The 57344-nt window shown below is 69.0% G+C and carries 45 protein-coding genes and 1 pseudogene (2 of these 46 running past the window's edge); 20 read left to right on the plus strand and 26 right to left on the minus strand.

Going from position 1 to position 57344, the window contains the following annotated elements:
* The 5 genes from ACKN61_RS01170 to ACKN61_RS01190 all read right to left on the minus strand — a co-directional run.
* On the minus strand, positions 1-5991 hold the beginning of the coding sequence (locus ACKN61_RS01170; RefSeq protein WP_408951927.1) for an amino acid adenylation domain-containing protein. It extends 7635 nt beyond the left edge of the window; 5991 of the gene's 13626 nt are visible here — the first part of the coding sequence; the start codon lies at positions 5989-5991; its stop codon lies off the left edge, out of view.
* Between the two features lie 658 nt (positions 5992-6649).
* Positions 6650-7651 (minus strand): sulfate ABC transporter substrate-binding protein, encoded by a 1002-nt coding sequence (locus ACKN61_RS01175; RefSeq protein WP_408951928.1) that lies wholly within the window; start codon positions 7649-7651, stop codon positions 6650-6652.
* Between the two features lie 77 nt (positions 7652-7728).
* A complete protein-coding gene (locus ACKN61_RS01180) occupies positions 7729-9189 on the minus strand; it encodes an OprO/OprP family phosphate-selective porin (RefSeq protein ID WP_408951929.1) in 1461 nt (486 codons plus the stop codon).
* 130 nt (positions 9190-9319) lie between these two features.
* On the minus strand, positions 9320-9634 hold the full coding sequence (locus ACKN61_RS01185; protein WP_408951930.1) for a hypothetical protein: 315 nt from the start codon (positions 9632-9634) through the stop codon (positions 9320-9322).
* The gene (locus ACKN61_RS01190) at positions 9631-10095 is read right to left on the minus strand and encodes an RrF2 family transcriptional regulator (protein ID WP_408951931.1); all 465 of its coding nucleotides are present in this window, start codon (positions 10093-10095) and stop codon (positions 9631-9633) included. The genes ACKN61_RS01185 and ACKN61_RS01190 overlap by 4 nt, the downstream gene beginning before the upstream one ends.
* A gap of 467 nt (positions 10096-10562) precedes the next feature.
* On the opposite strand from ACKN61_RS01190, the gene ACKN61_RS01195 reads away from it, so the two are divergent.
* A complete protein-coding gene (locus ACKN61_RS01195) occupies positions 10563-11423 on the plus strand; it encodes an ABC transporter permease (RefSeq protein WP_408951932.1) in 861 nt (286 codons plus the stop codon).
* Positions 11420-12982, plus strand: a complete 1563-nt coding sequence (locus tag ACKN61_RS01200) for a dipeptide ABC transporter ATP-binding protein (protein ID WP_408951933.1) — start codon at positions 11420-11422, stop codon at positions 12980-12982. The genes ACKN61_RS01195 and ACKN61_RS01200 overlap by 4 nt, the downstream gene beginning before the upstream one ends.
* A gap of 170 nt (positions 12983-13152) precedes the next feature.
* Here the strand turns inward: ACKN61_RS01200 and ACKN61_RS01205 are convergent, their stop codons facing one another.
* The 3 genes from ACKN61_RS01205 to ACKN61_RS01215 form a co-directional block, all read right to left on the minus strand.
* On the minus strand, positions 13153-13401 hold the full coding sequence (locus tag ACKN61_RS01205; protein ID WP_031371268.1) for a hypothetical protein: 249 nt from the start codon (positions 13399-13401) through the stop codon (positions 13153-13155).
* A 192-nt stretch (positions 13402-13593) separates the two neighbouring features.
* Positions 13594-14595 carry a pteridine-dependent deoxygenase gene (locus ACKN61_RS01210; protein ID WP_408953741.1) on the minus strand — a complete coding sequence of 334 codons (1002 nt, stop codon included), beginning with the start codon at positions 14593-14595 and terminating at the stop codon, positions 13594-13596.
* Between the two features lie 14 nt (positions 14596-14609).
* A complete protein-coding gene (locus ACKN61_RS01215) occupies positions 14610-16010 on the minus strand; it encodes an NAD(P)/FAD-dependent oxidoreductase (protein WP_408951934.1) in 1401 nt (466 codons plus the stop codon).
* Positions 16011-16239: 229 nt separating this feature from the next.
* On the opposite strand from ACKN61_RS01215, the gene ACKN61_RS01220 reads away from it, so the two are divergent.
* From ACKN61_RS01220 to fabG, 9 genes are all read left to right on the plus strand, one after another.
* A complete protein-coding gene (locus ACKN61_RS01220) occupies positions 16240-16509 on the plus strand; it encodes a phosphopantetheine-binding protein (protein WP_031371265.1) in 270 nt (89 codons plus the stop codon).
* Between the two features lie 59 nt (positions 16510-16568).
* Positions 16569-17270: a ketosynthase gene (locus ACKN61_RS01225; protein ID WP_408951935.1), complete on the plus strand. Its 702-nt coding sequence runs from the start codon at positions 16569-16571 to the stop codon at positions 17268-17270.
* Positions 17271-17444: 174 nt separating this feature from the next.
* Positions 17445-17750: a hypothetical protein gene (locus ACKN61_RS01230; RefSeq protein ID WP_408951936.1), complete on the plus strand. Its 306-nt coding sequence runs from the start codon at positions 17445-17447 to the stop codon at positions 17748-17750.
* Positions 17747-18724, plus strand: a complete 978-nt coding sequence (locus tag ACKN61_RS01235) for an acyltransferase (protein WP_408951937.1) — start codon at positions 17747-17749, stop codon at positions 18722-18724. The genes ACKN61_RS01230 and ACKN61_RS01235 overlap by 4 nt, the downstream gene beginning before the upstream one ends.
* The gene (locus tag ACKN61_RS01240; RefSeq protein ID WP_408951938.1) at positions 18639-19373 is read left to right on the plus strand and encodes a LolA-related protein; all 735 of its coding nucleotides are present in this window, start codon (positions 18639-18641) and stop codon (positions 19371-19373) included. Before ACKN61_RS01235 ends, ACKN61_RS01240 begins: the two co-directional genes overlap by 86 nt.
* Positions 19373-21715 (plus strand): MMPL family transporter, encoded by a 2343-nt coding sequence (locus ACKN61_RS01245; RefSeq protein ID WP_408951939.1) that lies wholly within the window; start codon positions 19373-19375, stop codon positions 21713-21715. Before ACKN61_RS01240 ends, ACKN61_RS01245 begins: the two co-directional genes overlap by 1 nt.
* Positions 21702-22133, plus strand: a complete 432-nt coding sequence (locus ACKN61_RS01250) for a phosphotransferase (RefSeq protein ID WP_408951940.1) — start codon at positions 21702-21704, stop codon at positions 22131-22133. The genes ACKN61_RS01245 and ACKN61_RS01250 overlap by 14 nt, the downstream gene beginning before the upstream one ends.
* 149 nt (positions 22134-22282) lie before the next feature.
* Positions 22283-22792, plus strand: a complete 510-nt coding sequence (locus ACKN61_RS01255) for a hypothetical protein (protein ID WP_408951941.1) — start codon at positions 22283-22285, stop codon at positions 22790-22792.
* A gap of 118 nt (positions 22793-22910) precedes the next feature.
* Positions 22911-23651 carry a 3-oxoacyl-ACP reductase FabG gene (gene fabG, locus ACKN61_RS01260; RefSeq protein ID WP_408951942.1) on the plus strand — a complete coding sequence of 247 codons (741 nt, stop codon included), beginning with the start codon at positions 22911-22913 and terminating at the stop codon, positions 23649-23651.
* An 80-nt stretch (positions 23652-23731) separates the two neighbouring features.
* Here fabG and ACKN61_RS01265 read toward each other — a convergent pair whose 3' ends face one another.
* A complete protein-coding gene (locus tag ACKN61_RS01265) occupies positions 23732-24985 on the minus strand; it encodes a hypothetical protein (RefSeq protein ID WP_408951943.1) in 1254 nt (417 codons plus the stop codon).
* Positions 24986-25393: 408 nt separating this feature from the next.
* On the opposite strand from ACKN61_RS01265, the gene ACKN61_RS01270 reads away from it, so the two are divergent.
* On the plus strand, positions 25394-25873 hold the full coding sequence (locus ACKN61_RS01270) for a hypothetical protein (protein ID WP_408951944.1): 480 nt from the start codon (positions 25394-25396) through the stop codon (positions 25871-25873).
* A 247-nt stretch (positions 25874-26120) separates the two neighbouring features.
* Here the strand turns inward: ACKN61_RS01270 and ACKN61_RS01275 are convergent, their stop codons facing one another.
* From ACKN61_RS01275 to ACKN61_RS01285, 3 genes are all read right to left on the minus strand, one after another.
* Positions 26121-26936, minus strand: a complete 816-nt coding sequence (locus ACKN61_RS01275) for a glycosyltransferase family 2 protein (protein WP_408951945.1) — start codon at positions 26934-26936, stop codon at positions 26121-26123.
* Positions 26937-27003: 67 nt separating this feature from the next.
* Complete coding sequence (locus ACKN61_RS01280) at positions 27004-27834, minus strand: beta-ketoacyl synthase chain length factor (RefSeq protein WP_408951946.1); 831 nt, start codon at positions 27832-27834, stop codon at positions 27004-27006.
* On the minus strand, positions 27831-29033 hold the full coding sequence (locus ACKN61_RS01285; protein ID WP_408953742.1) for a beta-ketoacyl-[acyl-carrier-protein] synthase family protein: 1203 nt from the start codon (positions 29031-29033) through the stop codon (positions 27831-27833). The genes ACKN61_RS01280 and ACKN61_RS01285 overlap by 4 nt, the downstream gene beginning before the upstream one ends.
* A gap of 257 nt (positions 29034-29290) precedes the next feature.
* Here ACKN61_RS01285 and ACKN61_RS01290 point away from each other — a divergent pair, with 257 nt between their 5' ends.
* On the plus strand, positions 29291-29974 hold the full coding sequence (locus ACKN61_RS01290; RefSeq protein ID WP_408951947.1) for a YdcF family protein: 684 nt from the start codon (positions 29291-29293) through the stop codon (positions 29972-29974).
* A gap of 215 nt (positions 29975-30189) precedes the next feature.
* Here ACKN61_RS01290 and ACKN61_RS01295 read toward each other — a convergent pair whose 3' ends face one another.
* Together ACKN61_RS01295 and ACKN61_RS01300 are read right to left on the minus strand one after the other, a co-directional pair.
* On the minus strand, positions 30190-30897 hold the full coding sequence (locus tag ACKN61_RS01295) for a helix-turn-helix domain-containing protein (protein WP_408951948.1): 708 nt from the start codon (positions 30895-30897) through the stop codon (positions 30190-30192).
* A 485-nt stretch (positions 30898-31382) separates the two neighbouring features.
* Complete coding sequence (locus tag ACKN61_RS01300; protein WP_408951949.1) at positions 31383-31862, minus strand: hypothetical protein; 480 nt, start codon at positions 31860-31862, stop codon at positions 31383-31385.
* Between the two features lie 73 nt (positions 31863-31935).
* On the opposite strand from ACKN61_RS01300, the gene ACKN61_RS01305 reads away from it, so the two are divergent.
* A complete protein-coding gene (locus tag ACKN61_RS01305) occupies positions 31936-33927 on the plus strand; it encodes a serine hydrolase domain-containing protein (RefSeq protein ID WP_408951950.1) in 1992 nt (663 codons plus the stop codon).
* A 108-nt stretch (positions 33928-34035) separates the two neighbouring features.
* Here the strand turns inward: ACKN61_RS01305 and ACKN61_RS01310 are convergent, their stop codons facing one another.
* The 4 genes and pseudogenes from ACKN61_RS01310 to ACKN61_RS01325 all read right to left on the minus strand — a co-directional run bounded on the left by ACKN61_RS01310 (position 34036) and on the right by ACKN61_RS01325 (position 39549).
* Positions 34036-35865: a DUF885 domain-containing protein gene (locus ACKN61_RS01310; protein ID WP_408951951.1), complete on the minus strand. Its 1830-nt coding sequence runs from the start codon at positions 35863-35865 to the stop codon at positions 34036-34038.
* Between the two features lie 212 nt (positions 35866-36077).
* The gene (locus ACKN61_RS01315; protein ID WP_408951952.1) at positions 36078-36494 is read right to left on the minus strand and encodes a cytochrome c oxidase assembly factor Coa1 family protein; all 417 of its coding nucleotides are present in this window, start codon (positions 36492-36494) and stop codon (positions 36078-36080) included.
* 33 nt (positions 36495-36527) lie between these two features.
* Positions 36528-38678, minus strand: a pseudogene (locus ACKN61_RS01320) (DPP IV N-terminal domain-containing protein); the annotation flags it as partial.
* A gap of 160 nt (positions 38679-38838) precedes the next feature.
* The gene (locus ACKN61_RS01325; RefSeq protein ID WP_408951953.1) at positions 38839-39549 is read right to left on the minus strand and encodes a glutathione binding-like protein; all 711 of its coding nucleotides are present in this window, start codon (positions 39547-39549) and stop codon (positions 38839-38841) included.
* 214 nt (positions 39550-39763) lie between these two features.
* Between ACKN61_RS01325 and ACKN61_RS01330 the strand changes: the two genes are divergently transcribed.
* Positions 39764-40408, plus strand: a complete 645-nt coding sequence (locus ACKN61_RS01330; protein ID WP_057916242.1) for a TIGR00645 family protein — start codon at positions 39764-39766, stop codon at positions 40406-40408.
* A 25-nt stretch (positions 40409-40433) separates the two neighbouring features.
* On the opposite strand, the gene ACKN61_RS01335 is transcribed toward ACKN61_RS01330, so the two are convergent.
* Entirely contained in the window at positions 40434-41438 is a 1005-nt protein-coding gene (locus ACKN61_RS01335; RefSeq protein WP_408951954.1) for a hypothetical protein, read from the minus strand.
* Positions 41439-41502: 64 nt separating this feature from the next.
* Here ACKN61_RS01335 and uvrD point away from each other — a divergent pair, with 64 nt between their 5' ends.
* Positions 41503-43683, plus strand: coding sequence for a DNA helicase II (uvrD, locus tag ACKN61_RS01340; protein ID WP_408951955.1), 2181 nt, complete (start codon positions 41503-41505; stop codon positions 43681-43683).
* 413 nt (positions 43684-44096) lie between these two features.
* Positions 44097-44516, plus strand: a complete 420-nt coding sequence (locus ACKN61_RS01345) for a hypothetical protein (protein WP_408951956.1) — start codon at positions 44097-44099, stop codon at positions 44514-44516.
* 112 nt (positions 44517-44628) lie between these two features.
* Here ACKN61_RS01345 and ACKN61_RS01350 read toward each other — a convergent pair whose 3' ends face one another.
* On the minus strand, positions 44629-45225 hold the full coding sequence (locus tag ACKN61_RS01350; protein WP_408951957.1) for a hypothetical protein: 597 nt from the start codon (positions 45223-45225) through the stop codon (positions 44629-44631).
* Positions 45226-45411: 186 nt separating this feature from the next.
* Between ACKN61_RS01350 and ACKN61_RS01355 the strand changes: the two genes are divergently transcribed.
* Positions 45412-47496 (plus strand): S9 family peptidase, encoded by a 2085-nt coding sequence (locus ACKN61_RS01355; protein WP_408951958.1) that lies wholly within the window; start codon positions 45412-45414, stop codon positions 47494-47496.
* 306 nt (positions 47497-47802) lie between these two features.
* Here ACKN61_RS01355 and ACKN61_RS01360 read toward each other — a convergent pair whose 3' ends face one another.
* Both ACKN61_RS01360 and ACKN61_RS01365 read right to left on the minus strand, forming a co-directional pair.
* Positions 47803-48228, minus strand: coding sequence for a GNAT family N-acetyltransferase (locus ACKN61_RS01360; RefSeq protein ID WP_408951959.1), 426 nt, complete (start codon positions 48226-48228; stop codon positions 47803-47805).
* Between the two features lie 157 nt (positions 48229-48385).
* Complete coding sequence (locus tag ACKN61_RS01365; protein ID WP_408951960.1) at positions 48386-48718, minus strand: DUF2782 domain-containing protein; 333 nt, start codon at positions 48716-48718, stop codon at positions 48386-48388.
* A gap of 109 nt (positions 48719-48827) precedes the next feature.
* Between ACKN61_RS01365 and polA the strand changes: the two genes are divergently transcribed.
* A complete protein-coding gene (gene polA / locus ACKN61_RS01370) occupies positions 48828-51599 on the plus strand; it encodes a DNA polymerase I (protein ID WP_408951961.1) in 2772 nt (923 codons plus the stop codon).
* 376 nt (positions 51600-51975) lie between these two features.
* Here polA and ACKN61_RS01375 read toward each other — a convergent pair whose 3' ends face one another.
* Entirely contained in the window at positions 51976-53958 is a 1983-nt protein-coding gene (locus tag ACKN61_RS01375; RefSeq protein WP_408951962.1) for a TonB-dependent receptor domain-containing protein, read from the minus strand.
* 267 nt (positions 53959-54225) lie between these two features.
* Here ACKN61_RS01375 and ACKN61_RS01380 point away from each other — a divergent pair, with 267 nt between their 5' ends.
* The gene (locus ACKN61_RS01380; protein ID WP_408951963.1) at positions 54226-54702 is read left to right on the plus strand and encodes a DUF421 domain-containing protein; all 477 of its coding nucleotides are present in this window, start codon (positions 54226-54228) and stop codon (positions 54700-54702) included.
* 105 nt (positions 54703-54807) lie between these two features.
* Here the strand turns inward: ACKN61_RS01380 and hemF are convergent, their stop codons facing one another.
* The 3 genes in view from hemF to ACKN61_RS01395 are tightly spaced (at most 45 nt apart) and all read right to left on the minus strand, a layout consistent with a single transcriptional unit that may run on beyond the window.
* The gene (gene hemF / locus ACKN61_RS01385; protein ID WP_408951964.1) at positions 54808-55722 is read right to left on the minus strand and encodes an oxygen-dependent coproporphyrinogen oxidase; all 915 of its coding nucleotides are present in this window, start codon (positions 55720-55722) and stop codon (positions 54808-54810) included.
* Positions 55723-55767: 45 nt separating this feature from the next.
* Entirely contained in the window at positions 55768-56793 is a 1026-nt protein-coding gene (locus tag ACKN61_RS01390) for a hypothetical protein (RefSeq protein WP_408951965.1), read from the minus strand.
* Positions 56794-56802: 9 nt separating this feature from the next.
* Positions 56803-57344, minus strand: partial view of a prolyl oligopeptidase family serine peptidase gene (locus tag ACKN61_RS01395; protein ID WP_408951966.1) — the 3' end only. 1849 nt of this gene lie beyond the right edge of the window; the window shows 542 of its 2391 coding nt (coding positions 1850-2391); its start codon lies beyond the right edge, outside the window — the gene reads right to left on this strand; its stop codon occupies positions 56803-56805.

Consider the following 57344-nt stretch of genomic DNA (forward strand, 5'->3'; position numbering starts at 1 on the left):
GGGCAGGCGATCGAGCACCACGAAGGCGACCGGCAGCATGTACTCGGGCAGTTGCGTGGCGAGTGCGCGGCGCAGGCGTTCGAGTCGGTCGCGTTCGAACCGTTCACGGTCGCCGACCAGATAGGCGACCAGCCGCTTCTGCCCCGGGCGGTCTTCGCGGGCGACGACGAGGTTGTGCGGCCAACCGGCGCGAGCGAGCGCAGCCTCGATCTCGCCGAGTTCGATACGGAAGCCGCGGATCTTCACCTGTTGGTCGATGCGGCGGACGAACTCGATGCGGCCGTCGCGCCAGCGCACGCGGTCGCCGGAGCGATACATGCGCTGGCCGGTCGCGAAGGGATTGGCGACGAAACGCTCGGCGCTCAAGGCGGGGCGCTGCAGATAACCACGGGCCAGGCCCGCACCGGCGATGTACAGCTCGCCCGGCACGCCGGCCGGCACCGGTTGCAGCGCCTCGTCGAGCACGTAGGCCTGCATGTTGTCGAGGGGTGTGCCGATCGGGACGTTGTGGATGTGTTCGTCCAAGGCCGCGATCGCGCCGCTCACAGCGAAGGTGGTGGTCTCGGTGGGGCCATAGCAATGCACCAGGCGCAGATGCGGGTGTCGTGCCTGCAGCCGCCGCACGGTATCGACCGACAGCACTTCGCCGCCGGTCCAGATCTGGGCCAGGCCGGCGAACAAGTCCGGCGCGGACTCGGCGAATTCGTGGAACAGGCCGGTGGTCAGCCACAAGGTCGACAGACGATGGCGGGCGATGACGCGGCGGAAATCGAGCGCATCGAGCGCTGCGGCCGGCGCGACCACGATGCGCCCGCCGTTGAGCAGCGGCACCCACAGCTCGTAGGTCGAGGCGTCGAAGGCGTGGGTCGAATGCAGCAGCACGGTCTCGTGGCCGCTGGCGAAGCGGCGGTCGCGGGCGAACTCGACCACGTCGCGCTGACGCACGGCCACGCCCTTCGGCACCCCGGTCGAGCCGGAGGTGTACATGACGTAGGCGAGTTGCTCGGGATGGATGGCCGGCTTGCGCGTGCGCGGCTCGGTGGACGCGTCGAAATCGAAGCGGTCCAGACGCAGCAGATTCGGATGGGTCAAGCTGCGTGCATCGATGCCGGCATCGGCGATCAAGACGGCGGCTTCGGTCTCGGCCAGCAATTGGCCCAGGCGCTCGTCGGGGTGCTGCTCGTGCAGCGGCAGGTAATAGGCGCCGGTCTTGAGCACGGCCAGCACCGCCACGACCAGATCGGGCGAACGCTGCAGCAGCAGGGCGACGCCGCGTTCGGCGCCGGCGCCGCGACGGCGCAGTGCGTGGGCGAGCGCTTCGGCGCGGCGGTCGAGTTCGGCGTAGCTCCACTCGACGCCGTCGCCGATCACGGCGATGGCGTGCGGGGTCGACGCGACCTGGCGCTCGAACGCGGCCGCGACCGATTCGAGTTCGACGGTGTGTGCGGTGTCGTTGCACTCGCGCAGCAGGCGCCGGCGCTCATCGGCGTCGAGCAACTCGACCGCGCCGATCAGCCGGCGGTCGTCTTCGGCGACGGCGATCAGCATGCGCTGCAGCCGCAGCGCGATCGCCTCGGCGGTGGCCGGGTCGAACAGGTCGCTGGCGTATTCGAGCGCGCCGTCGAGGCCGCCGGCCTGGCCGGCGTCGTCGTAGCGTTCGCTGAAGGCGAAGCTCAGATCGAACTTGGCCACATCGAGAGCGAACTCGGCCGCGCGGGCGTGCAGGCCGGGCAGGTGCAGCTCGGCCTGCTCGGTGTTCTGCAACACCAACAGCACCTGGAACAGCGGATGGTGGCTCAGGGAGCGCTCGGGTTTCAGCGTGTCGACCAATTGCTCGAACGGCAGGTCCTGATGTTCGAATGCGGCCAGGTCGGTGGCGCGTACCCGCGCCAGCAGCTCGCTGAAACGCGGGTTGCCGCTCGTGTCGGTGCGCAGCACCAGGGTATTGAGGAACAGCCCGACCAGTTCGTGCAGGGCGTCGTCCTGGCGGCCGGCGACCGGCGTGCCGATGGCGAGGTCGGTGCCGGCGCCGAGCCGGGTCAGGGTCGCGGCCAGCGCGGCCTGCAGGACCATGAACAAGGTCGCATGGTGGCGTCGCGCGACGGCACGCAGGCGCGCATGGGTATCGGCGTCGAGGGCGAAGCCGCACTGGCCGCCGCGATAGCTCGCGCGCGGCGGGCGCGGGCGGTCGCTCGGCAGTTCGATCTGTTCGGGCAGGCCGGCCAGGGTGTCGCGCCAATAGGCGACTTGCGTCGCGATCAGGCTGTCGGGATCGGCGTCATCGCCCAACAGTTGCTGTTGCCAGAGGGTGTAGTCGGCGTATTGCACCGGCAGGGGCGCGCGGATAGGCGCGTTGCCGTCGAGACGCGCGGCGTAGGCTTCGGCCAGATCGCGCGCGAGCGGCGCCAGCGAGGCGCCGTCGCCGGCGATGTGATGCAGCAAGAGCAGCAGCGCGTGTTGTTGCGGGCCGAGCCGGACCAGGGTCGCGCGCAGCGGGATCTCGTGGCGCAGGTCGAAGGCGTAGGCGGCGGCCGCGGACAGCGCGTCGGCTAGGCCGGCTTCGTCGCTGTCGAGGGTCTCCAGCGCCGGTGCCGCATGTTCGAGTACTTGTTGGCTCGGCACCTCGCCGACCGGGAATACGGTGCGCAGGCTTTCGTGGCGCTGGCACAGGTCGGCGAGCGCGGCGCGCAGCGCGTCCACGTTCAACTCACCGTCCAGGCGTAAGGCCAGCGGCATGTTGTAGGTCGCGCTGGGGCCTTCGAACTGGTGCAGGAACCACAGCCGGCGTTGCGCGAACGACAGCGGCAAAGTCTGCGGCCGCGGCATCGGCCGCAGCGCCAGGCGCCGGTGCTGGCTCGGATCGAGCGCGCCGGCGAGACCGGCGACGGTCGGGTGCTCGAACAGGCTGCGGATCGACAGCTCGACGTCGAGTTCGGCGCGGATGCGGCTGATCAAGCGGATCGCCCGCAGCGAATGGCCGCCGAGGACGAAGAAGCTGTCGTCGATGCCGAGCTGGGCGGCGTGCTCGTCCGACAGGCCGAGCACCTCGGCGAACAGCGCGCACAGGGTTTGTTCGCGCGGAGTACGCGGGGCGCGCTGGCTGGCCGGGACGAAGTCCGGCGCCGGCAGCGCTTTGCGATCGAGCTTGCCGTTGGGCAACTGCGGCAGGGCATTGAGGACGACGATCGCGGCCGGGACCATGTACTCGGGCAGGCGCGCGGCCAGGGTCTCGCGCAGCGCGTCGCGGTCGATCTCGTTCTGTTTCGTGGTATCGGCGACCACATAGGCGACGATCTGCTTCTGCCCCGGCCGGTCCTCGCGCACGATCGCGCTGTTGCGCGGATAACCGGCGCGGGCGAGCTCGGCTTCGATCTCGCCGAGTTCGATGCGGAAGCCGCGCAGCTTGACCTGGTGATCGACGCGACCGCGGTGGACGATGACCCCGTCCTCGCGCCAGCTGGCCAAGTCGCCGGAGCGGTACATGCGTTCGCCGGCGACGAACGGGTCGGCGACGAAACGCTCGGCGCTGAGCGCGGCGCGGCGCAGGTAACCGCGCGCCAGCCCGGGGCCGGCGATATACAGCTCGCCGGTGACCCCGGCCGGCACCGGCCGCAGCGCGTTGTCGAGCACGTACAAGCGCGTGTTCCAGATCGGCCCGCCGATCGGGATCGGCCCGTCTTCGACATCGCGGCAGGGCCAGGCGGTGACGCCGATCGAGACCTCGGTCGGGCCGTAGGAATGATGCAGCGGCCGGCCGATGTGCGCGGCGACGCGGCGATGCAGATCGGCCGACAGCGCTTCGCCGCCGCAGACGATGCGGCGCAGGCTGGTGCAGGCGGCCGCGCCCGGCTCCTGCACGAACATCTCCAGCATCGAGGCGACGAAGTGCACGGTGGTGACCTGTTCGCGCTGGATCAGGTCAGCGAGATAAGCCGGGTCGCGATGGCCGTCGGGGCGCGCGACCACCAGGCGGGCGCCGTGCAGCAGCGGCCAGAACAGCTCCCACACCGACACGTCGAAGCTGGTCGGGGTCTTCTGCAGCACCGCGTCGTCGGCCTGCAGTCCGTACTCGCCCTGCATCCAGGCCAGGCGGTTGACGATGCCGCGGTGCGGAATCACCGCGCCCTTCGGCGTGCCGGTCGAACCGGAGGTGTAGATCACGTAGGCCGGGTGATCGAGCTGCAGCGGACGCGTGCGATCGGTGTCGGTCGGCGACGTATCCGCACAGCCGGCCCATTCTGCAACGAGCCCTGCATCGTCGAGCAGCCACAAACCCTCGTGGGCGGGCAAGCGTTCGACGACATCCCCGCGCGTCAGGATCCGCACCGGCGCCGCGTCGGCGATCATGTAGGCGAGGCGGTCGCTCGGGTAATCGGTGTCGAGCGGCAGGTAAGCCGCGCCGCTCTTGAGCACCGCGCACAGGGCGACGACCAACTCCAGCGAACGCGGCAAGGCCACGCCGACCAGGTCTTCCGGGCCGATGCCGTCGGCGATCAGGCGGTGGGCGAGGCGGTTGGCGCGCGCGTCGAGTCCGGCGTAACTCAAGCGCTCGCCCTCGAACACGACGGCGACCGCCTCGGGCGTGCGCACGGCTTGTGCGGCGAGCAGTTCAGCGAGGGTTTGTGCCGGCACCGCGTGCTCGGTCGCATTCCAGTCGCGCAGCACCTGCGTCGACTCGGCGGCGTCGAGCAGCTCGATGCGCCCAACCGGCTGCTGCGCATCGGCGACGAAGGCCTCCAGCAGACGTTGATAACGCCCGCCCAGGCGCCGCACCTCGTCACGCGTGAACAGATCGGGGCGGTAGCTCAGCTTGAGTTGATACGGCTGGCCTGGAATCAGCGCCAGGCCCACCGGGTAGTGCGAGGTGTCGCCGCCGTGGTGGCTGTGCAGGGCGATGCGCAATGCATCGGGCGCGTCGTCGTCGCCGTCGCCGACCGGGAAGTTCTCGAACACCACCAGGGTGTCGAACAGCTCGCCGTGACCGGCCAGGCGCTGGATCTCGGTCAGGCCGAGGTGTTGGTGATCGAGCAGCGCCGATTGCTCGCGCTGCAGACGCAGCAGCAGGTCGCGCACCGATTCGTCCGGCCGCCATTGCAAGCGCAGCGGCAAGGTGTTGATGAACAAGCCGACCATCTGCTCGACCCCGGCCAGCTCCGGCGGACGGCCCGACACGGTGGTGCCGAAGGCGACGTCGCGACGATGCGTAAGCCGACCGAGCAACAGCCCCCAGGCGGCCTGCACGACGGTGTTGAGGGTCACGCCCAGGCCGCGGGTCAGTCGGGTCAACGACTGCACCAGCGCGTCGGGCAGGTCGATACGCAAGGTGTCGGGCACCGCCGCCGCGGTCGTGGCCGCTGCGATCCGGCTCGGTTCCTCGAAGCCGGCGAAGGCATCGCGCCAGGCGCTGCGCGCCGCGGCGGCGTCGCGCGAGGCCAGCCAGCGCATGTAGTCGCGGTAGGGCGTGACCCGCGGCAGTGCCTGCGCGTCGGCGCCGTTGCGGTACAACGCGAACAACTCCTGCAGCAGGATCGGCGAGGACCAGCCGTCGAGCAGGATGTGGTGGCTGGTGAACAACAGGTAATGCCGGGTCGCCGACTGGCGCACCAGCACGAAGCGCAGCAGCGGCGCACGGGTCAGTTCGAAGCGCTGCTGTTGATCGTCGGCGATCGCCTGCGCCAACGCCTTGGCGCGCTCGTCTGCAGGCAGATCGCCCAGATCGATCTCGCGCCACGGCAGCTCGACCTCGCGCTGGATGACCTGCACCGGCTCCTTGATCTTGTGGTGGACGAAGGCCGCGCGCAGGCTGGCATGGCGCCGCAACAGCGCCTGCGCCGCCGCTTGCAACGCTGCCGCATCGAGCGCGCCATCGAGCGCGAACACCATCTGCACGACATAGCTGTCCTGCACCTCGTGGTCGTAGAGGGCGTGGAACAGGAAGCCGTGCTGCAACGGCGACAGCGGCAGCAGGTCTTCGATCTGGGCGTTGCGCATGGAGCGGTTCCAGGATGAGAGCCCGCACAGCGCTCGGCATGCGCAGGGCGGCCGATGCGGCGATGGGCGAGCGATGAAGTCGCGTGCCGCGATCGGAGCGGCGAGCACCGAACCGCGGCAGGTATCGCAAGCCGCGATGCGGACGCCCCTGCTCGTCGCATGCGCAGCGTCGATGACGAAACGATGACGGCGCGACTTGCCATAACGCGACCGGCCGCACAGGCTCGTTGCGATGCGCCGCGAGTATGCAACGCGTCGTTGACGCGTCCATGTCCCTATCCGCGCGTAAACGGATAACTGTGATGGCCGCGGGACTCCATGCTTCGAATCCGACACGGAAGTGCCCGGCGCATCGCGTCGGCAGTCGCAGAAACGCTGCTTCAGAGCCGGCCACGCGAGGCTAGGGTCGGTCTCGCATTGGTACGCGATCGCTGCTCTCGTGATCGCGGACACGCGAACGATGCGTGCACTGCCGCAGTCTCGGATACAAGCGCGACGTCAGTCGACGAGCTGCCGCGCAGCCGGTCCAGTGCGTTCATGGATCGCACAAATGAAAGAGCCGCGGCACCGTTCGGTGTCGCGGCTCGTGCCGGCGTCGCGATGCGCGAGGCCGGCCGCCTGCCCTTTGCGAGGGCAAGCCATGTCCCGTCGGTACGGTTTACTTCGGCAGATAGATCTTGTCGAAGAAGCCGCCGTCGGAGAAATGCGCGGCCTGGGCTTTCTTCCAACCGCCGAACGCGCCGTCGATGGTGACCTGCTTGACCGCAGGGAACTTGGCGAGCTCGGCGACCGGCACCTTGTCCGGCTCGGCCGGGCGGTAGCCGTGCTTGGCGGCCAGGCGTTGGCCTTCGGGGGTGTACAGGAAGCGCAGATAGGCTTCGGCCTGCTTGCGGGTGCCGTGCTTGTCGACGTTCTTGTCGACCCAGGCCACCGGCGGTTCGGCCTTGATGCTCAGGCTCGGCACGACGATCTCGTACTTGCCGCGGTTGGCCGGCTGCTCCAACGTCAACAAGGCCTCGTTCTCCCAGGCCAGCAATACGTCGCCGATGCCGCGATCGACGAAGGTCGTGGTCGAGCCGCGCGCACCGGTGTCGAGCACGGGTACGTTCTTGAACAACTGGGTGAGGTAGTCGACGACTTTGTCGCCATCGCGATATTTGGTCGAGGCCCAGGCCCAGGCGGCCAGGTAATTCCAGCGCGCACCGCCGGAGGTCTTCGGGTTCGGGGTGATCACGCCGAGGCCGGCCTGGGTCAGGTCGCCCCAGTCCTTGATGCGCTTCGGGTTGCCCTTGCGCACCAGGAACACGATGGTCGAGGTGTAAGGCGAGCTCTGGTGCGGCAGACGCGTCTGCCAGTTGGCCGGCAACTGCTTGGCGTTGGCGATGGTGTCGATGTCGCCGGCCAGCGCCAGGGTCACCACGTCGGCTTCGAGGCCATCGACGACCGAGCGCGCCTGCTTGCCCGAGCCGCCGTGCGAGGCGCGCAGGTTGAGGGTCTCGCCGGTCTGCTGTTTCCATTGCGCGGCGAAGACCTGGTTGACCTCGGCGTAGAACTCGCGGGTGGGGTCGTAGGACACGTTGAGCAATTCGACGTCTTTGGCCGATGCGCAGGCGGTGGAGAGGGCCAGGCCGAGCAACATCAGGCGGAGGGTGGTTTTCATCGGTAAGTCCTGTGCGTGGGGCGAACTGGGGCTGACTGGGTGTGGGAGTTCGAAAGCGGGATCCTGCGGCGCCAGCGTCAGAAGGCGAGTTGGGCGCGGGTGAAGAAGGCCTTTTCGTCTTCGCGATCGCGGCCGGCGGCGGCCCCGCCGTCGAATTCGGTCTGGGTGTAGTTGGCGACCAGCTTGAGGTTGCCGGTCAGGTACCAATTCAGGCCCAGGCCCCACGAACGTGCCGCGGCGGCGACGGCGTTGCGATCGGCGAAGCGCGGGAAAGCGGCGTCGTCGATCTCCAGGCGCCCGTAGCGTGCGACCAGTTCGAACGCGCCCCAGCCTGCACCACCGACCGTAAACGGATGGTTAGGCCGGGCCACGCCCTTGTAGCCGGCGTCCTCGCCGGTCAGCACGTAGCCGGTGGTGACTTGCCAGGCGCGATGGTCGAGTTCGTCGGCGAACGCACCGATGCGCACTTCCTGACTCGAACTGACGTACTCGCCGAGCACGCTGAAGGCGTTGCGGTAGTACCAGGCCTGCGGCGACCAACGCGTGTGCGCGCCGTCGGCCAGCGCGGTGCCGCGGTAGTTGAAGAACTGCGTCTGCCCCGGGGTGCGGTAGCGCGGCAGGAAGTTATTGCCGCTGCCCTGCTTGTCGCCGCGGCTGCCGGACAGGCCGAAGCCCAGGCCGGAGAGTGCGTTGCTGTCGTTCTTCCACGGCTCGAAGAACAGGCGTCCGGCGAGTTCGAAGTCGTTGTCGGGGTTCACCGTCGGGCTGTCGCGGCCGTCGACCGCGCCGTTGTAGACGCCGAGCGCGTACGACACCGTCGACTGCGCGAACTCGCCTTGCAACTGCACGCCGAGGTCGCGGTTGGGCGTGAGTTCCGAGGCCAGGCCGAGTTCGATCAATGCGGTCGAACCGCTGGACTGCAGGCGCTCCAGCCCGACCGGGCTCTTGAACTTGCCGATGCGCACGGTCGCGCGCGGGTCGAACTTCAGATCCAGGTAAGCATCGGCGATGGTCGCGCTGTCGCCGGCGAACTCCGGGGTCAGGCGGAAGCCGACCAGCGAACCCCAACTGCCTTCGATGGTCGGCATGATCCGGCGGAACAGAAACGTGTCGTTCTGCGGCACCGTGTCGTCGCCGATGAAGAAGCGGCCATCGGCCTGGACCAGCGCCTTGAATTTCAGTTCGACGTCGCCCGGCGGCGGCGATTTCACCGCCAGCCCCTTGCTCGCGCTGAGCGTCACCGTCGGCGTGCTCGCGGCCTTGGCCGCGCTTTCCTCGGCTTGCAGTTCCAGGCGGCGTTCGATGACCCGCAGGCGTTGATCGAGATCGCTCAGGTTGCCGCTGTCGGCGGCGGCGCCGGCGACGGCCTCGCCGCCGCCCAGGCGTCGTTCGATCTCGCGCAGACGCTGGGCCAGCTCTTCGACCGTGGGCGGAGCGGTTTGCGCCTGGGCCGGCAAGGCGAGCGCACACGCCAGCGCGCCCCACAGCCAAGGGGTCGCGGTAGGCGTTGCGTTCGCAAGTCGAACCCGGGTTTGCATGTAGTGCTCCTTCAGCGGTGTTAGGACAGTCGGCGGGCCCATCGATCGGGCCGATAGCGGGTGGGTGGAGGTCGAGCGGCCGCGGCGACGGCGGCGGGGATGGATTACCGGCGTCGACAGCGCGTGCGGCTCACGGACGCGGCGCCCGTGTCGGCGCCACCGGCAGGCGTTGGCTGCGGGTGATCTGGACGATGCGCGAGCTGTGCACGACGACTTCGATCTGGCCCTGGCCGAGTTCGCGCACCGCGGTCAGCAACTGGTACTCGCTGTCGCTGAGGTTGACGATGTTGATCTCGGGTTCGACGGTCGGCGCTGGCCGGTCGGCATCGGCATCGGCCCGGCGCGCGGCGGCGCGTTCGGGCTGGCGCTGATCGTGCCGGCGCGGTTCGGCCGACGTGCGGACGCGGCGGCCGGCGCCGCGCTCGCCCGGCACATGCCGGCTCACGGGCCGTCTCCGGCCAGCGCGGCCAGGTTCGAACCGGGCGCCAGGGCCAGCTCGTGCAGGCTGCGCCGGTCGAGCACGTCGGAGATCGCGTCGCGCGCCTCGCGCATCAGCGAACGCAGGCTGCAGGCGTCGGGGTCGGGGCAGTCGGCGCAGGGCTGGTAGGCGCTGACGCTGGCGCAACGCACCGGCGCCAACGGCCCGTCGATGGCGCGGATCAGGTCGCCGATCATGATCTGGTCGGCCGGGCGGGCCAGGGCGTGGCCGCCCTTCTGGCCGCGCCGGCTGTCGATGAAACCGGCCTGGCGCAGATCGACCAGGATGGTCTCGAGGAACTTGCCCGGTGCGCGGCTGTGTTCGGCGATCGTGCGCGCCTGCAGCCGTCCGCCCCGGAGCCGGCCGCCGTCGGCACGCGCCAGCGCGCACATCGCGCGCAGTGCGTACTTGGCCTTCATCGTCAGCATTTCCCATTCACCATGTAGGGAATGTGGCCGCGACCGATGGCTCAGGGGAAAAGGTATTGCTTCATCTGCTTATGACCTGGGGCTATGTGGGGGCAGGTCGCGATGGGGGTTCGATGCAAAAGCTAAAGGCAAATCCCCCTCCCCCCCCTTTTCCAAAAGGGGGAATGCTTCGGCCGGATACGGACGATCCGAGGGGCGCGGCCGATCTGGGGCGCGCAGATGATTCGCCCCCTTTGCAAAAGGGGGCTGGCGCCTGCGTTGCATGGCGAAACTAGGTTGCGGCTGCGCTGGGGGATTTGCGGGCAGGTCGCGGTGATCCGGTCGAAGCGGGAGCAAGGCCAAAGGCAAATCCCCCTTAACCCCCTTTTTCAAAGTGGGGAATGGAGTAGGTCGATAGGAAGTAAGGCGCGGATACACCGCCGCTCTGCCGGACCGGTTCGCCGACGAAGCCGTTAGGATGAGCGCCCATGCGTTCTCTCGCCTCGCTTCCGCCACTCGCCCGCACCTGCTTGCTGGTGCTCGCTGCGCTCGCCGCCGCCTGCTGGCTCGCGCCGGCGCTGGGTCGCTATGGGCCGATCCTGCCCGACTGGGGCGCGCTGTCGGTGCGGCCGGGCACGGCCGGGCACTGGTTCGGCACCGACGCGATCGGCCGCGACGTGTTCGCGCGCACGCTCGTCGGCGGACGGCTCTCGCTCGGCATCGGCTTGCTCGCCAGCGTGGTCGCCCTGGTCATCGGCCTGGGCTACGGCGCCATCGCCGGGCTCGCCGGCGGCCGCGTCGAGCGCGCGATGCTGCGGGTGCTCGATGTGTTCTCGGCGCTGCCGTTCCTGTTGGTGGTGATCTTGTTGCTGACCTTGTTCGAGCGCTCGCTGTTGCTGCTGCTCGCGGCGATCGGCGGGTATGTCTGGATCGACCTGGCGCGGGTGATGCGCGCCGAGGCCGCGCGCCTGCGCGAGGCGCCGTTCGTGCTCGCCGCGCAGGCGGCCGGGGCGAGTTTCGGCCAGCGCCTGCGCTGGCACGTGCTGCCGAATCTGTTGCCGCTGGCGTTCGTGTATCTCGGTTTGATTTTGCCGCAGGCGATCCTGGTCGAAAGCTTTCTCGGCTTCCTCGGCCTGTCGATCGACGAGCCCTCGTCGAGTTGGGGCGGCCTGCTCGCCGAAGGCGTGCAGGAGCTCGACAGCGCGCCGTGGACCTTGTTGTTCCCGGCCGGGTTTCTGGTCGCAACCCTGGCGGCGTTCCAGTTTCTCGGCGACGGCCTGCGCGATTGGCTCGACGTGCGCGGCGATGCCCGCGACGGCGACGCCAAGGTCGGGGCGGCGGCCGCATGAGCGCGTTGTTGCGTTTGCAGGCGCTGACGGTGGCGACGCGCGCGCGCGGCTTGCTCGGGCCGCTCGATCTGCAACTGCACGCCGGCGAATGCCTCGGCGTGGTCGGCGAAAGCGGCAGCGGCAAGAGCCTGACCGCGCTCGCACTGCTCGGCCTGTTGCCGCCGGAGCTGCGCGGCGAAGGGCGCTTGCAGGTCGACGGCGAAAGCATCGCCCTCGGCGGCGCCGCGCACGCGCGCCTGCGCGGCCGCAGCCTGGCCTGGGTGCCGCAGGACCCGCTTGCGGCCCTGCATCCGCTGCGCCGGGTCGGCGCGCAACTCGACGAAACCCTGCGCGCGGTCTGCGGCTTGCCGGCCGCGGCCGCGCGCGAACGTGCGCTGGCCTTGTTCGAGCGCGTGCAATTGCCGGACCCGGCGAACGCGCTGCGGCGTTATCCGCACCAGTTTTCCGGCGGCCAGCGCCAGCGCATCGCCATCGCTTTGGCCTTGGCGACCCAGCCGCGGGTGTTGATCGCCGACGAACCGACCTCGGCCCTGGATGCGCGCATCGCCCGCGACATCCTCGACCTGCTCGACCGCCTGCGCCGCGAGGATCGCCTGGCGTTGTTGCTGATCAGTCACGACTTGCCGCTGGTCGGCGCCTACGCGCAGCAATTGCTGGTACTGCAGCGCGGTGCGGTAGTCGAACGCGGCGACACCGCCGCGGTGTTCGCCGCGCCGACCCAGGCCTACACCCGCGAGCTGCTCGCCGCCGACCGCATCGAGGCTTTGCCGGAGCGTGCGTCGGAGGAGCCGGTGTTGCTGCGCGGCGAAGGCCTGCGCATGCGCTATCCGCGCGCCGCGCACAGCGCGCTCGACGGTGTCGACATCGAGCTGCGCCGCGGCGAGGGCCTGGCCCTGGTCGGCGAGAGCGGCAGCGGCAAGAGCACGCTCGGCCGCGTGTTGCTGCGCCTGCTGCGCGGCGCGCAGGGCCGGGTGTCGATCGACGGCACCGATCTCGGCGGTCTCGACGCGCGCGCCTTGCGCCGCCTGCGCGCGCGCACCGGGGTGGTGTTCCAGGACCCCTATGCCTCGCTCGATCCGCGCCTGCGCATCGGCGAGATCGTGGCCGAACCCTTGCGCATCCACGCTCGCGGCGATGCCGCCGCGCGTCGCCGTCAGGCCGCCGCATTGATGCAGGCGGTCGGGCTGGACGAGGCCATGCTCGATCGCTATCCGCACCAGTTCTCCGGCGGCCAGCGCCAACGCATCGCGATCGCGCGCGCACTGGCGACCGATCCCGAGCTGTTGGTCTGCGACGAAGCGGTGTCGGCCCTGGACGCGCATCACCGCGCGGCGATTTTGGCTCTGCTCGCGCGGCTCAAGCGCGAACGCGGCCTGGCCTTGTTGTTCGTGACTCACGACCTCGCCGCCGCGGCGGCGGTGGCCGAACGCATCGCCGTGCTCGAAGCCGGCCGCATCGTCGAGACCGGGCCGACCGCGCAGGTGCTGCGCGCACCGCAACACGCGCATACGCGGGCCTTGCTCGCCGCGCGTCCGAAAACCGCGCTCGACCAGGCCTGAGCCCGGGTTTCGCGCCTGCGAACCTTCCGGGCCGAGGTTTCGGCCCGGAGCATCGATAGCGCAGGAGCGGGCGCGACGATCGCGCCGCTGCATTGCCGTGTCGTGCTGAGCGGTGCGGTCGCGTCTCAGGCGATCGCACTCGAATGAAGCCTCCGCTCAGGCGGTCGCGCTCAGACGATGCCGCCGCCGATGCCCAGGCGGACCACGCCGACCACGATCACGATGGCGTTGAGCAGCAGGCCGGTCTTGGCGCGGCCGTTCTTTTCCGAGCTGGTGAATAGCACTCCGATCGCGGCGATGATCGCGCCGACCGCGGCGAACGGGATCAGGAACCAGTTGCCCCAGCCCAGCAGCGGGATCAGGGCGAGGATCATCCACAGCAGCGCGACGATGCCCCAGAGCAGGCTGATCAATCCCATCGTGTCGTACTCCGCAGTCGGCCCGTTTGGCCACATGCGCAACGTAGCGTCTGGCGGGGCGATTTCAAGTGCCACAGGTGGCCGGTACCGATGGGTGGCGGCGCGAATTCAGGCGCAAACGGCGCCCTGAGGCGCCGCTGCATCGAGGTGGCCGGCCGCGAACGAGCCCGGCGGCGCTTGCACGGCGAGGCTTCAGCCGTGCGAGCCGTCGATCTCCACGCGCAGTTCGTAGCGGCAGATCGCCGCGTGCAACAGGATGCGCGGCACCCGATCGCCGAAGCGGCGGTCGAGCGCGGCGGCGACGTTATCGATCTCTTCGACGTCGCGCACGTACACCTTCAGGCAGGAGCCGCCGCCGAACGCGCTCGACAGCTGCGGCTGGCGCTGGCGGGCGACGCCGAGCAGGCTGTCGAAGTTGGCCAGGGTTTCGTCGAGCTGGGCCAGCACCGAATCGGCATGCCTGGACTCGTGGCCGACCACCGCCGCGGTGCCCGACAACAGCAGCGGCATCGCCGCCGGCTGCGGCGGCAGCATGGCGCGGGCGAAGCTCGGCGGCTGTGGGCCGTACTGGCGCGGGTAGCGATAGGCGCTGACCTGGCGCGGGTTTTCCAGCGGCGTGCCGGGCGTGCGCGAGGCCAGCCAATACACCTGCAAGCGGCGCGCGCCGTCGACGCGGCCGATCGCGGTCGCCGCCGGCAGGCGCGCGATGTCGAAATCGCCCAGGCCCTTGGCGCGGCCGACGCAGAACACGCGGTAGCGCTCTTCGTCGCCGTGGCCGAGGGTGATGCCGTCGAGGTAGTTCCAGATCCGCAACAAATGCGGATAGCCGCGCGCTTGCGTGAAGGCGAGCAACTTGCGGTACAGGTATTCGGCGGCGCGCGCGATCTCGCCGTTGGTGGCTTCGCCCGGCAGTGGTTCGGGCTCGTCGAATTCGATCACGCCGAACTGCAGCGCGCCGTCTTCCGACCAGGCCAGGTCGCCGTCGCGGCCCTTGATCACCGGGCCGCGGCCGCGCCAGCGCTCCAGGCGCCGGTCGCCGAACGGCTCCAGGGCCACGCGCAGATAACGCGGGTCGTCGTGCTGCGGCGCCTGCGCGCCGAAGCCGAACACCGCCAGGGTGTCGTCGTGGGCGAGCAGTTCGGCCGGCGTGGCCGCGACGTAGTCGACCTGCAGTTGCGGCGGCATCGCCAACATGGCCTCGGCCGCGCTCACGGATTGCCCCGTTGCAGGGTATCGCCGCGGAAATCGACGCCGACCTGGCGCTTGCGCCGCCACCAGCCGCGCAGCGCCTGCGGCGCCATGCGCAGCGCCGTCATCGCATAGACGAAGCGGAACACGCGCAGGCGGCGCAACACGTCGCGGTTGTCGAACACGTCGCCGGCGAGCATCGAGATCACCGCCTGCTCGATCTGCCAATAGTTACGCGGGGCGTTGAACAACTGGCGCATCACCGGTGTGGTGAAGCGATAGATGAACCACTGGAAATGGCGCAGGCCGCGCTTGAGGCGCTTGACCATGGCCGCCTGCAGTTCGGTCTCGCGCGCCGGCTCGCGCAGGGCGCCGTCGACCACCGAGGCGGCCTGTTCGCCGCTGTTCATGCCGAGGTAGACGCCGGAGGAGAACACCGGATCGACGAAGGCGTAGGCGTCGCCGACCATGACCCAGCCCGGGCCGGTCATGCGCGAGCAGGTGTAGGAATAGTTGCCGGTCACATGGACGTCGCCGCAGCGCTGTGCGCCCTGCATGCGCCGCCACACCGACGGTTCGGACTCCAGCGTCTGCATCAGGAAGCCTTCGCTGTCGCCGCGGCGCTGCTTGAGGTATTCGGGGAAACACACCGCGCCGACGCTCATGACGTCGCGCTGCAGCGGGATCAGCCACATCCAGCCGTGGGCGAAACGCTGCACGGTGATGTTGCCGGCGTCCTCGCCGTCGCGGCGCTGCACGCCGGTGAAGTGGCTGAAGATCGCCGCCGACTGGTGCAGCTGATTCTTCTGCTTGAGCTTGAGCTGGCCGCCGAGGAAGGTGTCGCGGCCGCTGCCGTCGACGAGGTAGCGCGGGCGCACCCGCAGCTCGCTGCCGTCGTCGCCGCGGGCGTGAACCATCGCCGGGCGGCCGTCGGCGCCGAACTCGATCTTCTCGACCTTGACCCGTTCGCGGGCGTCGACGCCGTTGGCCTGGGCGTGGCGGAACAGCAGTTCGTCGAATTCCTCGCGCTTGACCTGGAAGGCGTAGCCGTAGACCGGGTTGAGCGCGCGCTCGAAGCGGAAGGTGTTGTAGCGCTCGGCGTCGATCGGGAACTCGGCGCCGGGCTTGTGGATGCCGATCGCGCGCACCTGTTCGAGCACGCCCAGGCGCTCGAGGATGGCCAGGTTCATCGGCAGCAGCGACTCGCCGATGTGGAAGCGCGGGTGGCTGCCTTTTTCCAGCAGCAACACCTTCCAGCCCTTGCGGGCGAGCAGGGTCGCCGCGGTGGTGCCGGCCGGGCCGCCGCCGATCACCAGGACATCGGTGTCGATGGTCTGCGCGGCGTGGGAGGGGCTGGCCGTGCTGGAAGCAGCGGTGGCCGTCGGTACGGCCGCGTCGGGCGCGGAGTCGGGCGGATTCATGCGCAAATGATAGCCTGCCGCCTCGGCCCGCTGCGCAGCGGCGGCGGGGCGCCGGCGTCGTCGCGCCGCTTCGGCGCAATGCCTCAAGTGCCTGATAACGCAGGTCCGCCGCAGGCCGAAGCGGCTGCCGGGCGGGGCCGAACCGGGGGCTCGCCGCGCCCGGCGGTTGCGCCTGCGGCGCCGATGGCGGATCGTTGCGCCCCTTGTCCCACCGTGACCGGATCGCCCGATGTCTGAACAAAGCCCCGCCGAACGCGAACTGGCGCAGCTGCTGGTCGAGAGCCTGAACCTGGAAGACGTGGCACCGGAGCAGATCGATCCGGAAGCGGCGCTGTTCAACGAAGGCCTCGGTCTGGACTCGATCGACGCACTGGAACTCGCCCTGGCGATCACCAAGCGCTACGGCTTCCAGCTGCGCTCCGACAGCGACGAGAACCGCCGCATCTTCGCTTCGCTGCGCGCGCTGTCGGCGCATATCGAGCAGCAGCGGGCCGCCTGAACGCCGGCGGCCGGCGCGGCGTCGAACCGCCAGTGCATGCGCCCGTTCCCGGAGCCGACGTGAACCCTCCTTCGTCCAGCGCCCTCGCGCGCCTGTTGCTGGCGATCGCCTACCCGGTGCTGGCGCATTGGGCCAGCCACGACGGCGGCGGCGCGCTGGCGGCGCTGGCCCTGGCCGACCTGGTCGTGTTCGTGACCATCGACGGCCTGCTGGGCCTGCGCTGGCGTGCCTGGGCGGCGACCGTGGTCCTGCTCGCGGCCCTGGCCGCGTCGGCTTTCACCCCCTACGCGCAGATGCTGTTGCTGGCGCCGCCGATGCTGTTCAACGGCTGGCTGGCGTGGTGGTTCGGGCGCAGCCTGCGCGCGCCGCGCGAGGCCCTGATCACGCGCATCGTCGCGGCCCTGCACGAAGGCCCGGTGTCGGCCTTGTCGCCCGAGCTGTATCGCTATACCCGCCGCCTGACCGCGCTGTGGGCGGTGGTGCTGGCGGTGCTGGCGCTGGTCAACGGCGCCCTGGCGATGATCGCCGTGCCCGACGGCGTGCTGGCGCGCCTGGGCCAGGTGCCGCCGGTCGCGATCAGCCAGGAGCAATGGTCCTGGTTCGCCAACCTGATCAACTACGGCATCGTCGGCGGCATGTTCGCCGGCGAATACCTGGTGCGGCAGCGCCGTTTCCCGGTGCGCCCGGAGAGCGGCTTCTTCGACTTCATGCACCGCATGGCCAAGCTCGGGCCGGGCTTCTGGCGCGAGCTGTTCTCCTGAGGCCGCCGGCCGCGCCGCCGTGGCCGTTATCGCGCAGGCGTCGCGTTTGGGCACCGCCGCACACTGCGAATTCCGGTAATTCAAGGGCCGCCGTCGCATTTCGACGCCCCGCTGAATGCGCGTGCTTTATCCTGTGACCCTCACCGCAGCCGCCGACCCCCGCCGCCCGCCCGCATGCCGTTCTCGATCCCGTCCGATCATCCCTGCCTGCCCGGCCATTTTCCGGGGCGCCCGCTGGTGCCCGGCGTGGTCCTGCTGGAGCAGGTGATCGCCGCGGTCGAAGCCGCGCACGGGCCGCTGAACGGCTTGCGTCTGCCGCAGGTGAAGTTCTTGCAGCCCTTGTTGCCGGAGCAATCGGCGCAGGTCGAACTGGACGCGCTGGGCGCGGCGCGTTGGCGCTTTCTCGTGCGCCGCGGCGACGACCTGCTCGCCAGCGGCGAAGTCGTCGCCGATCTGCCCGTCACCGAGGCTTCGGCATGAGCGGCGAGCACTGGAAGCAACGCCCCGAAGGCGGCGGCCGCCTCGCCTACCGCCTGATCGGCTTCATCGCCCGTCGCGGCGGGCGCTCGATCGCGCGCCTGACCCTGTATCCGATCGTCGCCTACTTCCTGATCGTGCGCGGCCCGGAGCGGCGCGCCTCGCGCGACTATCTGACGCGGGTGCTCGACCGTCCGCCGCGCTTGCTCGACATCGCCCGCCACATCCACACCTTCGCCGCGACCATCCTCGACCGCCTGTACATGCTCAGCGGGCGCATGGCGCCGTTCGACGTGCGCGTGAACGGGCTGGACAAACTCGAACCCTATCTCGACCGCGGCCAAGGCCTGCTGCTGTTCGGCTCGCACCTGGGCAGTTTCGAGGCCTTGCGGGTGCTGTCGCGCAGTCGGCCCGGCCTGAAGCTGCGGGTGGTGTTCGACCGCGGCCACAACCCGGCCCTGACCGAGATGCTCGACGCGCTGGATCCGCAGATCGCGCGCACCGTCATCGACGCCGGCCAGGACGGTCCCTCGATCGTGTTCGCGATCAAGCAGGCCACCGACGAAGGCGCGATCGTCGCCTTGCTGGTCGACCGCGCCGCGCCGCACGAGCCGCATACCACCGCCTCCTTCCTCGGCGCGCCGGCCGAGTTCCCGAGCGCGCCGTGGCTGATCGCGGCGGCGCTGAAAGTGCCGGTGGTGCTGGCCTTCGGCCTGTACCGTGGCGGTGCGCGCTACGACCTGATGTTCGAGACGTTCAGCGACGGTGTGGCGATCGAGCGGCATAACCGGCCGGCGATCCTCGCCGCACTAGTCCAGCGTTACGCCGAGCGCCTGCAGGCCCAAGCCCGCAGCGCCCCCTACAACTGGTTCAACTTCTACGATTTCTGGCATGCCGATGACGCTGATCAAGCCTTGCACGTGGACCCTGGCGCTGATGCTCGGCGCCGGGTCGCTGCGCGCCGCTCCGGTTACTGAGGCCGCCGCCCAGGGCGTGCCGGCCGGGGCGTCGGCTGCCGAAGCCGCGGTCGCGGCCGATCCCGACTGGATCCTGCCGCGCCTGGCGCAGCCGGTCCCGGCCCGCACCGACTTCGTCGAAGTGCGCGGCTCGGCCCTGCTCAAGGCGCCGTTGCGCCTGTCCGGCGAGTACCGTCGTCCCGACGCGACCACCCTGGTGCGCGAGGTGCGCGCGCCGTACGCCGAGACCACCACCATCCGCACCGGCGCCAAGCCCGGCCAGGGCGAGGTCGCCATCGTCCGTCCCGGCAAGCCGCCCAGGCGTTTCTCGCTGGCGCGCGCGCCCGAGCTGGTCGCCCTGCAGGCCAGCTTCGGCGCCTTGCTCGGCGGCGACCGCGGCTTGCTCGAACAGCATTACCGCCTGCTCGCCGAGGGCACGCGCCGGCAGTGGACCATCAGCCTGGTCCCGAAGGACGCCAACCTGGCTGCACGCGTGCGCGAGATCGTCCTGCTCGGCCGCGACGATGAGCTGCGTTGCATCGAGACCCGGCCGGCGCGCGGCAACGAGCAACAGCGCACCTTGTTGGCCAGCGCCGCGCGCGCCGCCGCCGGCGTCGCCGACGCGAGCCAGCTGGCAGCGCTGTGCCGCGGCCACGGCGCGGCGCGTTGATGACGCCCGCGCGCCGTCTCGCCCTCGCCCTGCTGTGGCTGGCCCTGCTCGCGGTCGCCGGCTGGGCGATCGGCAGCCGCCTGCAGCTCAGCGGCGATCTGCGCCGCTTCATGCCGAGCGCGCAGACGCCGGCGCAGAAACTGCTGATCGACGAACTCGGCGAAGGCCCGGGCTCGCGCCTGTTGTTGTTGGCGATCGAAGGCGACGAGCCGGCGACCCTCGCCGCGCAATCGGCGGCGATGCGCGAACGCCTAGCCGCGCAGCCGCAGTTCAAGCTGGTCGCCAACGGCGCCGGGCAGGGGTTGGAGGCGGTGCCGGAACGCCTGCGTCCGTACCGCTATCTACTGACGCCGAGCTTCGACGAACAGCCGCTCGACAGCGCTTATCTGCGCGAGCAACTCGACAGCCGCGTGCAGGACCTCGGCTCGCCGGCCGGCGAGCTGATCGAGCCGCTGCTGCCGAGCGATCCCACCTTGGAGATGCTGCGCCTGGCCGAAGCCTGGCAACCGGCGCAGGCGCCGCAGACCGAGCACGGCGTGTGGTTCGACCGTGCCGGCAAGCAGGCCTTGCTGGCGATCGAGACGCGCGCGGCCGGCTTCGACCCGACCGGCCAGCAAGGCGCGCTCGATGCGATCCACGCCGCGTTCGCGCAAGCGCGCGGCACCAGCCCGGCGCGGCTGACGATCAGCGGCCCGGGCGCGTTCTCGGTCGAAATCGGTGGCCGCACCCAACGCGAAGCGAGCCTGATCGGCACCATCGACAGCCTGGTGTTCGTGCTGCTGCTGTGGCTGGCCTACCGCAGTTGGAAGGCGCCGCTGCTCGGCGGCCTGCCGCTGGCGACCGCGGGCCTGGCCGGGCTCGGCGCAGTCGCCGCACTCTTCGACGGCGTGCACGGCATCACCGTCGCCTTCGGTTTCACCCTGATCGGCGTGGTCCAGGACTATCCGATCCATTTGTTCAGTCACCAACGTCCTGGCCTGTCGCCGTGGGCGAGCGCGCGCAGCCTGTGGCCGACGCTCGGCACCGGCGTGACCTCGACCTGCATCGCCTACCTGACCTTCTTCGTCTCCGGCGTCGACGGCCTGCAGCAACTCGCGGTGTTCACCATCGTCGGCCTCGCCACCGCCGCGCTCGCCACGCGTTTCGTGCTGCCGGCGCTGATCGACCCGGCGCCGCGCGATGCCGCCGGATCGCCGGCGCTGGCGCGGCTTTGGACGCGGCTGGCGCGCTGGCCGCGGCTCGGCGTGGCCGGCGTGTCGCTGATCGCCGCGCTGGCGCTGGCGGTGATCCTGTTCGTGCCCGGCGCGTTCTGGCAGAACGACCTGGCCAAGCTGACCCCGGTGCCGCCGGCCGCGCTCGCCCGCGATGCGCAGTTGCGCGACGAACTCGGCGCGCCCGACGTGCGCTACGTCATCGCCATCGAGGGCCGCGATGCCGAGGCCGCTTTGCAGTCCTCGGAGGCCTTGTTGACCGAGCTGCCGGCGCTGCGCCGGCGCGGCGCGATCGCCGGCTACGACCTCGCCGCGCGTTATCTGCCGAGCGCCAAGACCCAGCGCGAACGCCAGCAGCGCTTGCCCGATGCGGCGAGCCTGCGCACGGCGCTCGACACCGCCGTCGCGGCGACGCCGTTCCGCAGCGATGCCTTCGCCGATTTCCTCGCCGACGTCGAACGCGCGCGGCAGGCACCGCCGCTGACCCCGCGCGACCTCGCCGGCACGCCGCTCGCGGTCAGCGTCGAGGGCCTGCTGTTGCAACGCGGCGACCACGCCACCGCGCTGGTGTCGCTGACCGGGCTCAACGATCCGGCCGCAGTCGCGAGCGTGGTGCGTCGTCATGGCGGCCAGTTGCTCGATCTCAAGCAGGCTTCCGAATCGCTGGTCGCCGATTACCGTGGCCGCGTGCTGATGGCGCTGGGCCTGGCCGGCGTGTTGCTCGCGGCGGCGGTGTGGGTGGCCCTGCGTTCGCCGCGCCGGGTGCTGCGCGTGCTGGCGCCGATGGCCTTGAGCAGCCTGCTGATCCTGGCGGTGCTGCGCGGCCTCGGGGTCGAACTCAACCTGTTCCATCTGGTCTCGCTAATCCTCGCCGCCGGCCTGGGCCTGGACTACGCGCTGTTCTTCGACCATGCCGGCGACGACCGCGCCGAACAACTGCGCACACTGCACGCGGTGATCGTGTGCAGCCTGACCACGCTGCTGGTGTTCGCGCTGCTGGGTCTGTCGTCGATTCCGGTGTTGCGCGCGATCGGCAGCACGGTCGCGCTCGGCGTCGTCTTCAATTTCCTGTTGGCGTTGTTGATCGTGCGCGAACCGGCGGCGATGGAGGCCGGCGATGCGCACGCGTGAGGCCATCGCCGCGCTGATCCCGCACCAGGGCCTGATGTGCCTGTGGCAAGAAGTCGTCGAGTGGGACGAGGAGCGCATCGTGCTGCGCACGAACGGCCATCGCGATCCCGCCCATCCGCTGCGTCGCGACGGACGCCTGCACGCCGTGCATCTGTGCGAGTACGGTGCGCAGACCATGGCCGTGCACGGCGGTTTGCTTGCGCGCCGTGACGGCGGCGTGGCCAAGCCCGGCGTGCTGGTGGCGCTGCGCGGCGTGCAGTTGCACCTGGCGCGTTTCGACGACCTGCCCGGCGCGATCGAAGGCCGCGCGCACAAGCTGATCGACACCGGCGAGAGCTGGCAGTACGAGTTCGAGCTGCACCACGCCGGCGTGCCGATCGCGCAGGGGCGTGCCGCGGTGATGGCGCGGCCGGACTGAGTCCGCGCCATTGAATCCGCTCCGCTGAATTCCAGCCACTGAACCCGCGCTGCGACGCATCGCGCCGTCTGCATTCACACCCCGCCGGCGCCGGCGTTTCCTAGTGCAGATGCGGCGGCCGTGCCGCATCGCGCCCGGGAGCGTCGTGCATGTCGCTGCAGTTCCATTTCGAGGACCTTGGCCTGCATCGCGCCGTCGACGAGGGCCGCATCGGCCATCGCTTGCGCCTGCGCATCGTCCTCGGCCGCCGCGAAGGCGCGCGCCTGCACTGGCTCGAACGTTGCGACCGGCCCTACGACGAAGACATGCCGGCCGATACTTGGGTGGACATGTTCCGCATTGCCGGCGGACGTTCGGCGATCTTCGCGCAGTGGCTCGGCACCGCCACCGACGAAGGCCGGATCGAACTCGACTTCGACGCGCTAGCGACGATGCGGTTGGCGCCGGATGCGCAGCGCACCCTGGAATGGTGGGTGGTTGCCGTCGACGGCGAGGACGAGGACGGCGACGAGCGCGCCTGGGCGGTCTGGCGCGGCGAGCAACGCCTGCGCTGCGACGGGCAGGGTCGGGCGATCGAGCACAGCCTGGTGCAGGTCGACAACCTGCACGGCCGCGAGGGCGATCCGCCGTACCCGGACGGTTTCCGCGTTTCGACCTGAGCCAGAAGCCGTGCCACAGACCGGCTGGCCAGGAGCGGCGACTCCCCGCTCCGCCGCGTGGCTTTCGCCACGGCGGCGGGGCGGGGACAATCGGGCTTTGCCGCTCGGAGTCGTCCGCATGTCCATCTCGCACCCTTCGCCGCGTCGCGCCCTCGTCACCGGCGGCAGCGGCGACCTCGGCCAGGCGATCTGTCTCGCACTGGCGGCGGCCGGTTGGCAGGTGATCGTGCACGCCAACCAGCACCTCGAACGCGCCCAGGCCGTGGTCGCGCAGATCGAGGCGGCCGGCGGCCAGGCCTCGGCGATCGCCTTCGACGTCGCCGACGACCAGGCGGCGCGCACCGCGCTGGAAGGCCTGCTCGAAGCCGGGCCGATCCAGGGCGTGATCAACAACGCCGGCATCCACGACGACGCGCCGATGGCCGGCATGAGCCTGGCGCAGTGGAAGCGGGTGATCGACGTGTCGCTGCACGGTTTCTTCCACGTCACCCAACCGCTGTTGTTGCCGATGGCGCGCACGCGCTGGGGGCGCATCGTCAACGTGTCGTCGGTGGCGGCGGTGCTCGGCAACCGCGGCCAGACCAACTACGCCGCGGCCAAGGCGGCGTTGCACGGCGCCTCCAAATCGCTGGCGCGCGAGATGGCCAGCCGCGGCATCACCGTCAACGTGGTCGCGCCCGGCGTCATCGAAGGGCGCATGGCCGACGGCACCTTCACTGCGGAGGCGATCAAGCAGATGGTCCCGGCCGGCCGTGCCGGCCGCGCCGATGAAGTCGCCGCACTGGTCGCGTTCCTGTGTTCGGATGCGGCCGGCTACATCAACGGCCAGGTGATCGGGATCAATGGCGGCATGGGCTGAAGCGTGCGGCGTGGGCTGAGGCGCGCCGGTGGTTCGGACCGCTTGCGATCCGAACCGGGGCTGCGATCGAAACGCTGCGATCAGAACCCGTTCTGCCAGCTCACGCTGAGGTTGCTGAGGTACAAGGTGTAGTCGCGGTTGGAGGTGGTCGACGGCGCGATGTAGTAACCGGTCTTGTTCGGAAAGCCGCCGATGCCGCCGGGATACTGGTTGACGGCGTTGAAGGTCTGGCCCTGGATCGAGGCCAGGGTGTAGCCGTCGAGCACCGAGTACTGGATCGTGCCCGCGTCGGAGACCTTGATCACCACGCGATACGGATGGTGGTTTTCCATCGGGATCGGCGCGAAGTACTTGCCGTTCGGATCGGCCGTGCGGGCCGGACAGGTCGAGGCCAGGAAACCGCCGTAGCCCGCGGGCGTGCCCGGCGCGAGCCAGAAGCCTTCGACCTGCGACACGCCGTCGCCGCACATCTGCGACTGCCCCAGGGTGATGCCGAGACCTTCGAGAGTGATCTGATCGGTGCCGACGGTGAGGCCGCCGTGCACGCCGATCACGATGTGCTCGTCGGAGCCGATGAAGAAGTCCGGCGACCACACGTCGAACTGGATCTTCTGCACGTTGCTGCCGGCCGGCTTGACCGTGCTGGATACGCCGCGATAGCCATAGAAGTTGTTGCGGTAGTGCGGTTCGCGGTCCGGATGCTGCGGGTTGGAACAGAAGTTCGGTGTGCTGACCGGATCGCAGCGGCGCGCCACGACGGCGCCGCCGGGCAGGGCGGGATAGCCGCTGAGCACGGTGCCGTTGGGTTGCAACAACGCGCTCTGCGACGGGACGTAACCTTGCACGCGATCGTAGCCCCAGCCCTGCTGCACCAGCGCCTGGCGTTCGGCCTCGCTGGTCACGTACTTGTGCACCAGATCGCCGTTGCCGTAGTTGTAGTTGAGCCGATGCACCGGCAGCGAGCCGGGCACCTGCTGGGTGTAGATATAGCCCTCGATGCCTTCGTAGACGAAGCCGTTGTTGAGGACGTAGCTGATCTCTTCCGGGAACTGGTCGGTCAGATAGATGTGGTCGTTCTGCGGCGATCCCTTCCAGTAGCGCCTGAGCGCAACGGTGGACGGCTGCGGGGTCTTCTCGACGTAGGTGAATACGCTCGGTCCCTGATAGCCCGCGGCGCCGTAGGCCTCGTAGTAATTGAGCGTGTAGAAGTAATCGGTAATGGTCGGGTTGTAGGTCTGGTACAGCGGGTAGTAGGCCGGGGGCGGCGCGTAGATCGCTGCGGTGGCCGGCGCGCAGGCCAGCAGGGACAGCAGCAATGCATTCCTGATACGCATGGTTCACTCCATTGAGACGCGTGGGATATCGATGGGTGCGGGCCAAGGCGCCGCATGCCGTCGGTAAGCGGACGGCGCTCGATGTTCGGGGCGGCTGGCGCAAGGGGCTGGCCGTCGACGATGGCTGGGCCGATGAGGGGCGCCCGGGCTCGCGCGCGCATCAGATCACGCTCGCTGCGGAACGTGGGTGACAGGCGTCCGGATGCGGACAAGATTTATCCGGGCGGCGGTTCGAGCGGCGGTGCGCTCGCCGATGCTAGGCCCGTTCCGGCGCGGTCGAGTACGGCGCGGCAGCGTCGTCGCCCGGTCGTCGCCGGCCGGCGACCGCTCACCGGGCGCTCACCCGATGCCGGGCCCGCGGGCGTAGCATGAGCCGATCCGCCGCGAAGGCCGTACGGGAGACCTCCGATGTCGCGCACCCTGTTCATCGCTTTGTTCGCGCTGGCCCTGTCGGCCTGCGCCAGTTCCCACGTGATCACCGGGCGGCCGCGCCCGCCGGTGCCGGTGTCGCAGGTGCGGGTGTATTTCGCGCCGCCGCCGAGCCGCTACGAAGAGATCGCCCTGCTCGAAAGCAACAGCGGCGCGTTCACGTACGGCGAGCAGAACAAGATGGATTCGGTGGTCGGCAAGCTGCGCGCCGAAGCGGCCAAGCTCGGCGCCAACGGCGTGTTGTTCCAGGGCACCCAGGACGGCTACGGCGGCAGCGGCGTCAGTGTCGGCGCCGGCGGCGGCAGTTTCGGCGGGCGCCACTACAGCGGTGGCGGCGTCGGGGTCAGCATCAGCCCGCGGCAGAAGTTCGCGCGCGGCGTGGCGATCTACGTGCTCGATCCGCCGCCGATGAATGACCCGGGTCCGCAGGCGCCGCCGGTCAATCCGCCGCGCAACTGAGGCGCGAAACGCTACTGTGAACATCGTCACCCTCGCCTTCGCGGGCTCCGCCGAGGTAAAGCAGAGCCCGCCTTCGCGGGCATGACGTCCGGGTAGGCGGCGCGGCTCGATTACTCAGTGAGCCCGCCAGCGCGGTGATCTGTCGGAACGCGGTCGCGGCTTGCGCCGCTCCTACCCTGGATTGTCGGGGCTGAGGCATCGAAGCTTCGCCCGGTGTCTGCGAAGGTGATGCCGCATCAGCGCAACATCAACGCGTGTGGGTCTGCGCCTTGTGCGCGGCCTCGCCGGAAAACTCGCCGCTCGGGTCGTCGATCAACGGCGGGTTGGCGCGGATGCTGCGATAGACCGCGGGGATGCCGCCGCGGCGCAGGCATTGGCCGACGATGTGGCTGGTGATGCGGGTGAAATCGCGCAAAGGCTTGAAATGGCTGGCGCGGAATTCTTCCTGCGAGTCCTCGTTCTGATAGCGCGATTCGATCGGCACCGAGACGCAGCGCGTGCCCAGTTGCTGCGCCGCCGACATCAGGATCTGCGCCTCGAACACGAAGTCTTCGCCGGGCACGTCGCCCAGGGCGATCACCGCGGCCGGGTACAGGCGCTGGCCGCTCTGGCTGTCGGCGATCTGGTAGCCGGTGCCCCAGGCCACGCCCCAGTCGCCGAAGTTGTTCGCAAGGCGCCGATAGGTCGGCTGCGAGGCGCGTTTGCGCAGGCGCGCACCGATCACGATGTGGCCGGGATGGCGGTTGGCGCTGTCGATCAGGCGCGGGATGTCTTCGGCGGCGTGCTGGCCGTCGCCGTCCATGGTCAGCACGGCGAGAAAGCCGCGGCGCAGGGCTTCGGCGAAGCCGTCGCGCAGGCTGGCGCCCTTGCCCTGGCGTTGCGCATGGCGCAGCAAGGTCACCGGCAGGTCGGCGATGCGTTCGGCGGTGCCGTCGTCGGAGCCGTCGTCGATGACGATCACGTGCGCGCACTGGGCCAGCGCGCCTTCGACCACGCCGCGGATGCGCAAGGCTTCGTTGAGCGCCGGAATGACGACCGCGACGTTATCGCGATCCAGTCGCACCGGACGGGTCCTGTGCGATGTCGCCGTCCCTGGCGTGTGGCCGTCGCGTCCTGGCGAAACGGGTCTTTCAGTCATGGGCGAGCTCCACCCGCAGGGTTCGGCCGCCACCGGCCGGTAAGGCGAGCCGATCATGGCCCGAGGCCAAGGCGTCGAACAAGGGCAGCATCGCGGCGCTGGCGTTGCCGGCTTCGCGGCGAGACAGCTTGCCCTCGAGCGGCGACGGTGGCTCGTCGCTGAGCCAGGCGCGCAGCAGCGGGCCGGTCGCGCGGCGACCGGCCGGCGCACGCGCGAGCACCAGCGCCGCGCCGAGCAGGCCGTCGCTGCCCCACATGGTCTGCAGCGGGCCGGTCGCGGCGCCGTCGTAGCCGACCAGCAGCACCGCCTCGTCGCCGGCGGCGATCTGGGCCAGCGCTTCGATCAGGCCCTGGGCGAAGCTGGCGTCGAGCGCGCTCAGCGCGGTCGCCGGCTGCATCGCGCCGGCGCCGATGGTCCAGTAACCGGCGGCGGCGTTGTGCACCGAATTGTGGAAGCGGGTCGGCGAGATCGTGCGCGGCTCGCTCGCCAAGGTCGCGCACATGTAGTCGGTGATCGCCATGTCGCCATGGTTGGACGCGAACACCGACGGCAGGCTGGCCGGATCGCGGCCCGCGGCCTGGCAGGCGGCGAGCGCGACTTCGAGCGCGACCGCGACCGTTTCCGGCGCGCGCCGGCGTTCGTTCGGCGCCAGCAACTGTGGCGACGGCCGCGCAGGCGCGTCGGCGACGAGGTCGCCATGCATGGCGAAGGCGCAAGCGGCCTCCCACGTAGGCAGGCCGCGGCTCCAATAGCCCACGCTTTCGATGACGGCGCTGAGCGCCGGCGTGCGCCGGGTCGGCGGATCGAGATCGGAGGCGGTCATGGGCGCGCGAACACCAGCGAGCAATTGTTGCCGCCGAAGCCGAAGGAGTTGTTCATGGCGTAGCGGATCCGGGTATCGGCCGAATCGAAGCGGATCTGCGGGCCGTTGGCCGGATCGGGCACGACGCTGTTGAGCGTGCCCGGCAGATGCTCGCGTTCGAGTGCGAGCAGGGCGAAGGCCGACTCGACGATGCCGGCGGCGCCGAGCGTATGCCCGGTCCAGCCCTTGGTCGAGGAGGCGTGCAAGGTGTCGGGGAACAGCGCGGCGATCGCCAGCGCCTCGATCTTGTCGTTGGCGGGTGTGGCGGTGCCGTGCAGGTTCAGATAGCCGACCTCGGCCGCGTCGATGCCGGCGCGGGTCATCGCATCGCGCATCGCCAGGCGCGCACCCAGGCCATCGGGATGCGGCGAGGACATGTGGTGGGCGTCGCTGGATTCGCCGTAGCCGCGCAGTTCCAGCGCCGCGCGCTCGCCATCGTCGAGGCGTTCGAGCACGGCATAACCGCCGGCCTCGCCAAGCGAGAGCCCGATCCGCTCGGCATCGAAGGGGCGGCAGGGGGCGTTGGACACCAACTGCAGCGAGTTGAAGCCGAACAGGACGCTGCCGCACAGGGTGTCGACGCCGCCGACCAAGGCCGCGTCGGCGAGCCCCGCGGCGATCAGGCGCGCGGCCTGGGCGAAGACCTTGGCGCTTGAGGAACAAGCGGTGGCGACGGTCACGCAGGGGCCGCGCAGGCCGGTCGCCTCGGCGACGAAGGCGCCGAGCGAGTGCGGGGTATGCAGGGTCGGCCGGGCCAGATCCTCGGGAAATTCGCGGCCGTCGTTGCGCAGGCGGCTATAGGCCTCTTCGGTCGCGCCGATGCTCGAGGTCGAGGTGCCGACGATCACCGCGACCCGCTCGGCACCATGGCGTGCGACCGCCGCGGCCAGCGCATCGCGCACGCCGTCTTGCTGCAGGCTCAACCAGGCCAGGCGGTTGTTGCGGGATTCCCACTGGCTCAGTCCGGCCGGCAGGGCGGCGTCCTCGAGACCGGCGACGCGGCCGATCCAGCAGTCCAACGGCGCCTCGCCGGCGGCGAGCGGGGTGAGATCGTTGCGCCGCAGGCCGCTGCGCCGTTCGCGCAAGGCGCTCGCCTGGGCGTCCAGGCCGCGGCCGAGCGCGGTGGTCGCGGTGTAAGCGCGGATCGCCAGCGGCGGCATCGGTAAAGGTGGGGACGTCACGTAGTCGGTAGAATCGCGCAGTGGGGAACGCCCGCAGTATAGCGAGGGGCGCTCGGGCGCCGCCGCGGCCACGTGGGCCCTGGTGTGTCGCCGCAGGCACTGCGAGGCTGAATGCTTCATGCGCGGGCCATCGAATAGGCCTGCGTTGCGGCGTTCCGCTTGCGCCTGCGGCGCTCCGCCCTCATACCGCTACCCTCGTTCCGGTGTTCCTTTTCATGCAGGTCGCGCCCGCTTCCATGTCCAATCGCCTCGGCCACCGCCTGTCCCTGTTGGGCGATCGCGACGTGCTGCACGTCGCCGTGGTGGCCTCGGCCGCGTGCGTGCTCAGCGCCGGGCTGGTCTATGTCGGTTATTTCGTGCACGTGCTGCGGGTCGCGCGCAATGCGCCCTGCCAGCCCGAGCGCGGCGAATGCGTGTTGTTGTTCGGCAAGCATGCGCCGGGCGGGCGCCTGGACCGGGACTTCGAGGCGCGCCTGGATCGCGCGGTGTCGCTGTGGCGCGAGCGTCCGCCGCGCAACGTCGTGTTGCTCGGCGGTGGCGCCGCCAACGAGCCCAGCGAAGCCGAGCTCGCGCGCCACGGCTTGCTCGCGCGCGGCTTCGCTTCGGATGCGCCGATGCAACTGGAATCGGAATCGCGCGACACCTTGCAGAACCTGCGCAATGCGCGGGTCGTGCTCGGCGAGGGCATGCGCTCGCGCGTCACCCTGCTGAGCAGCCGCTACCACCTCGCGCGTTGCGCCTTGTTCGCGCGCCAGCTCGGCTACGACTGGGAGCTGTGCGCCGCCGAGCCGCGCCTGAACCTGAGCCCGCGCATGCTGTGGCGCCTGGCCGGCGAAGCGGCCTACGTCTGCATGAGCGACATCGGCGCGCGCTGGGCGCGGCTGACCGGCAACCGGCGCATGCTCGCGCGCGTCAGCTGAACCGAACGGGCCGCGCGCATCCGACGCGCGGGCTTCGAGCGGGTTGGGGCCAGGCCGGCATGGTCCGGGCGGGGTGGGCCGGGCAGTTTCGCAATGGGAAAATCCGACGTCGTGACCGGCGTTTGCGGCCCATGTGACCGCTATCCGCAGTTGCCTGGACGAAAGACCCTTGCGCGCGAGCGTTCGCCGCCGGGGCCATGCCCTGTCCGCAGCACTCAGAGGCTGGCGCTGCGCCGGGTTTTCGGCGGCCGCACAGCGGACACGCGGATCGGCTCGGACGCGATCTTGCGCGACAGCGCTTCGCGCAGATGCGCTTCGTTGCCCGAACACACGGCGAGCACGCGGCACGGACTCGCCGATGCGGCGATGTAGGCATGGCCCATCGCGCTGTCGAAATAGATCGAATCGCCGACGTCCAGGCGCGCCGGCGCATACAGCTCGCTGTGCAGTTCGATCGTGCCTTCCAGGACCAGGGCGAACTCTTCGCCGGTGTGGCGGATCAGGTCGCCGAACTCTTCCAGCGACCGCGCGTGGACCTCGGCGATGATCGGCACCAGGCGCTTGTTGAGCAGCTCCGAGGCCGGATAGAAGTGGTGGTAGTGCTCGGTGCGGATCGCATAGCCCTCGCCGGCGCGGGTGATGCTGCGGCGTCCGCTGAAGTTTTCGTTGACGCCCGCCGGCGGCGACGAGAACAACTCGCCGATGTCGACTTCCAGGCCTTGGGCGATGCGGGTGAGCTTGTCGAAACTCAGCGACATCTTGCCGTTCTCGATCTTCGACAAGGTCGAAATCGGCAGGCCGGTGCGCGCGCCGATCTCGGCCAGGGTCCAGCCCCGCTGACGACGCAGCATCCGCAGCGCGATCCCGGGATTCGGGACCGCGGGTGCGGCCGTGGTTACGTTCTGGCTGCGCTTGGCGGGCATGAAGGCGGCCGAGAGGGGTCACGGACGACTCTAGGCGGCCCCCCGGGCCTTGCCAAGCCGCGAAAACCAACCGTTGTTTACTTATTGAAAGTAATTTGCCGATTTGGAAACCAGCGGCGGCGCCGGAGGCCTCCCGAAGCAGGCCGGTATCGATCCCTTCCTTCGCGCCAGGCGGGGGCCGGATCGGCGCTAGCGAGCGAGGCTCGGCGCCGGACGGAGTGCGACGACAGTCGCGATTTCGCGCGGTTACGGATAGTTGCAGCCTCTGCAGGCGCACAGGGCCGTCCCGCAAAGCCGACCGACCACTGCATGACCACCCCACTGATTCCCCCCTTTGCAAAAGGGGGCAGGGGGGATTTGCTCCAGCTCCTGCGCGAATGAACCCCAGGCCCGAACGCGTACACTCGCCGCGAACGTCCGCGCCTGGAGCGACCGGCAACGCATGCCGGCGGAATACCCGGCGACGGTGCAGCTGCTTTCGGGGGTTAGATGAAGTCCAAGCGTTCGATGCGCGGCATCGCGGTGTCCGGCGTCGCGGTGATGATGTTGGCCGGTTCCCTGTGGGCGCAGTCGCCGTCGCCGGCCGAGGCCGCGACCGGCGCCTCGCCTCCACCGGACCAGCCCCAGGCGGTCAAGCCAGAGCCGACCCAAGCCCCGCCCAAACCCGCGCCGGCCAAAGCCGAGCCGGTCAAAGCCGAGCCCGCCAAAGCCGCACCGACTCCGGCGCCCGCGCCCATGCCGACCCCGGTCAAGCCGGCCGCGTCGTCGGCGTTTCCGGCCACCACCCGTGCCTTGCCGCTGTCGAGCGCGGCACCCGCGATCGACGCCGGGCAAGCTGCGCCCACAGGCACGAGCACGGCCCTGCCTACGCGCGCTTCGCCGGTGCCTTCGAAGGTGCCGGCGAAAACGCCGGTTGCCGCCGACACCGATGTGGCGGCTATTGCGGTGAAGGCGGCGCCGGCCAAGCCGGCCGCCGCAAACAAACCGGCGCCGCCGGTCGCGGCCGCCGCAGCGAATGCGCCCGCCAGCTTCGCGCCCTTGCCCGCCCCCCTGCCGGACGCGATCGCCGATGCCGTCGACCCGGCGCCGGTGGCGCCGGCCAGCGCCCTGGCCGAGGCCGGCGCCGCGCTCGCGCGCGGCGACCAAGCCCTGGGCGAAATCCTGGTCGAGCCCGGCGCGGCCACACCGATCCCGATGCTGAGCGCGCCGGATCTGGAGGCCTACATCGACGGCCTGGTGCCGTTGGCGATCGCGCGCGGCGGACTCGCCGGCGCGGTCGTGGTGGTGGTCCGCGACGGCCAGGTGCTGTTGGCGAAAGGCTATGGCTACGCCGACGTGGAAAAGCGCAAACCGATGGACGCCGCGCGCACCCTGGTGCGTCCGGGTTCGATCTCCAAGTTGTTCGTCTGGACCGCGGCGATGCAGTTGGTCGAGCAGGGCAAGCTCGACCTCGACGCCGACGTCAACCGCTACCTCGACTTCAAGATCCGCGACTACGCCGGCCAGCCGGCGACGATGCGCCAACTGATGACCCACACCGCGGGTTTCGAGGAATCGGCCAAGCATCTGTTCGCCGCCGACGAATCGCGCCTGCTGCCGCTCGACCGTTATCTGAAACGGGTGCAGCCCGAGCGCGTGTATGCGCCCGGCAAGGTGCCGGCGTATTCCAACTACGGCGCCGCGCTCGCCGCCTACATCGTCCAGCGCATCAGCAAGCAGCCTTTCGACGACTACATCGAAGCGAACGTGCTGACGCCGCTGCGCATGCGCCAGTCGACTTTCCGGCAACCGCTGCCGAAGGGACTGGCCGGCGACATGGCCAAGAGCTACAGCAGCGCAGGCGGCGCACCGATACCGTTCGAACTGGTCAACCCGGCGCCGGCCGGCAGCCTGTCGGCGACCGGCCTGGACATGGCGCGCTTCATGATCGCGCAGCTCGACGAGCGCGGTGCCGGCGCTGTAAGGATCCTGCAGCCGCACAGCCTGCAGACCCTGCATGCGACCGCGTCGCGGCCGATCCCGGGCCTGGACGCGATGGCGCTGGGGTTTTTCCGTCGCGACACGCGCGGGCCGGTGGTGATCGGCCACGGCGGCGCGACCGAAGCCTTCCAGAGCAATCTGGTGTTGCTGCCGGCGCACGGGCTCGGCTTGTTCGTGTCCGCCGACGGCCCCGGCAGCGCCGGGCGCGCGCTGCATCGCGACCTGATCAAGGGCGTGATCCAGCGTTATTTCCCGGTGCGCGCGGCGCAGCAGCCGACTCTGCCGACGGCGCGCCTGCACGCCGAGCAACTCGTCGGCCGCTACGAGAACAGCCGCGCTTCGAGCAGCAATTTCCTCGCCATTGCGCGCCTGCTCGGCAGCGCCAAGATCGAGGTCGACGACGACGACACCCTGAGCGTGTCGGCGTTCCGCACGCCCGACGGCCGGCCCAAGCGTTGGCGCGAAGTCGAACCCTATGTGTGGCGCGAGGTCGGCGGCGACAGCCTGCTCGCGGCCAAGCTCGACGGCAACCAGGTGATCGCGGTCAGCAGCGACGACGTGCCGGCGGCGATGTGGCTGCAGCCGGTGCCCGGCTGGCGTTCGCCGGGCTGGATGCTGCCGCTGTTGTGTCTCGCGCTCGCGGTGCAGGCGCTGGCCGTGTTGCTGTGGCCGGTCGCGGCCTTGGTGCGCCGCTACACCCAACGGCGACTGCTGTTGAGCGAACGTGATCGTCGCCTGCGCTTGCTGAGTTTCCTCGGCCTGATCGGCAATCTCGTGCTGGCCCTGCTGTGGCTGTGGATCGTCACCCGCATCGACGCGTCTGTGCGCATGCTCGACGGCGCGCTCGATTCGTGGATCCGCGTCGCCCAGTTGCTGGGGCTGGCGAGCGTGGCGACCGCGGTGGTTGCGGTGCTCAACGCGCGCGCGGTGTGGCGTTCGTCGCCGCAGCGTCTGCGCCGGGTCTGCGCGATCGCGGTTGCCGCGGCCTGCGTGGCGATGGTCTGGTACGTGTTCGCGCTGCGGACGATGAGCTGGTCGCTGGTGTATTGAATCGCGACGGCGAGCACCGGTTGAAACGACGAGGCCGCGGAGCGATCCGCGGCCTCGTCGTTTGTTGCGAAGGCGGCCGGTGCGGCGCCGGTTAACGGCGCCGTCGCCTCAGCGCTTGCCCTTCTGCGCCGGCACGAAGTCCTCGCGCACCGCCTTGCCGAGCAGGTCCGGCGGCAGCAGGCCCTGGTCGAGCAGGTAGTTGTTGAACTTGAGCCGGTCGAAGCGATCGCCGAGCGCCAGTTCGGTTTCCATGCGCAGTTCCAGAATGCGGCTGTAGCCGTAGAAATAGCTGCCGGCCTGGCCCGGCGCGCGGAACATGTAGCGGTCGAGTTCCTGCTTGGTCATCGCCTCCGACAGGCCGACCTGTTCGGACAGCACGCGGCCGGCGCTGGCGCGGTCGGTGAGGCCGAGGTTGAGCATCGGGTCGAGGATCGCGCGCGCCGCGCGCAGCAGGCGGAACTGCAGCGCGATCAGCTGCCCGTCGAGCGGTTCGTACGGCACCATCTCGGCTTCGGCGTACAGCGCCCAGCCTTCGACGTTGACCGAGTTGAAGGCGAACATCGAACGCGCCAGCGAGATGCCGCGTTCGACCATCGCGGTGAACTGCAGCTCATGGCCCGGGCGGCCCTCATGCGCGGACAGGGTCCAGGCGACCGACTCGTAGTTGAAGTCGTCGTACTGCAGGGCCTTGCCGTCCGGGCTCGGCACCGACAGCGGCAGCACGAACTGGCCTTGCTGACCGGTGTTGCCGACCAGCGGCGCCGGCAGGAAGTGCGGCGCCGGCTGAGCCGCCGACTCGGCCTCGCTGCCCAGGCGCATCACCATCGGCCGCTGCGGCACGTCGACGATCTGCTGCTTGCGGATGATCGGATCGATCGCGTCGATGACCTTGCGGTAGCGCGGTTCGAGCTTATCGTTGGGGATGGTGTCGCGCTTGAGCGCGCGCATCACCTGCACATAGTCCTGCGGGTCGGCGACCTTGAGGCCCTTGGCCTGCGCCACCAGCGGCGCGAGCTGGGCCATCGCCGCCCGCGTTTCCATGAACTCGACCTGGGCGCGGCGGATCAGCAATTGCGGATCGACGTCGATGCCGAATTGCTTGAGCGAGTAGGCGTACAACTCCGGCGGCAGGCGCGCGTCGCTGCGCGCCTTCGGCAGCACCGTGCTGCGGGTCCACTGGCCGTACTCGCGCAACTGGGTTTCCATCGCCTTCAGCGCCGGCTCGGCGCCTTTGATCTGGTACTTCTCGAACAGCTTGCGGATGCCGGCGGCGTAGGTATCGACGTTGCCGAGCGCCTGTTCGACTTCGAGCTTGGTCGGCTGCAATAGATTCGTATCGCCGAGGCGCTCCTCGTAGCGCTGGCGCGCGAGCACGGTCAGCGGTTCGCTGCCCGGCGCCAGGCCGACATAGGCGTTCAGGCGCGCGAGCGCGCTGGCGCGGCGCTCCGCCGGCGCCTGGTCGGACAGCAGCGCCTGCATGCCCGAGAACACCGTTTGCGGCGCATCGAACCACGGCAGCACCAGGCGCTCGTTGAGCGCGCTGCCTTCGATGTTGTCCTCGGCGGCCTGGATCATGATCTGCAGGTCCTGGCGCACGTCGGCGTTGCGCTCGACTTCGAGCTTGCCCTGCAGCCCGCGCTTAGCCTCGGCCATCGCCGCGCGGAAGCGCTTGCCGACCTCGGGCTTGAGGTCGCTGACCTTGTCGTCGTAGCCGGGCACGCCGAAGAACGACATCTGCTCGGGCGCGAATTGTCCCTGGGCCTGGATCAGGATCTTGGCGTATTCGTTGCTTTGCGCGACCCAGGCCGGTACCGGCTTGGCCGCGGCTTGCGGCGCAGAGGCCGGAACCGGCTTGGCTGCCGCTTGTGGGGCGCTGCCGGCGAAGGCGAGAGTGGGCGCGGACAGCGCCAGGGCGACGGCGAGAACGAGCGGCTTCATGAGGTGGCTCACTGGGTTGAAGCGGCCAGCATCGGCGCGACGGCGCGCCCGGCCAAGCGCCGAAGGTCATGCGGCGCGCCAATGCCTTGAACGAGGCGCCTTGAATGCAGTGCCTGGCGCGGGTTAGGCATCGAAGCGCCGCCGCACGACGGCGGCGGCACTGGCTCGGCATCGAAGCGCGACCGCACGACGGCGGCAAAGGGCAACGCCGTTCACAGCAGATCGATCGAGGTCCGGTCCTTGTCCAGGTTCACCCGCATCACGCTGTAACGCCACGCGCCTTGCTCGCGGATGCCTTCGATCTGCACGTCGCCCTTGCCCTTCGGGCCTTGCACGAAGATGAACAGCTTGGCCACGCCCTGGTCCTTCGGCTCGACCGCGCCGAGCACGAACCTGTCCTCGAGCGGTTCGCCGAGCGCGGCTTTCACCTCGGGATTCGCACGGGCCCGCTCCATCGCCTCGATGAAGGGCGGCGTGTATCTCATCGAATCCATGACCGAATACGTCATCCATGCGCCGATCGCCACGCTCAGCGTGAACAACACGCCCAAGGCCAGCAGCAGGGTCAGGATCCAGTGACGCTGTACCCAGGGCTTGCGGTAGGGCGCGGCGGGGCGGGAGGCATTCATGGCAGGGCATCCATTCGGTGGGCGTCAGTGCGCTCAGGGCTTGAGGCAGCGGTCGAAGAAATCTTCGGTGAGGCGCAGGCGGTGCAGGTTGTCGCGGCCGCGCAGGCCGTGCTTGGCGCCCGGGTAGGTCATCAATTCGAACGGCTGGCCGCGCTGTTGCAGGGCGCTCATCAGCACGGTCGAGTTGGTGAACAAGACGTTGTCGTCGGCCATGCCGTGGATCAGCAGCAGCTTCGAGGTCAGGCCGTCGATGTGTTCGAGCACGCGGCCCTCGCGATAGCCTTCGACGTTGCCCTTCGGCAGGCCCATGTAACGCTCGGTGTAGTGGGTGTCGTACAGGCCCCAGTCGGTGACCGGCGCGCCGGCGACGCCGCAGGCGTAGCGGTCGCTGGCCTTGGCCAGCAGCATCAGGGTCATGTAACCGCCGTTCGACCAACCGTAGACGCCGATCTTGTTGCCGTCGACCCACGGCTGCGACTGCAGCCAATCGACGCCCTTGAGCTGATCGGCGACCTCTACCGTTCCCTGCTTGCCGTACAGCGCGCCGCCGAAGGCCGCGCCGCGCCGCGGCGTGCCGCGGTTGTCGATCGAGAACACCACGTAGCCGCGCTGGGCCAGGTACTGGTTGAAGTCCGGCGACCAGGCGCGCTTGACCGTCTGGGTGGCCGGGCCGCCGTAGACGTAGACCACCACCGGATAGCGCTGGCCCGGGTCGAAACCGGTCGGCTTGATCAGGCTGTAATGCAGGGCGGTCTTGCCGTCGGCGGCGGGAATCGTGCCGTATTCGATCGGGCGCTGCGCGGCGCGGTAGGGCGCGAACGGATGCGCGGCGTCGTCGAGGTTATTGTCGATGAGCGCGGCGATACGGGTGCCGTCGTTGCGGTACAGCTCCAGTTGCGGCGGCGTCTGCGGGTTCGACCAGGCGTCGACGTAGACATTGGCCTTATGGGCGAAGCTGGCCGAGTGATAGCCGTCGGTCTTGGACAGGCGTTCGACCGGGCCGCCGGCGAGGGCGACGCGATAGACCTGGCTGTCGAGCGGCGAGTCCTTGCCGGCGGCGAAATAGACCTGGCCGGCGTCTTCGTCGACCGCGAGTACGGCGTCGACCGGCCAGTCGCCCGAGGTCAGCGCGGTCGCCTTGCCGTCGTCGCTCAGCAGGTACAAGTGCTCGTAGCCGCTGCGTTCGCTGTTCCACAGCAGGCGGCCGTCCTTGAGGAAACGCAGGTCGTTGTGCAGCGGCACCCAGGTCTTGGAGCGCTCGCTGACCAGGGTGCGCTGCTTGCCGTTGCGCAGGTCGGTCTCGATCAACTCCAGCAGGTGCTGGTCGCGCGACTGGCGTTGGAAGGTCAGGTGCTGGGCATCGCGCCAATCGACGCGGGCCAGGTAGATGTCCGGGTTCTTGCCGAGGTCGATCTCGCGCGGCGCGGCGTTGGCGCCGATCGCCGCGACCAGCAGGCGCACGCCGACGTTGGCGTCGCCGGCGGCCGGATAACGTTGCTCGACCACGTCGGTGCGATCGGGGTAGACCTCGTAACGCTTCTGCACCGGCACCGGCGATTCGTCGATGCGCGCATAGGCGATGGCGCTGTCGTCGGGCGCCCACCAGTAACCGGTGTGGCGGTCCATTTCCTCGTCGGCGACGAATTCGGCGACGCCGTTGCCGATGGTGTCGCTGCCATCGCGCGTGAGCTGGGTCGCCTTGCCGTCGGCCAGGTCGATCACCCACAGGTTGCGGTCACGTACGAAGCTGACGTAGCCGCCCTTCGGCGACAGCTTGGGGTCGGTGGCGAAGCCTTCGCCGTGGGTGAGCTTGCGCACCGCGGCCTTGCCCGTCTTGCCCAGGTCATACAGATACAACTCACCGCCGAGCGGGAACAGCAGGCGCTTGCCGTCCGGCGACCACTGGTAGTCGACGATGCCCGACAGCGCGGCGATGCGCTGGCGTTCGCGGCGCGCCTTCTCGGCGTCGCTGAGCACTTCCGCGCCCGGCAGCACGTCGTCGGAATCGACCAGCAATTCGGTCTTGCCGCTGGCGATGTCGTAGGCCCACAGATCGAGGCGGTTCTTGTCGCGCTGCTTGCCGCGCAGGAAGCCGACCTTGCTGCCGTCGGGCGCGATCTTCGGCTTGACCAGGCTCGGCCCCGATAAGGGCGCATCGCCGGTCAGGGCTTCCAGGGTCAGCTGGCCCGGTGCCGGCACGCTGTGCGCGGCGTCGGGCGTGGCGGCGAGGGCGAAGCTGGGCGTGGCGATGATCGACATGGCGAGCAGGCAGAAAGCGAGGCGGCGGGGCAGGCGGTTGTTCATGCGGGCGATGGTTCCGGAGCGTGGCCTCGACGGCGAGGCATCAGGTGATGGGGGCCGGCGTGCCGAACAGATGGCGGCGCATCTCGTCGGTCATCGTACGGTCGGCACGGTAGGCCTTGCCCATCTCGTAGACGCGCCCGAACGCCGGCCGCGACGACAGCGCGTCGTGCCAGCGCTGCACGTTCGGATAACGGCTCAGGTCGACGTAATGCCATTCGTGCTCGCGGGTCCAGGGGTAACAGGCGAAATCGGCGATGCTGAGTGTATCGGCGGCGACGAACTCGCGCCCGGCCAGGCGCCGGTCGAGCACGCCGTACAGGCGCTCGGTCTCGCGCTGGTAGCGGTCGATCGCGTAGGGCACCTTTTCCGGCGCATAGCGGTTGAAGTGATGGTTCTGGCCCAGCATGGGGCCGTAGCCGGCGACCTGCCAGAACAGCCATTCCTCCACTTCGACCCGGCTGCGCAGGTCCTGGGGCAGGAACAAGCCGGTCTTGGACGCCAGATACTGCAAGATCGCGCCGGACTCGAACACACTGATCGGCGCGCCGCCATCCGCCGGGGCATGGTCGACGATCGCCGGCATGCGGTTGTTCGGCGAGAGGCGCAGGAACTCGGGCTTGAACTGGTCGCCGGCGCCGATGTCGACCGGCTTGATCGAATAATCGAGGCCGGCCCCGGCCTGCTGGGCCTCTTCCAGGAACAGGGTGATCTTGTGGCCGTTCGGGGTCGGCCAGTAATAAAGGTCGATCATCGGCAACTCTGCGTCGAAAGGCCGCAGTGTAAGCGCGGCCCCGCGGCCCCGCGGCCGCGGCGGCCTTGCCGATGGAATGGCGTGTGCCGGTCGCGCCCAGTCGCGGCAAGGCCTGGGCCCGCTGCGGCTGAACCCTCGGGCCCGCCCGACGTGGCGGCGTCATCCCCGCCCGGCTACTCTTGGCCCCCTATATCGCATCAGTTACGGGCTTCGCATGACCGATCCAAAGAGCAACCGCCTCAATCCCCTGCCGGCGCTGATCTTCAGCTCGCGCTGGCTGCAGCTGCCGCTTTATCTGGGCCTGATCGTCGCCCAGGGCGTGTACGTCTTCCAGTTCGTCAAGGAACTGATCCACCTGGTCCACGATGCGGCGACGCTGACCGAGCAGGGGATCATGCTGATCGTGCTCGGCCTGATCGACGTGGTGATGATCTCCAACCTGCTGGTGATGGTGATCGTCGGCGGTTACGAAACCTTCGTTTCGCGCCTGCGCCTGGAAGGCCACCCCGACCAGCCGGAATGGCTGAGCCACGTCAATGCGAGCGTGCTCAAGGTCAAGCTGGCGATGGCGATCATCGGCATCTCCTCGATCCACCTGCTCAAGACCTTCATCGGTGCCGGCAGCCTCGGCCTGCCCTTGTGCGGCACGCCCGAAGCCTTCGCAGCGGCCCAGGCCGCCGCGCTCGCGACCGCCAACGGCGTCGCCAACGCGGCCGCGCGCTGCTCGGAACTGACCTCCGACGGCGTGATGTGGCAGGCGATCATCCATTTCCTGTTCATCGTCTCGGCGATCGGCATCGCCTGGACCGACAAGCTGATGAGCACCACGGTGCAGAAGCCGGGCAAGTCCGCGCACTGAGCCCGGCGACGACGCGGCCGCCCGCTCAGCGCGCGGCGGCCGCGCGCGGTTGCATGATCGCGCGCCGCAGCCGCACGGCGTCGGCGCGATCGGAAAAACGCAGGCGGCCATCCTGTTTGTCCAGCCCGAGCGCGCGATACGCGTTCTGCGTAGGCGGGAACTCGCGCATCGCCGCATAACGGCGGAACAGCGTCGTGAACACCTTGCCGCCGCCGAGCCGGTCGAGTTCGGCGACGAATTCCTCCGGCGTGGCTTCGCTGTCGCTGTCCAGGCAACAGCGCGAATAGCGCGACAGCACCGTATCCAGGTCGAGGCGGCGTTCGCGCCGCAGCGCCAGGTCGGCTTCGAGCCAGAACATCGCCCCGCCCCAATAGATGCGCATGGTGCTGGCGCGGCTCCAGCCGATCTCGCCGAGCGGCATGCCGGCACCGCTGTTGCGGCCGCGCGCGAAGCCGGCATCGAGCCGACGCCAGGCCTCGTCGCCGTCGAGCTGGCCGGCGCGTGCGCGCAACACGTTCTGGTAATAGCTCGCCAAGCCCTCGGCGAGCCAGCGGCCGTCTTCGCCGAGATAAGGATGGAACAGGTGCGAGAGCTCGTGCACGGCGGTCCAGTCGTCGCGCAGCTCGTCGATGCCGGCGTCCGGGCGCACGTACAGCAGCACCGAGACACCGTCGTCGCGCCGGGTCTGGCCCCAGGGCACCGGACTGGGATCGCCGCGGCGGCCGCTCTGGCGAATACCGCCGTCGCGGGCACGGCTTTGCCGGATCAGCACTTTGGCCTCGCGCAGCGGCAGGCGGCCGTAGGCGGACAGGGCGGCGTCGGCGCATTCGGCGAGCCAACGCTGAAGCTCGTCGACGCGCTCGCGGTCGGCCACGCCCTCGACGATCACCCGCAGGCGCGCATCGCCGACGCGGATCACCCGTTCATTGTCTTGGGCAACGTCTTGGGCAACGGCCGGCGCCGCGTCCGCCCCACAGGCGAGCAGGGCGCAGACGAGCAGGGTCGGCAACGACGGCGGGCGGGCGGCCATGGCCTGCATTGGAACGCGATGCGCTGCGAAGGTTCCCGAATCCATCGCAGCTACAATAGCCGGCATGGACGTATCGCATTTGCTCGACGCACTCAATCCCGCCCAGCGCGAAGCCGTTTCGGCACCTCCCGGTCATTACCTCGTGCTCGCCGGCGCCGGCAGCGGCAAGACCCGCGTGCTGACCCACCGCATCGCCTGGATCAACGAAGTCTTCGGCGTGCCGACCCACGGCATCCTCGCAGTGACCTTCACCAACAAGGCCGCCGGCGAAATGCGCGGGCGCGTCGACGCGCAGCTGCGGCACGGCGCGCGCGGCATGTGGATCGGCACCTTCCACGGCCTGGCCCACCGCCTGCTGCGCCTGCACTGGCAGGAAGCCAAACTGCCGGAAGGCTTCCAGGTGCTCGACAGCGACGACCAATTGCGTCTGGTCAAGCGCGTGGTGCAGGCGCTGGAGCTCGACGAGACCCGCTTCCCCCCGCGCCAGATCGTGTGGTGGATCAACGCCCAGAAGGACGAAGGCCGGCGGCCGCGCAACATCCAGCCGGCCGGCGACGAGTGGGCCGACGTGATGCTGCGCTGCTACGAGGCCTACCAGGAGCGCTGCGAACGCGCCGGCCTGGTCGACTTCGCCGAACTGCTGCTGCGCGCGCACGAGCTGCTGCGCGACAACGCCGCGCTGCTCGCGCATTACCGCAACCGCTTCCGCGAGATTCTGGTCGACGAGTTCCAGGACACCAACGCGATCCAGTACGCCTTCGTGCGCGTGCTTGCGGGCGACTCCGGCCGCGTGTTCGTGGTCGGCGACGACGACCAGGCCATCTACGGCTGGCGCGGCGCCAAGGTCGAGAACGTGCAGCGCTTCCTGCGCGATTTCCCCGGCGCCAGCACCATCCGCCTGGAACAGAACTACCGCTCCAGCGCCAACATCCTCGACGCCGCCAACGCGGTCATCGCCCACAACCCCGACCGCCTCGGCAAGAAGCTGTGGACCGACACCGGCCACGGCGAAGCGATCGACCTGTACGCGGCCTACAACGAGATGGACGAGGCGCGCTTCGTGGTCGAGCGCCTGCGCCAGTGGGTGCGCGACGGGGGCAGCTACGGCGACGTCGCCGTGCTCTACCGCAGCAACGCGCAATCGCGCGCCTACGAAGAAGCCCTGCTGTCCGAACAAGTGCCGTACCGGGTCTACGGCGGCCAGCGCTTCTTCGAGCGCGCCGAAATCAAGGACACCCTGGCTTATCTGCGCATGATCGCCAACCGCGCCGACGACGCGGCGTTCGAGCGCGCGGTCAACACGCCGACCCGCGGCATCGGCGAGCGCACCCTCGACGAGGTGCGCAAGCGCGCCCGAGCCGATGCGGTCTCGTTGTGGGAGGCGGCGCGGCGGATCTCGCAGGAGACCGGGCTCGCCGCTCGCGCCCGCAACGCCCTGGCCGGGTTCGCGCTGTTGATCGACACGCTCGAAAGCGATGTGGTCGAGATGCCGCTGCCGGAGAAGATCGATCACATCCTGCAGCGTTCGGGCCTGCGCGAGCACTACGCCAACGAATCGCGCGGCCAGCTCGATTCGCGCACCGACAACCTCGACGAACTGGTCTCGGTGGCCTCGCGCTTCACCCGCACCGACGAAGACGAAGCCGCGGCGATGCCGGAGCTGATCGCCTTCCTCAGCTACGCCGCGCTCGAGGCCGGCGAAGGCCAGGCCCAGGCCGGCGAGGACGGCGTGCAGCTGATGACCTTGCACAGCGCCAAGGGCCTGGAATTTCCGTTGGTGTTCCTCGGCGGCCTGGAAGAGGGCCTGTTCCCGAGCGGGCGTTCGACCGAGGAGTCCGGGCGCCTGGAGGAAGAGCGCCGCCTGGCCTATGTCGGCATCACCCGTGCACGCGAGAAGCTGGTGCTCAGCTATGCCGAGACCCGGCGCATCCACGGCATGGACATGTTCGGGGTGCCCTCGCGCTTCCTGCGCGAGATTCCGCCGGCCCTGCTCAACGAAGTGCGGCCGAAGGTGCAGGTGTCGCGCCCGGTGTACGGCGCCGGCCCGCGCCGCGCCGACTACGGCCATGCCGCGATCGAGGCGCCGCCGGTCAAGCTCGGCTCGCAGGTGCGCCATGCAAGCTTCGGCACCGGCACGGTGACCGACTACGAAGGCACCGGCACGCATGCGCGGGTGCAGGTCAACTTCGACGACGCCGGCAGCAAGTGGCTGGTGTTGGCCTATGCGAACCTGCAGCCACTCTAGCTAAACGTTCGACGCGCCAATAAAGAAGCGAGACTCTCCCAGGCCGCATCCCCCCGATGAGTGGCCGGTCTGGAGTCTCCGTTTCGGCGCAGCCGAATACCCACGGCTTCACCGAGGCATTACTCTGAAGTCTTTGCGCCCCGGCCAGGGCGCACAGCACCCTGGCGTTCACGGATGCGCGAGCCAGTGGCTCGCAAGCGCATCCTTTCACCCCCGCCTTCGCGGGGATGACGATCTGAAGGAATCGCGGCGATCTTGCCTGCCGTCATCCCCGCGAAGGCGGGGATCCAGGGCTGTATCGCCGAATGACTCCGAAGTCTTTGCGCCCCGGCCAGGGCGTACAGTTCGGATGCGGGGATGACAGCTCAAAGCCGCCGCCACACCGAGCAGCCGCTCAAGCAATGGAGTGCACGATGAAAAGAAACACGGTCGGATTTCTGCTGAGTCTGTCGGCGCTGTCGATCGCGGTGTTCGTATTCCGCGACATCTATCTGTTCTCCAAGGTCTCGATCCGTCCGGACTGGGCGCAGTTCCTGCCCACCTGGCTGGGCGTGTCGGACTTCATCGGCCTGTGCTGCCTCGCCCCGGCGGCGCTGCTGCCGGAACGCTTGCGCTCGGTCGCGGCGGCGCTGGCGAAGTGCGTCTTTCTGGCGCCGCTACCGGTCTTGATCGTCTACTCGAACGATCACGCCCATTCCGGCCTGTGGATGAATCTGTTGTTCAACTACGGCTGGGTCGGCCTGCATTGCCTGATCCCGGCGGTGATGCTGTTCGTCGTGCGCGGCATCGTAGATGGCACGCGCGCGCTGGCGAAGCGCGCGTCCAGTCGCTGAGCGCAATCTCCGCAGTACTGTTCCCCCCTTTGAAGAGGGGGCAGGGGGAGTGCTCTCGCGACGACATCCGGTCGACGATCGTCGGCCTGGTACCGCTTCGTCTCGCGCCGCTTCAGTGCCGGGCTGCGCCCGGATCCGCGCGTGGCGCGTCGGCGAGCTTGAACGATTTCAGCAGCAGGTCGAAACCGGGCTGGGTTTGCGGCAGGTCTTCGTCGGCGCTCTGGGTGATCAGGAACGCGGTGCGGTGCGCGCCGGTGATCTTGCGGTACTCGCGCCGGTGCGGAACTTTCACTCCGCCCAGGCTCAGCGTGTAGTGCTCGCGGATCGTGCCCTCGGCGAAGGCCGAGCGGTCGAAGCGGCTGTGTCCATTCATCACCGACGGTGTCGCCTTGTCGGCCTCGGCGGAGAAGTCGCGGGCGAAGTCTTCCAGTTCCGCGGTCGTGTCGGCCTGCACGATGGCGACGAACATCGCCGCGCCCGGGCTCTCCACGATCATGTAGTGGACGGCGTCGACGCGCTTGTCCTCGGCCATGCTCCAGTTGCCGGGGATGCTCATGTGCACGCCGAGGCGGTCGTAGCTAAGCGGGCGCGAGACATCGGCCGCGGGTTCGCCGCAGGCGCACAACGCGACGGCGCAGGCGCCGGCCAGCCACCAACGATATGAGCACCAGCGGGACAACAACGAACGCAGCGCGGATTCGCGAGCCATCGACATCTTCCCTGAGTGTCGCCACCCCTGTGGACACGGCGCTCACCCTAGCAGCTCGCCGCCGATTCCTCGCCTGCCGTTGGTCTTGCGACGCAGGGCCCGGCGGACACGACCAACGACACTGGGAGGCGGCCGCGATGCCAGCCTAGGCTGCGGTTCATTACGTCTATCGAAAGGGGCCCGCCGATGTCCTTGCGTTTCGTCCTTGCCGCCGCGCTTGCCGTCGGCGCGCTGCCGGCCACCGCCGCCGACCTGCACGCTGACCCGCGCAATCTGCAACCGACCGACCTGTTCGATCTGGAGTGGGCCGATCAGCCGGCGTTGTCGCCCGACGGGCGCCGCATCGTCTACCAGCGCAAGTTCTTCGACCGGATGAAGGACCGCCGCCGCAGCAATCTGTGGCTGGTCGATGCCGGCAGCGGCCAGCAGCGGCCGCTGACCAGCGGCGCGGCCAGCGACGGCGCCGCGGTGTGGTCGCCGTCGGGCGATCGCATCGCCTGGGTGTCCGATCGCGACGGCTCGACCCAGGTTTGGGTGCGCTGGATGGACAGCGGCCAGCAATCGCCGATCAGCCGCCTGAGCGAAGGCCCGAGCGGGTTGACCTGGTCGCCGGACGGGCGCTGGCTGGCCTTCACCATGCACGTCGCCGCCGACACCACGCCGCTGGCGAAGTTGCCGGCCAAGCCCAAGGGCGCGGAGTGGGCCGAGGACGTCAAGCTCATCGACAAGATGAACTACCGCGCCGACGGCGCCGGTTACCTCAAGCCCGGCTACGAACACGTGTTCGTGATGCCGGCCGACGGCGGCACGCCGCGCCAGGTCACCCAGGGCGATTTCCAGCACGGTTCGACCCTGGCCTGGAGCCACGACGGCCGCTCGCTGTTCGTCGAGTCCAATCGCCGCGACGATTACGAGTACCACCCGATCGAGAGCGAGATCTACCGCGTCGACGTCGCCACGGGCGCCGCGGTCGCGCTGACCGACCGCAAGGGCCCCGACCGGGCGCCGGTGTTGTCGCCGGACGGACGCAAGATCGCCTACCTCGGCTACGACGACCGCAAGCGCAGTTATCAGATCGCGCATCTGTATGTGCTCGATCTCGACAGCGGCGTTTCGCGCGCCCTCACCGAGGGCTTCGACTACGACATCGAAAGCCCGCAATGGGACCGCAACGGCCGCGGGCTTTACTTCGGTTACGACCGCGAAGGCGTCAGCCACCTGGGCTGGATCGCCGCGAGCGGCGGCAAGGTCGAACCGGTGACCGGCGACGTCGGCGGCACCGCGGTCGGCCGGCCCTATCCCGGCGGCAGTTTCTCGGTCGCCGCCGGCCGCGTCGCCTACACCCACGGCACCGCCGCGCGCATGGCCGACGTGGCGGTGGTCGAACGCGGCGCCAAGCCACGCGTGCTGACCGAGCTCAACGCCGACTCGCTGGCGCGCAAGCGTCTGGGCGAAGTCGAGACCCTGTGGACGAAGTCTTCCGCCGACGGGCTTGCGGTGCAGGGCTGGATCGTCAAGCCGCCGCAGTTCCAGCCGGGCAAGCGCTATCCGCTGCTGCTGGAGATTCACGGCGGCCCGTACCAGAACTACGGCCCGCGCTTCGCCGTCGAAACCCAACTGTATGCGGCCGCCGGCTACGTCGTGCTGTACGTCAATCCGCGCGGCAGCACCAGTTACGGCCAGGCCTTCGCCGACCACATCCACCAGAATTATCCAAGCCACGACTACGACGACCTGATGAGCGCGGTCGACGCGACCATCGCCAAGGGCTATGTCGACCCGCAGCAGTTGTTCGTGACCGGCGGTTCCGGCGGCGGCGTGCTGACCGCGTGGATCGTCGGCCACACCGACCGTTTCCGCGCCGCCGTGGTCGCCAAGCCGGTGATCAACTGGACCAGCTTCGCCCTGACCTCGGACGGGCCGTCCTACGTCACCCAGCACTGGTTCCCGAGCGGGCCTTGGGAGGCGCAGGAGTTGTACTGGAAGCTGTCGCCGCTGGCCCACGTCGGCAAGGTCGTCACCCCGACCATGCTGATCACCGGCGAGAACGACTACCGCACGCCGATCTCCGAGACCGAGCAGTACTACACGGCGCTGAAGCTGCGCCGCATCGACAGCGCGATGATCCGCATCCCCGGGGCGTCGCACGGCATCGGTGCGCGCCCGAGCGAGACCTTGGCGCAGGTGCTCAACACCCTGGAGTGGTTCGAGCGCTATCGCAACAAAGCGGCGGCCGATACCGCCGCAGGCTCAGCCGGAAACAGCCGCTAAGATTCCACCCTCATGCTATGCCCCTTCGAGATCTCCCACGCCGTCCCCCCTTTGCAAAAGGGGGGCAGGGGGGATTTGCTTCTACCGGCAAGTTCGACCATTCAGTGCGTCCCGAGCAAATCCCCCACGCTACGATTCACATCGGCCCAGCCGATTGCGCCGGGCGTCCGCCCCCTTCTTCAAAGGGGGCAGAAGTTCGCGACGGCGTTGTAGGGCAGCCTCGTCACCGCCTAAACCTCTGTGCAACTTCACGGGCCGCAGTCGAAAAGGCAGCGTCGCCGCCCCCATATTTCGTGCAGGCTGGGTTCAATCCAGCTTCACGCCGAAATGGAAGGCCTCGATGCGCAGCCGCTCGCGCAGGTAGAAGGCGTGCGCGTCCTGGCGGTGGGTGCCGGAATCCAGTTGCAGGCGCGCGCAGCCCAGGCGCTTGGCCTCGGCCTTGAGCCAGTCCAGCATGGTCTTGCCGTAGCCGCGGCTGCGCACGGCCTGGTCGGTGATCAGGTCGTCGACGTAGACGTGCAGCCCGACCGCGAGCATCTCCATCACTCGCCAACAGGCGAACGCGCGCGGCACGCCCTGTTCGTCGTAGAGCACCGTGGCGCGGCAGCCCTCGGCGATCTGACGGTGCATCTGGGCGACGAAGCCGGCCTCGTCGAAGTGCGGGCGCAGTTGCAAGACCAGTGGCCAGACGGCGCGAAGCTCGGTGTCTCCGACGATGGTTCGAATGTCCATGGGCTCGGGGCGAGGAGTTAGAAGCGAGGAGTTAGACGAGAGAAGTGAGGGCAAGCTTCGGCTCGCGCGCACTCCTCACGTCTTGGCGGATATTGGAAGGATAGCTGAGGGTGGAGACGAGGCTTTGCTCACCCCTCTCAACTCGCTCCTCAGCCGGTCACCAGCTGAAGAGTTTGTAGTACACCGGCGAGACCGTGCCTTCGCCCTTGCTGGTGTCGAGGCGGCCGTCGCCGTCGTTGTCGACCAGGTAATAGGTGGGGCCGCGGGCGGGGGTGACCTTGACCGCGCGCAGCTGGCCGGCGATGCGGTATTCCTCGATCACGTCGCCGTTCTCGACGGTGCGGGTGCGGATATCGGCCCCCTGCAAGGCGGCGGTCGGGTCGTCGTTGGCGCCCCCGGTCGTGGCGCAGGCGGCGAGCAGGAGGGCGATCAGGCAAGGGACGAGCAGGCCGGCGGCTTGGCGGGCCGGCGAGGCGGTGGGGGCGCGCATGGCGGTTCTCCGTGTCTCAGGCCGACAGCATACGCTGCGCGCCCGTTAAGCCGTTGCATCCGCGGTCGCGGTCGCAGCCCCGGCGATGGGGCAGCGTAGAATCGCCGGCATGAAAAGACTCGTCCTGATCGATGGTTCCAGCTACCTCTACCGCGCCTTCCATGCGCTGCCGCCGCTGAGCAACGACGCCGGCGAACCCACCGGCGCATTGTTCGGCGTGGTCAACATGCTGCGCTCGACCTTGAACGAACGGCCCGACTACGTGGCCTTCGTCGTCGACGCACCGGGCAAGACTTTCCGCGACGACCTCGACCCGCAGTACAAGGCCAACCGCCCGCCGATGCCGGACGACCTGCGCGCGCAGGTGCTGCCGATGTGCGCGATCGTCGAAGCGCTGGGCCTGCCGATCCTGCGCGTCGACGGGGTCGAGGCCGACGACGTGATCGGCACGCTGGCGCTGCAGGCTGCGGATGCAGGCATCGAGGTGACCATCTCGACCGGCGACAAGGACTTCGCCCAACTGGTGCGCCCGGGCGTGGCCCTGGTCAACACCATGAGCGGCAGCCGCATGGATTCCGACGAGGCGGTGTTCGCCAAGTTCGGCGTACAGCCCAACCAGATCATCGACCTGCTCTCGCTGATGGGGGACAGCGTCGACAACATCCCCGGCGTCGACAAATGCGGGCCCAAGACCGCGGCCAAGTGGCTCGGCGAGTACGGCAGCCTGGAAAACGTCATCGCCCATGCCGGCGACATCAAGGGCAAGATCGGCGACAACCTGCGCGCCGCGCTCGGCCGTCTGCCGCTCAACCGCCAGCTGACCACGATCAAGACCGACGTAGCGCTGGATCGCAGCCCCGAGCAATTGGCCCTGCGCGAGCGCGATGCCGAGGCGCTGCGCACCTTGTATGCGCGCTACGGTTTCAAGCAGGCCTTGCGCGAGCTAGAAGGCGGCGCCGCCGCGGCCGCCAATGAGCTCGCCGCCGACCGCGCCGGCCTGCGCGCGACCGCGGCCGGCCACGCCCGCGCCTCGGCCAGCGCGGAGACTCCGGACGCGGCGCTGTCGGCCAAGGGCGAGTACGAGGCAGTGACGACCCAGCCGCAGTTGGACGCGCTGGTGGCGGCGCTGCAGTCGGCCGACGAGTTCGCCTTCGACACCGAAACCGATTCGCTCGACCCGATGCGGGCCAACCTGGTCGGCCTGAGTTTCGCCACCGAGACCGGCCGCGCGGTCTACATCCCGGTCGGCCACGATTACCCCGGCGCGCCGGCCCAGCTCGACCGTGCCGCGGTGCTCGACGCGCTGCGGCCTGTGCTGACCGATCCGGCGCGACGCAAGCTCGGCCAGCACGGCAAGTACGACTTGCACATCCTGCGCCGGCACGGCATCGACCTGCTCGGCTATGCCGACGACACCATGCTCGAGAGCTTCGTCTATAACGCCACCGCCAGCCGCCACGACATGGACTCGCTGGCCAAGCGTTACCTCGGCTACGACACCATCAAATATGCCGATGTCGCCGGCAAGGGCGCCAAGGCGATCGCGTTCTCGCAGGTCGCCATCGACGATGCCACCCGCTACGCCGCCGAGGACGCCGACGTGACCCTGCGCCTGCACCGCGTGCTCGGCGCGCGCCTCGCCGCCGAACCGGAGCTCGAACGCGTCTATCGCGAAATCGAAATGCCGCTGGTGCCGGTGCTCGAACGCATCGAGGCCAACGGCGTGATGATCGATGGCGACGAGCTGCGCCGGCAATCGCAGGACCTCGGCAAGCGCATGCTCGACGCGCAGATCAAGGCCACCGAGCTGGCCGGGCGCACCTTCAACCTGGACTCGCCGAAGCAGTTGCAGGCCTTGTTGTTCGACGAGTTGAAGCTGCCGGTGCTGGTGAAGACGCCGACCGGGCAGCCGAGCACGAACGAAGAGGCGCTCGAAGCGATCGCCGACCAGCACGAGCTGCCGCGGGTGATCCTCGAATACCGCGGCCTGGCGAAACTGCGCAGCACCTACACCGACAAGCTGTCGGAGATGGTCAACCCGGACACCGGGCGCGTGCACACCAGTTATCACCAGGCCGGCGCGGCGACCGGGCGCCTGGCGTCGAGCGACCCGAACCTGCAGAACATCCCGATCCGCACCGACGACGGCCGCCGCATCCGCCGCGCCTTCGTCGCGCCCGAAGGCCGGCGCCTGGTCGCCTGCGACTATTCGCAGATCGAGCTGCGCATCATGGCGCACCTGTCCGAGGACGTCGGCCTGGTGCGCGCGTTCGAGTCCGGCGCCGACGTGCACCGCGCGACCGCGGCCGAAGTGTTCGGCAAGAAATCGCTCGACGAGGTCAGCGGCAACGAACGCCGCGCCGCCAAGGCGATCAACTTCGGCCTGATGTACGGCATGAGCGCGTTCGGTCTGGCGCGTCAGCTCGGCATCGGCCGCGGCGAAGCGCAGGACTACATCGCCCTGTATTTCAGCCGCTATCCCGGCGTGCGCGACTTCATGGAGCGCACCCGCCAGGACGCGCGCGATCGCGGCTACGTCGAGACGGTGTTCGGCCGGCGCCTGTATCTGGAGAACATCAAGGCCAGCAACCAGGGCCTGCGCGCGGGCGCCGAACGCGCGGCGATCAACGCGCCGATGCAGGGCACCGCGGCCGACATCATCAAGCGCGCGATGATCGACATCGACGCCTGGCTGGCGTCGCATGCCTCCCGCGCGAAGATGATCCTGCAGGTGCACGACGAACTGGTATTCGAGGTCGAGGCCGATTTCGTCGACACCCTGGTCGGCGAGGCTTCACGCCGGATGGCGGGGGCGGCCAGCCTGAGGGTGCCGTTGGTCGTCGACAGCGGGGTCGGAATTAATTGGGACGAAGCGCATTGATTATGCGGAAACCATTGATTTTGCTGGAATTGGTTTAATGAATCAGTCCTGAATCCAACAATTTATTAACTCCCATCTTCACGAACTATCCATGTGCGGGATGGTCATATAGGTCGCGACAGATGCAACGTCTGTCGCTGATCTCTCCCTCCCCTGGAGTGATCCCCCGGAGCGAACGACCCCTCCCCAGGTCACGCTCCACCAGCCCCGCCGGCCCCCCCTGCCTGCGGGGCTTTTTATTGCCCGGCAGAAAGTTTACTGAACACGCTTAACGCAGGCCAGGCCTGCGTTTCGCGCGCGACGCCGGGCGTCTTCGCTATCTGCGCTATTAATCACCGATGCGTACGCAGCGCGCCGCCTCAAAATCGATGCATCCTCAGAATCGATACGTCAGCGACAACGACAGTTCGCGACCCGGCGACGGGAAACCGATATAACTTTTCGAACCGGCCTGATAACCGTAAGTGCCGTGGTCGTAATAAAAACGATCGAACAGATTGTTGACCGCCGCGCCGAGTTTCAGGCGATCGTCGCCGAGCAGATTCCAGTTCGCCATCAGGTCGACCACCGTATAGCCCGGCTTGTCGGGCGCATCGGCGGCGATGCTGTTGCGTTCGTCCTCGACCAGGCGCGCGCGCACCGCGTAGTTGGCCTGTCCGGACGCGGGCTGCCAGTCGTAGCGCGCGGTCCAGGTGCGGCCGATGCTGGTGCCCAGGCCGAGGTCGGCGTCGTTGAGCGGGCGGTCCTCGAAGCTGTTGTCCGACTGCCACACGCCGACGCTGACGCCCATACGCTGCCAGCGCTTGCCGATCTCGGCCTCGTAGCCTTCGACCTTGGCGTCGCCGATATTCTCCCAATAGCCCCAGGCGGTCTGGCCCGAATACACCGCCGAGATGTAGTGCTCGATGTTCTGGCGGAAGGCGGTGGCGCGGGCGAAGTAACCGTTGCGCTCCCAGGACACGCCGAATTCGAGGTTGTCGGCGCGTTCGCCTTCGAGATCGCCGCGGTGGGTGTAGAGCGCGCTGAAGAAGGCTTCGCGGATGGTCACGCCGCGGAAGGCTTCCGAATAGGCCAGGCGGAAGGTCAACGGCTCGATCGGCGTCCACGCGATCGACAGGTTCGGGCTGAGCTTGTCTGCGTCGTTGGAGGCGCCGGCGCTGACGCCGGACACGCCCTTGTGGCGGTAATCGTCGTAACGCAGGCCGGCCGAGAGTTTCCATTGCGGCGACACGTCCCAGTCGCCCTGGGCGTAGGCGCCGAACACGCGCGCGGTCTGTTCGGTGCGGCCCCAGAACGGCGGCGGCGTGGCCTGCTGGCGCGCATGCAGGCGGTCGCTGCGATAGTCCAGGCCGTAGGTCAGCGACAACGACTGCCACAGCGCGGTGTTGCGCAGGTCCAGGCCGGTGCTGGTCTGTTCGCCGGCGCTGTAGAGCAGGCCGGTGGTGTTGCGGCGGTTCTGGTATTCGCTGCGGGTGCGGTAGGCGTTGAGGCGCAGGTTCAGTGCGTCGCTGTCGGGGTCGAAGCGGTGCTCGTAGGACACCGTGTCGCGGCGCATCTGGTGATCGGACAGGACGAAACGACCGCTGAAGTTGGTCATGTGCGGGCGTTCGTAATACGTGCCGGTGTCGTCGAGGTGCTCGGCCGACAGGTCGAAGCTGTGCGCGTCGAACAGGCCGCTGAGCTTGAACTGGGCGCGTTCGTGCCGGTAGGCGGTCGGCTTGACCCGGTCGCCGTGGCCGTCGTCGTAATCGCCGCCGTCCTGATAGACGTAGGTGGCGAGCACGCCGAGCCCATCGGACAGGCGGCCGTAGCCGGCCAGCACGCCCTTGTAGCTGTTGCCGCCGTTGAGGCCCGCCGCGGCCTTGACCAGGAAGCACGCGTCCTGGCCGGGGCGCAGCAGGTCGAAGGCGTCGCGGGTGCGCACGCGCAACGCGCCGGTCAGCGCGCCGGCGCCGCCGGTGGCCGCGCCGGCACCGGCATCGAGTTCGATCGACTTGATGAATTCCGGCTCGATCTGCACCCGGGTCTGGTGGTGATACAGCTCGGCCGGCTCCTGTGCGCCGTCGATGGTGACGTTGAGCATGGTGTCTTCGAAGCCGCGCACGTAGATCTTCTGCGCGACCGGCGAGCCGCCGCCGACGGCGACGCCGGACTCGTTCGACAACAGGTCGCTGAGGTCGGAGGCCTGGCTCAGCTCGATCTCGCCGCGGTCGAGATCGAAATTGCCCGGCTCGCGTTCGGCGACCACGGTGATCGAGTCCAGGGTACGCGCCGCGTCGCCGCTCTCGGCGGCATGGGCGAGCGGGGCGCAGGCCAAGAGGGCCAGACCGGACAGCAGACGCGAAGACGGAGCGGACATGAGGCGGCGTTCCTTCGGATAGGCGCGCAAACGCCTGCGGCCGGAACGGCGCAGGCGGACGCTGGATAGGGAAGGCTTCGCGCTGGCTGGAGAACCCCGGGCGGGCGAAGCCTGCGCATTCTGCGGTCCTCGTCCCCAGGATGCAAATGCGAATCATGATCAACAAGTGTGGATTCGCGCCGGCCGTCGCGCCCCGTCGCGGGCGATGACGCCCGATGCACGGTCGGGCGGGCCACAATCGGGCCTCGCCTTGCCGGAGCCGAGCTCATGACCGACGCCTTCGATCTGTCGATGCCCTGGTGGCAATACCTGGTGCGCGCCTGCATCGTCTATTTCGTCCTGCTGGCCATGATCCGGCTGTCGGGCAAACGCACGATGGGCCAGTTCACCTCGTTCGACATGCTCCTGATCGTGTTGCTCGGCAATGCCGTGCAGAACGCCTTGCTCGGCACCGACACCTCGGTCGGCGGCGGCCTGATCCTGGCGGCGACCTTGATGCTGTTGAATTGGGGCGTGGGCTATATCGCCTCGCGCAACGACCGCATCGAACGCGTGCTCGAAGGCGTGCCGGTGGTGCTCGCACGCGACGGCCACGTGTTCCGCGACGTGCTGCGCCGCGAACTGGTCAGCCGCGCGGATTTCGACAAGGCGATGCGCGAGAACGACTGCGCGCAGATCGACGACATCGCGGTGGCGATGCTGGAGACCAACGGGCACATCACGATTCTGCGGAAAGCCGGCTGAAGTGCTGCGTTTGTAGGAGCGGCGTGAGCCGCGACCGCGGCGCCGCAATCGCGTCGCAAGCCGGATATCCCGGTCGCGGCTCACGCCGCTCCTACAGCGGGCGGATCAGGCGCTGGCTTCGCCCAACCAATCGCGCGGCACCAGATACGCGGCCAGCCGCGCTTCGTCGCTCTCGGCTTCCGGCGTATAGCCGTATTCCCAACGCACCAGCGGCGGCAGGCTCATCAGGATCGACTCGGTGCGTCCGCCCGACTGCAGGCCGAACAGGGTGCCGCGGTCGAACACCAGGTTGAATTCGACGTAGCGGCCGCGGCGATACAGCTGGAACTGCCGCTCGCGCTCGCCGTAGGGTAGGTCCTTGCGGCGTTCGACCAGCGGCAGGTAGGCGTCGAGGAAACCGTCGCCGACGGCGCGCTGATAGGCGAAGTCGCGCTCGAAGTCGCCGTGCAGGTCGTCGAAGAACAAGCCGCCGACGCCGCGGGTCTCGTTGCGGTGCTTGAGGAAGAAGTACTCGTCGCACCAGCGCTTGTGCGCCTGATAGCGTTCGTCGCCGCCGAAGGGCTCGCACAGTTCGCGTGCGGTGCGATGCCAGTGGCGCACGTCTTCGTCGAAGGGATAGAACGGAGTCAGGTCGAAACCGCCGCCGAACCACCAGGCCACGGTTTCGCCGTCGCGCATGGCGCGGAAGTGGCGCACGTTGGCGTGGGTGGTCGGCAGATAGGGGTTGTGCGGGTGGAACACCAGCGACACCCCGACCGCGCGCCACGAGGCGCCGGCGAGCTCGGGCCGCGCCGCGGTCGCCGACGGCGGCAGAGTCGTGCCCGACACGTCGGAGAAGCCGATCCCGGCCTGCTCGAAGACCCGGCCGCCGCGCAGGATGCGGGTGCGTCCGCCGCCGCCCTCGGCGCGTTGCCACAGGTCCTCGGCGAAGCGCGCGCCGCCGTCGGCTTGTTCGATGGCGGCGCACAGGCGGTCCTGCAGGCCGGAGAGATACTCGCGTACGCGGTCGAAGTCGTTCATGGGCCTATTCTAGCGAGCCCGGCGGCGGCTGACTTGCCGCATCGGTCAGACGGGCGATGCGGTGCCCGGCGCGGATTGTCGCAGGGCCCGCGCGACACAGATCATGGTCATCCAAGTCAGCATCGCCGCGATCGGAATCGACCACACCCAGTCGACCCAGTGCTCGAAGGACGCCCAATGAGCCAGCAGGGCGGGCGATTCGCGTCCTGCGCGGGAGAATGCGGTTTCGGCTTCAGGCATGAAGTAGATCACGTCGACCGAAATCACCAGAATCGGCGGACCCAGTATGAGTAACAAGAATCCCTCTATCCGTAATTGCACGGCCAGGACGGCGCGTAACGTCGCAGGATGCATGGCTCGTGCTGCCGCAGCCAGCACCGCGCTGCCGCGTGCGCGTTGCAGCCAGGGCGCTGCGGCCGCAGCAAGCAGGGGCGTAGTGATCAGCAGGTCGATCAGCGCGGTAATTACTTCGCCACCGGACACAACGCGGGCGAGCAGGTCGAGCGCTGCAGAGATCATGAAATAAGACGCAGCCATCAGCACGGCGAATCCGATCGCGGACAGGCCGGGCCAAGCTCCACCCCAAAACCGTGGCGGTGACGTTGCATCGACGATCTCGGCGCGCCAACAGAATATCGGCAGCGCAATAAAACTGACGATATGGATCAGCCAGCTCGCGACGGCCAGATTCGGCGACATGCCGCGCGTCATGGTCACGCTAGCTACTATCCCGAACAGCCAAACAGCCAGCATCGGTGCGGTCTGCAACCCCCAGCGGACCACACCTGCGGAATCGACCCGACGATCGAGCCAACTCAGCGTCGCCAGCCAGAGGGCGGTAAGTGCGGCAACAGCGAGAAAAATGGCTGCAACCTGGAGGGATTGCCCGGAGGTCGCGGTCAAGCCCAGCCACTTGCCCAGCGCCAAGCCGGGAGTGCTGGCGGTTTCCAGCATCTGCGAGCGTATCGGTTCGTCGAGCTGGTGATAGATCGCGTAAGGCAGGAAGCTCCACGCCGCCGACCACAGGCCGGCGGCGACGATCACGAAAGCGTTGCGCGAGGCTTTCGTCATCGATTCGGCTTACTTCAAGGTGCGATTGAACAGCTCGTGGATGCGGCGGTACTCGTCGTACCAGGAGTCGGCGCGCACGAAGCTGTGGCGCTCCATCGGATAGGGCGCGAGTTCCCACTTGTCCTTGCGCAGCTCGATCAGGCGCTGGCTCAGCATCACCGAGTCCTTGAAGAACACGTTGTCGTCGATCATGCCGTGGGCGATCAGCAGGTGATCCTTGAGGCCGCCGGCGTATTCGATCGGCGAGGACTTCTTGTAGGCCTCCGGATCGAGCTCGGGGGTGTTGAGGATGTTCGAGGTGTATTCGTGGTTGTACTGCGACCAGTCGGCGACCGGGCGCAGCGCGGCGCCGGCCTTGAAGGTGCCGGGTTCGCGGAACAGGGCCATGAAGGTCATGAAGCCGCCGTAGGAGCCGCCGTAGATGCCGGCACGGTCGCGGTCGCCCTGCTTGTTGGCGACCAGCCATTCCAGGCCGTCGAGATAGTCCTCGAGTTCCGGGTGGCCCATCTGCCGGTAGATCGCGGTGCGCCAGTCGCGGCCGTAGCCTTCGG

Origin of the sequence: Lysobacter sp. Hz25, from assembly GCF_046097045.1 — a bacterium.
In the GTDB taxonomy this organism is placed as follows: domain Bacteria; phylum Pseudomonadota; class Gammaproteobacteria; order Xanthomonadales; family Xanthomonadaceae; genus Lysobacter; species Lysobacter antibioticus_B.

Excerpts from the sequence above, each read along its gene's own strand:
- ACKN61_RS01175 (WP_408951928.1), bottom strand. The coding sequence starts at position 7,651 with ATGAAAACCACCCTCCGCCTGATGTTGCTCGGCCTGGCCCTCTCCACC.
- ACKN61_RS01180 (WP_408951929.1), bottom strand. The coding sequence starts at position 9,189 with ATGCAAACCCGGGTTCGACTTGCGAACGCAACGCCTACCGCGACCCCT.
- ACKN61_RS01190 (WP_408951931.1), bottom strand. The coding sequence starts at position 10,095 with ATGCTGACGATGAAGGCCAAGTACGCACTGCGCGCGATGTGCGCGCTG.
- ACKN61_RS01195 (WP_408951932.1), top strand. The coding sequence starts at position 10,563 with ATGCGTTCTCTCGCCTCGCTTCCGCCACTCGCCCGCACCTGCTTGCTG.
- ACKN61_RS01200 (WP_408951933.1), top strand. The coding sequence starts at position 11,420 with ATGAGCGCGTTGTTGCGTTTGCAGGCGCTGACGGTGGCGACGCGCGCG.
- ACKN61_RS01205 (WP_031371268.1), bottom strand. The coding sequence starts at position 13,401 with ATGGGATTGATCAGCCTGCTCTGGGGCATCGTCGCGCTGCTGTGGATG.
- ACKN61_RS01210 (WP_408953741.1), bottom strand. The coding sequence starts at position 14,595 with ATGTTGGCGATGCCGCCGCAACTGCAGGTCGACTACGTCGCGGCCACG.
- ACKN61_RS01215 (WP_408951934.1), bottom strand. The coding sequence starts at position 16,010 with ATGAATCCGCCCGACTCCGCGCCCGACGCGGCCGTACCGACGGCCACC.
- ACKN61_RS01220 (WP_031371265.1), top strand. The coding sequence starts at position 16,240 with ATGTCTGAACAAAGCCCCGCCGAACGCGAACTGGCGCAGCTGCTGGTC.
- ACKN61_RS01230 (WP_408951936.1), top strand. The coding sequence starts at position 17,445 with ATGCCGTTCTCGATCCCGTCCGATCATCCCTGCCTGCCCGGCCATTTT.
- ACKN61_RS01235 (WP_408951937.1), top strand. The coding sequence starts at position 17,747 with ATGAGCGGCGAGCACTGGAAGCAACGCCCCGAAGGCGGCGGCCGCCTC.
- ACKN61_RS01240 (WP_408951938.1), top strand. The coding sequence starts at position 18,639 with ATGCCGATGACGCTGATCAAGCCTTGCACGTGGACCCTGGCGCTGATG.
- ACKN61_RS01245 (WP_408951939.1), top strand. The coding sequence starts at position 19,373 with ATGACGCCCGCGCGCCGTCTCGCCCTCGCCCTGCTGTGGCTGGCCCTG.
- ACKN61_RS01250 (WP_408951940.1), top strand. The coding sequence starts at position 21,702 with ATGCGCACGCGTGAGGCCATCGCCGCGCTGATCCCGCACCAGGGCCTG.
- ACKN61_RS01255 (WP_408951941.1), top strand. The coding sequence starts at position 22,283 with ATGTCGCTGCAGTTCCATTTCGAGGACCTTGGCCTGCATCGCGCCGTC.
- fabG (WP_408951942.1), top strand. The coding sequence starts at position 22,911 with ATGTCCATCTCGCACCCTTCGCCGCGTCGCGCCCTCGTCACCGGCGGC.
- ACKN61_RS01265 (WP_408951943.1), bottom strand. The coding sequence starts at position 24,985 with ATGCGTATCAGGAATGCATTGCTGCTGTCCCTGCTGGCCTGCGCGCCG.
- ACKN61_RS01270 (WP_408951944.1), top strand. The coding sequence starts at position 25,394 with ATGTCGCGCACCCTGTTCATCGCTTTGTTCGCGCTGGCCCTGTCGGCC.
- ACKN61_RS01280 (WP_408951946.1), bottom strand. The coding sequence starts at position 27,834 with ATGACCGCCTCCGATCTCGATCCGCCGACCCGGCGCACGCCGGCGCTC.
- ACKN61_RS01285 (WP_408953742.1), bottom strand. The coding sequence starts at position 29,033 with ATGCCGCCGCTGGCGATCCGCGCTTACACCGCGACCACCGCGCTCGGC.
- ACKN61_RS01290 (WP_408951947.1), top strand. The coding sequence starts at position 29,291 with ATGTCCAATCGCCTCGGCCACCGCCTGTCCCTGTTGGGCGATCGCGAC.
- ACKN61_RS01295 (WP_408951948.1), bottom strand. The coding sequence starts at position 30,897 with ATGCCCGCCAAGCGCAGCCAGAACGTAACCACGGCCGCACCCGCGGTC.
- ACKN61_RS01310 (WP_408951951.1), bottom strand. The coding sequence starts at position 35,865 with ATGAAGCCGCTCGTTCTCGCCGTCGCCCTGGCGCTGTCCGCGCCCACT.
- ACKN61_RS01315 (WP_408951952.1), bottom strand. The coding sequence starts at position 36,494 with ATGAATGCCTCCCGCCCCGCCGCGCCCTACCGCAAGCCCTGGGTACAG.
- ACKN61_RS01325 (WP_408951953.1), bottom strand. The coding sequence starts at position 39,549 with ATGATCGACCTTTATTACTGGCCGACCCCGAACGGCCACAAGATCACC.
- ACKN61_RS01330 (WP_057916242.1), top strand. The coding sequence starts at position 39,764 with ATGACCGATCCAAAGAGCAACCGCCTCAATCCCCTGCCGGCGCTGATC.
- ACKN61_RS01335 (WP_408951954.1), bottom strand. The coding sequence starts at position 41,438 with ATGGCCGCCCGCCCGCCGTCGTTGCCGACCCTGCTCGTCTGCGCCCTG.
- uvrD (WP_408951955.1), top strand. The coding sequence starts at position 41,503 with ATGGACGTATCGCATTTGCTCGACGCACTCAATCCCGCCCAGCGCGAA.
- ACKN61_RS01345 (WP_408951956.1), top strand. The coding sequence starts at position 44,097 with ATGAAAAGAAACACGGTCGGATTTCTGCTGAGTCTGTCGGCGCTGTCG.
- ACKN61_RS01350 (WP_408951957.1), bottom strand. The coding sequence starts at position 45,225 with ATGGCTCGCGAATCCGCGCTGCGTTCGTTGTTGTCCCGCTGGTGCTCA.
- ACKN61_RS01355 (WP_408951958.1), top strand. The coding sequence starts at position 45,412 with ATGTCCTTGCGTTTCGTCCTTGCCGCCGCGCTTGCCGTCGGCGCGCTG.
- ACKN61_RS01360 (WP_408951959.1), bottom strand. The coding sequence starts at position 48,228 with ATGGACATTCGAACCATCGTCGGAGACACCGAGCTTCGCGCCGTCTGG.
- ACKN61_RS01365 (WP_408951960.1), bottom strand. The coding sequence starts at position 48,718 with ATGCGCGCCCCCACCGCCTCGCCGGCCCGCCAAGCCGCCGGCCTGCTC.
- polA (WP_408951961.1), top strand. The coding sequence starts at position 48,828 with ATGAAAAGACTCGTCCTGATCGATGGTTCCAGCTACCTCTACCGCGCC.
- ACKN61_RS01375 (WP_408951962.1), bottom strand. The coding sequence starts at position 53,958 with ATGTCCGCTCCGTCTTCGCGTCTGCTGTCCGGTCTGGCCCTCTTGGCC.
- ACKN61_RS01380 (WP_408951963.1), top strand. The coding sequence starts at position 54,226 with ATGACCGACGCCTTCGATCTGTCGATGCCCTGGTGGCAATACCTGGTG.
- hemF (WP_408951964.1), bottom strand. The coding sequence starts at position 55,722 with ATGAACGACTTCGACCGCGTACGCGAGTATCTCTCCGGCCTGCAGGAC.
- ACKN61_RS01390 (WP_408951965.1), bottom strand. The coding sequence starts at position 56,793 with ATGACGAAAGCCTCGCGCAACGCTTTCGTGATCGTCGCCGCCGGCCTG.